This is a genomic window from Kordiimonas gwangyangensis DSM 19435 = JCM 12864 (assembly GCF_000375545.1).
Lineage (GTDB): Bacteria > Pseudomonadota > Alphaproteobacteria > Sphingomonadales > Kordiimonadaceae > Kordiimonas > Kordiimonas gwangyangensis.
This window is the reverse complement of the sequence record NZ_AQXF01000001.1, coordinates 343,091-397,172: the sequence shown is the minus strand read 5'-3', so window position 1 is coordinate 397,172 and position 54,082 is coordinate 343,091. Positions and strand designations below refer to the sequence as shown.

The following is a 54,082-nucleotide window of genomic DNA, read 5'->3' as shown; positions in this document are numbered from 1 at the left end:
TTGGTGGCGCGCTGGGCGGCGGCATGTTCTTTGATACCGCCAGCCACATGGCGCGTGACGCCAGCGAGTGGGGTGAGATGAGCATGCTGGTGCGCGCCCCCTCAGCCGCGGCCGCCGATGCGCTAACGGTCGTGGCGGCGCTGATGCCGGGCACAGCAGCGCGTGTGCTGTCGGCCTTTGGCGCGCACGGCATTGTGCTGACGCCGCAAGGCGCCCACGCGCTTGAATATGCGTCATAAAAAAACCCGGCGCTTGGCCGGGTTTCTTCAAATCTGATGTAAGCGATTGCTTAGCTGGTGGCTTGCGCGCGGCGCTTGCGCTGGCGGCGGGCCATGTAAACCACGGCAGGCAGCAGCAACAGTGCGGCAGCAGGCTCAGGCACAGCGGCCGGGGTCACGATCAGTGCAAAGCCAGAGCTTTTGGTGTCCGAGTTCGGGTCGGGGTTGCCGCCCGGGAAGAAGAACGGATCCTGCGGGTTGAACGCACCCACATCGCCGCCCGGAAGCGCGAATGTGGTGGTTACCGGAGATACGGTGATATTGAGACGCAGGAAGTAGGTACCCGCTGTCTGGATCAGGTCACCCATACCGCCTGTCGTCACGACCGACAGCGGACCGGTGGCCGGTAGGAAACCGAGACCCTGATACGTATTGGTCGCAGAGAAATACTGGAACAGCGTCCAGGAGAACGAGAAGTTGGTCAGGTCGGTAACGCCGTTACACAGCGACACGGTCTGGCCGACAACGTTCGGGTTGTCGTTGTAGTCGAAAACCGAATTGCAGCCATCCAGCTGAAGGTCATCACCAAGTGCGATCGGTGCGTAAGTGCCGGGATCAGCGAGGACTTCACCGTAGACCACGGGTCCGCTCGCAGCAGCCGAGTTTGTGAACGTAAACGCGGATGCGAGAACAGCGCCAGCGGCCAGAAATTTTCTCAAAGTTGTCATCTTTAAATATCCCATGACAATGCCATTTCTTAATCCTATACCTAAAAAAACGCGCAAATTCCATTAAAATTGTAAAAAGTACAAAAATTAGCTAGTCTCATGCGCGTTACCATACAGCCATACGGGGGCAGGTCGTTGTAATGATACGGAAATCAGCACTTTTAATCGCTTTGGCACTGGCCGCGTGTGGAGACTCGAATGAGGCGGGGCTGAGTTCTTCCGAGCTCGCATCTTATGATCGGGCTGCACTTGAACAACTGGCCGCAGACGGGAAGGCAGAGAAAGCCATTCAGGTCATCCGTGCCAAGGAACAGCTGCAGATGGCGACAACGGACGATCTTCTTGTCCTCGCTGAAATCTATATTGACCAGATGAACGGTGTGGCGGCGCAGGTCGCGGTGGAGAAAGCGCGCAAAAGCGGTGCCATCGATTCGCAGACCGCGCTGCAGATGGGGGCCGCCTATCTGCTACAGGGCCGATTTGAAGAAGCCAAAGCCGAACTGCGCAACGTCAAACTTTCGGGTCGCAACGGTTTTGAAGCGCTGATGCTGCAGGCTGATATAGCGGTGCAGGAAGGCGATGCGGCACTTGCCCGCAAATATTACGACTTTGCCGCCGGCACCGACAGTAACAACGCGCGCGTAGACCTTGGTCTTGCGCTGCTTGAGCTTGGTGAAGGAAATCTGGACGCCGCAAAGGGCGCCGCTGAAAACGCGCTCACTAAAGATGGTCAGCAAGGTATGGCGCACTATGTGCTGGGCGCCATCGCCCGTATGCAAAACGAGCCTGAATTGGCAATCGACCACCTGCATAAAGCGGTTGAGTTCGAGCCGTTCAACATCCACGCCCTTGTTGAATTAACTGCGGGCTACATTGATGTTCGCAAGCTCGAGGATGCAGAACGGGTGCTTGATACTGCCATGGCCATTGCGCCGCAGTATACGCTGACCCAGTTCTATACGGCTTTCCTGATGGCGCAAAAAGGCCAGCTCAGGGAAGCACAGGAGGTGCTGCTGCGGACAGGGGAACTCGTGAACGTCTATCCGGCGGCGACGCGTCTTTTTGGCCTCCTGTCGTTTGAGCTTGAGAATTACTCCGGTGCCTCAAAATATCTGCAGATGGCACTGGCCAATAACCCGGACGACCGTCAGGTACGTATGGCGCTGGCTGAAAGTTATGTGAGAAGCGGGCTCCCGGCCAAATCGCTTGAGGTGCTTGAGCCACTCACCAAGGAAGAGTTGCAGGACGCCGAAGCGCAGGCCGCAGCGGGTGCTGCCAACGTGGCATTGGGACGTGGCGGCGCTGCGGCGGAGATGTATCGCAAGGCAATCACTTTTGCCGCTGCTGGCGAGGGCACTGAGGCTGCACTTGACAAGAACATCGAAGGCGGACTGATCGCCGCGCAGGCGATTGCCGAATATAGCGCAGGCAATGTGGACAAGGCGATTGAGCTGATGAGCAGCCTTGAAGGGCTTGGGCTTATCAGTGTCGACCACCTTACGTCCATCGCCAATATGCAGATGGAGCGTGGGATGCTGGACGGCGCGCTAGAGACGGCAGATAAACTGATCTCCATGGAAGACGGCAAGGCCGTTGGCTACAACATCAAAAGCGCAGTTTACTATCGCACCAGCAAGATGGCCGAAGCGGCTGCTGATGCCACCAAGGCGATTGATCTGGTGCCGGGCTACCAGTCCGCGCTCAAGAACCGGGCTTATGCCAACAGCGCGCTTGGCAACTATCAGGCTGCCAAGACTGACCTGAAATTACTTGCAGGACAGGTCTCCACCGATGGCCAGCTTCTGGCCAAGCTTGGCCACACGCATCTGATGCTGAATGAGTTTTCGGAAGCCCGTGTCGCGCTACAGCAGGCGCGCAGGCTGTTGCCAACCTCAGCTGTTGTGGCCGCCAACTATGCGTATGCCCTTGGTCAGTTGCAGGATTATGATGAGGCAATCACGCAGGCTGAGGCTGCCCTCGCGCTCGCAACGGATGAGTCAATGAAGGCCGAGCTCAAGGACACGGTCACCGAATATAAAAACGCCAAGCTCAAGAAAGAGCAGAAGCAGGCAAACCAGTAAAACTGGCCCGCACAAAACCCGCACACAAAAGCCGCCACCCTCGGGCGGCTTTTTCTTTATACCTCAAGGGCATAGGGCGAAAGGTCGATGCCCTCAACCTCGCACACTTTCCGCACAGCTGTGCGGGCTGCCATACGGCGCATGAAAGCGCCAAGGTGCGGGAAGGAAAGTGGCGGCAGTGCAAAACGCCCGCACCAGTGCGCCAGCATGAAAAGGAAGGGATCACAGGCACTTAAGGTGTGGCCAAGCAGATAGTCCCGCCCTTCCAGCTGCTCATTCAGTAGCCCCAGCATGTCGGTCACCCGGGCCTCGTGCGCGGCCTTCACGGCTGTGGCACCTGATGGGTCGGTGGTGTGTTTATCCGGGTAACAATAGACCATCAGCTCCGCCTGTAGCGTATTGGTCAGATACATCATCCACTGGAAGAATTTCGCCCGCTCAGGGCCGTCCTGAGGGATCAGGCCGCTGTCAGCGTGGCTTTCCGCGATATAGATGCAGATGGCGGGGCTTTCAAACAGCACCAGCTCGCCATGTACGAGCGTCGGGATTCGCCCGGCGGGGTTCAGGGCCAGATATTCCGGCGATTTCTGCGCTTCTGACTTGCGGTCAACCAGCACAAGCTCATGCTCCGCCCCCACTTCCCGCAACAGGATGTGCGGGGCGAGGCTGGCATTGTCCGGGTAATAATACAGGCGGTACATGGTGTTGGCTCGCAGTTAATACAAAAATGCGCACCTCTCAGGGTGCGCATTCAGCTGTCTTGAGTTGTCCGGCTTACCGGGTCGGTACTGGTTCCCCGTCGGTCCGGTAGTCATAGAACCCGCGGCCCGTCTTGCGGCCAAGCCAGCCAGCTTCCACATATTTCACCAGCAGCGGGCAGGGGCGGTATTTGCTGTCCGCGAGGCCATCATAAAGCACCTGCATGATCGAGAGGCAGGTATCAAGGCCGATAAAGTCCGCGAGCGTGAGCGGCCCCATCGGATGATTGGCACCCAGCATCATGGCGCTGTCGATTGCCTCAACGCTGCCCACACCTTCATAAAGCGTGTAAATGGCTTCGTTGATCATCGGCATCAGGATACGGTTGACGATAAAGGCCGGGAAATCCTCGGAGATCACGGTCGTCTTGTTCAGTTTGCCGGTATAGACCTTGAAACGCTCGAACGTGTCGTCAGACGTGGCAATGCCGGGGATCAGTTCCACGAGTTGCATGATCGGCACCGGGTTCATGAAGTGCACACCCATGAATTTTTCCGGCCGGTCGGTTGTGGACGCAAGACGCGTGATCGCGATGGAGGAGGTGTTTGAGGCAACAAGCGCGCTGGGCTTCAGGTGCGGGCACAGTTCCTTGAAGATCGTGGTTTTGATCTTCTCGTTCTCTACCGCAGCTTCGATCACGAGGTCACAGTCAGAATGGGCGGAAAGCTTGTCCGCGAGTTTGATGCGCGCGAGTGCTGCGTCCATCTCTTCCGCGGTGATCTTGCCTTTGCCAACCTGACGCGAAAGATTGCCCTTGATCACCTCAAGGCCCGCTTCCACCTTTTCCATGCTGACATCGGAGAGCACAACATTCATGCCCGCAAGCGCGCTCACGTGGGCGATCCCGTTGCCCATCTGGCCTGCGCCGATAACCCCTACCTTCTCAACCATTCTGCATTCTTTCGAGCTTTGTTTTCAGGGCTTTATGCACCCCTTGTCACTCAACCTATTATCACGTTTAAAAAAAGGGCGCTACTAGAGCGCCCTTAATTTCTGGTTGTCGCTCAGCTTAGAGCGCCTTCTCAAGCGCGGGCACTGCCTCGAAGAGGTCGGCCACAAGGCCATAGTCCGCAACCTGGAAGATCGGCGCTTCTTCATCCTTGTTGATCGCAACGATGATCTTGCTGTCTTTCATGCCGGCAAGGTGCTGGATAGCCCCCGAAATGCCAACAGCGATGTAAAGCTCAGGCGCCACGATCTTGCCGGTCTGGCCAACCTGATAGTCGTTCGGCACAAAGCCCGCGTCCACTGCGGCGCGCGATGCACCAACGGCAGCGCCAAGCTTGTCAGCCACAGCTTCAATGATGGTGAAGTTCTCACCCGAGCCCATACCGCGACCACCGGAGATGATGATCTTCGCGGATGTCAGTTCCGGACGATCGGATTTCGAAAGCTCTGCACCCACATAAGAGGATACGCCGGCCTTGCCAGCAGCAGCGATGCTTTCAACCGACGCCGAACCGCCTTCAGCGGCTGCTTTGTCGAACGCGGTGCCGCGCACGGTGATGACTTTCTTGGCATCCGAAGACTGCACGGTCGCGATGGCGTTACCGGCATAGATCGGGCGCTTGAAAGTATCGGTGCTGACAACCTCGATGATGTCCGAGATCTGTGCAACATCAAGGGCAGCCGCCACACGCGGCAGGAAGTTTTTGCCAGACGTGGTCGCAGGCGCGAGGATGGCGTCATAGTCGCCAGCCACCGACAGCACAACAGCCGCCAGCTCTTCCGCGAGCGGATGCTCATAGGCTGCGTCATCAGCTACGAGGACTTTGGTCACGCCTTCAATCTTGGCAGCAGCTTCAGCAGCCGCACCGCAGCCCGAACCCGCCACGAGGGCATGCACGTCGCCAAACGCCTTGGCAGCCGTTACGGTCGCAAGCGTTGCGTCTTTTACAGACGTATTGTCATGTTCTACGAAAACGAGAGCGGTCATTAGATTACTCCCTTTGCTTTAAGCTTGCTTACAAGTTCTTCAACGCTTTCAACCTTTATACCGGCTTCGCGTTTCGGCGGCTCTTCGACCTTGAGGGTGGAGAGGCGCGGTGCCATGTCCACACCGTAGTCTGCCGGGGTCTTCTCGTCGATCGGCTTGCGTTTTGCCTTCATGATGTTGGGCAGCGACGCGTAGCGCGGCTCGTTGAGGCGCAGGTCGGTGGTGATGATGGCAGGCATGGTGAGCTTCACAGTCTCAAGGCCGCCGTCAACTTCACGGGTTACATTCACGCTGTCGCCGTCAAGCTCAACCTTGGAGGCGAAGGTGCCCTGTGCCCAGCCAAGAAGCTGCGCCAGCATCTGGCCGGTCTGGTTGCAGTCGTCGTCGATTGCCTGTTTACCAAGCAGCACGATGCCCGGGTTCTCATCAGCGATGATGCCTTTGAGGATTTTCGCAACAGCGAGCGGCTCCGTGACACCGTCATGCTCAACGAGGATACCGCGGTCAGCACCCATGGCGAGGCCGGTGCGCAGCGTTTCCTGAGCGGCTTTCGGGCCAATGGAGACAACAATAATCTCTTCAGCCTTGCCTGCTTCCTTGAGGCGGATGGCTTCTTCGACAGCAATTTCGTCGAAGGGGTTCATGGACATTTTTACGTTGGCAAGCTCAACGCCTGTATTGTCCGATTTGACGCGAACCTTCACGTTATAATCGACTACCCGTTTGACGGGGACCATGATCTTCATGGGGTTCTCTCTCCCATTTTTGTGCAGGGCAACAAATGCCCGGGGAACCGCAGTTGACAAAGCCGGGGTGAAAATGGCCCCAGCCCTTGGAAAATTAGGGGTACACAGCGTTAAACCATAGAAAAACCCGAGTCAATGCAGTGCAGCAAAAACCACTTTGCCGTAGCGTTCTCGTGTCTTACCGGTTGGCCCCTGGCACCCACAAAACGTCACCTGAACCTTTCTTGTTCACGTGCCTTGAGAGGACAAATAGGTGGTCGGACAGCCGATTCAAATATTTTATCGCCTCTGGGTTAATGGGCACTTCACGGCTGGCTGTGATGGCCTCGCGCTCGGCGCGGCGGGTGACGGTGCGCGCATGGTGAAGATAGGCGCCCGCCGGTGTGCCGCCCGGCAGGATGAAGTTGGTGAGCGGGCTCAGGTCCTCGTTCATGGCGTCGATCTCTTCCTCGAGCCGTTTCACCTGCGCCGCCACAATGCGCAGGCTCATCTCGCCCGGCGTGAAATCGTCGCCGGGGGTCGAGAGGTCGGCGCCAAGGTCGAACATATCGTTCTGGATGCGCATGAGCATGCTGTCGGCCACACCTTCGGTATATAGCCGCGCAATACCGATGACCGAATTGGCTTCGTCCACGGTGCCATAGGCGGCGACGCGGGCGTCATCCTTCGGTACACGTTTGCCGCCGGTCAGGGACGTTTGCCCCTTGTCGCCGCCGCGTGTGTATATCTTGCTCAGTTTCGGCACACCGCCTCCTCTAGCTTGATACGGCCCAAAGTACAAAACAGACCACGGCAAGCGCTTGGCATACAACACGCGCCTGCATCAGCTTGTTGCCGTATTTTTTGTTGGTGTCGCCGCCTTTGGTCATGACCGTCACACCGGCAAAAAAGATGCCCAGGGTGATCAGCATGAACAGGAGGCCAAGGAAAAAGAGGAAGTTCATAGCGTGACCTTAATATGTTTACGTGCGCCCCACTATAAACCTGCCGCTACTCCCGGCAAGGGCTGTCAGCCCCCTTGCGACAAAAGGTTGCGTTTAAGTGCTTCCGGGCTTTCCCCGGCTTCGCGCAGGCTTTCAAGCGTGACGGACTTGTTGCGCTTGGCAAAACGTTGGCCATGCTCATCGAGCATCAGGCCGTGGTGGTGATAGACCGGCGTGGCAAGGCCAAGCAAGCGCTGCAGCACCACATGTATATGAGTGGCGTGAAAGAGGTCTTCGCCCCGGATGATATGGGTGATGCCCTGCAGGCCGTCATCCACCACCACACTCAGGTGATAACTGGTGGGCGTGTCCTTTCGCGCCAGTACCACATCGCCCAGTTCCTCCGGCGTGGCGGTGATGGTGCCCTTCAGTTCGTCCTGCCACTCAAGCGGGCCAGTGACCAGCGCCAGTGCTGCCGCAAGGTCCAGCCGCCATGCGTGGGGGGTGCCTTCAGCAATTTTTGCTTCGCGTTCATCGGCGCTCAAGTCGCGGCAGATGCCGGGGTAGATCGGCCCGTCCGGGCCATGCGGTGCTGCCCCCGCGCCCGCGATCTCAGCCTCGATATCCTTGCGGGTGCAGAAACAGGGGTAGGCGACGCCCTTGGCCTTGAGCGCCTCAAGCGCGGCCTGATAGTCCGCGAAATGTTCGCTCTGCCGCCGTACAGGCTCAGGCCATGTGATGCCGAGCCACGCGAGGTCTTCATATATGCCGTCCACAAACTCAGGCTTGCAGCGGGTGGTGTCGATATCCTCAATGCGCAGGATGAACTGGCCACCTTCCGCCCGCGCCCGCGCATTTGCGAGCAGCGCGGAATAGGCATGCCCCTTGTGCAGCCGCCCGGTGGGGCTTGGCGCAAAGCGGGTGATGAAGTTGACAGCGGCATCTTTCATGTGCGCACCTTAGGAAAGCGCACGAATAAAGCAAACAGGAATGATGGGACGGCAAGGCATCAAGGCTTCAGGCCCGCCAGCATCTGATCGAAAATGCGGTCCATATAGGCGGTGTCCATGGGCGTTTGGTGCATCAGCAACTGATAAAACACTGCGCCAAAAAGCATATCAAGCGCGAGGGTGAGGTCCGCGTCCGCGCGCAGGTCGCCCACCGCTTGTGCGGCTTCAAGCTCGCGCCCGGCTTCTTGGCGCCGTGCGCGGATGAAATGGCTGCGAAACGCTTTCGAGACCTCGCTGTCCTCATGGGAGGCCGCCAGCATGCTGGCCACATAGCGCCCCGTGGCGTGGGAGAAGGTTTCTGATATGCGGTACAGCACAAGGCGCGCGCGGCCAAGCGCATCGTCCCCCGTGCCGCGCGCCGGTTTGGCGGGCGCGGTCTCCATCAGCGCGGCCATGGCAAGCTCGTTCGCATTGGCCCAGTAGCGGTAGATGGTGGGCTTGCCAACACCAGCCCGCGCCGCCACAGCCTCAATCGTCAGCGCAGGCATGCCGCTTTCGCGCAGCAGGCCCGCCGTCGCCCGCATGATTTTCAGGCGGGTTTCTTCACTGCGCGGGCGGCCACGGCTTGTGGTTCCCCCAGGTTTTCCGGTGCTCTCAGGGCTGCTCATTGTGCGTCAGTTGACTCTTTCTATTAATTACGTTACGTAACGTAACATAAATGATTCACCGCCGCAACAAAGGATGCAGCCATGAGTGACGACAGCAAAAACATCGTAGCCGCTTACCTCACCGTCAAGGACGCTGACAAGGCATTGGCCTTCTATAAAGCCGCTTTCGGGGCGGAGGAGATTTTCCGCCTTGTGGAGCCAAGCGGCAAGGTCGGCCACGCCGAATTCCGCATTGGCAACACGCTGATGCAGATCGCTGATGAATACCCGGACTTTGGCGCTTTAAGCCCCGTGAGCGTAGGTGGCTGTTCGGTCAAGTTCACCATCGAGGTGGCGGACGCGGCCGCGGCGATGGAGCGCGCGGTGGCAGCGGGTGCGCAGGTCAGCCGCAAGCTTGAGAAGCAGTTCTACGGCTATCTTGCCGGCATGGTGGCAGACCCCTTCGGCTACCACTGGTTCCTGCAGCAGGATGTGGACCACCTGAGTGCCGAGGAGATGCAGGCCCGCTGGTCCGACGTGTTCAAGGACGCTTGATATGCGTGGGCCGACTAGTCGGCGACGGCGCAGGCGGCCTTGTTGATGGCGTTGGCAAGCTCAGCCGCGTTGATGGGTTTGCCAACACAGTCATTCATGCCAGCGGCAAAATAGGTGGCGCGGTTTTCAGCCATCACGTCGGCTGTTAGTGCAATAATGGGGATCGCCCCAGCGGTCCCCGGCATGGCGCGGATTTTCTCGGTGGCTTCAGGGCCGCTCATCTCTGGCATGCGCACATCCATCAGGATCAGGTCAAAGCCAGGTTGTTCGCGCATCAGCCGCACAGCCTCAACACCGCTTTCCGCAACGGTGACAGTATGGCCCATTTTTGTAAGCAGGTTCTTGATGATCATCTGGTTGATCTGGTTGTCCTCCGCCACGAGGATCGAAAGCGCGCGCTGGCTGTTGGCGGCATTACCCTCTTGCTCGTCACTAGTCGGCAGGTCGGCCTTGGTGGCTGGTTCGTAAGGCATGGTGAAGGTGAAGGCGCTGCCAAGCCCCGGTTCACTGCGCGCACTGATTTGACCGCCAAGCCGCTCCACTAGTTTTTTGCAAATAGCGAGGCCAAGCCCGGTGCCGTGGTATTTGCGGCTGGTGGACGCGTCTGCCTGCTCAAACTCCCGGAACAGGCGGTCGAGCATGTCTGCGTTCATGCCGATGCCGGTATCAATCACCTCGAACACCAGTTCACGTTTGGCAGCGTCATGGTCGCACATCAGGGTGACGGAGCCGCGCTCGGAAAACTTCACCGCATTACCCATCAGGTTCACCAGCACTTGCCTGAGGCGGGTGTGGTCCGCTTTCACGACTTCGGGGAAGTCACCCGCCACCTTGGCGGTGATTTGCAGGCGGTCTTTCTTTTCAGCCGGACAGGTCTGGTAAAAAAGCTGTACCACATCGTTTGCCAGCATAGCGGGGCGGAAGGGCAGGGTCTCGATCTCGAACTTGCCGGCATCCAGTTTGGAGATATCGAGGATATCATTGAGGATGCGCAAAAGCGCCTGCGCTGCGCTTTTGATTTTCGCTACCTTCTGCTGGCTGACGTCCGAAAGGTCATCTTCAAGCAGCATGTCAGCGAAGCCGAGGATGCCTGTCATCGGTGTCCTGATTTCATGGCTCATGGTCGCGAGGAAGCTGCTTTTGGCATTATTGGCGATGATGGCCTGCTGTTCGGCGTACCGCCGATTGGCCATCTCGCGCAGCAGCCGGTATGCTGCGAAGGCGTATAGCAGTGCAATGGCTGCCACCACCATGATGATCGGTGTGACCGCGTTCATGTTCCGCGCGGCGACGGCGGCCGCAGGCATGTGTGACACCATGATAAATTTGGGTGCTTCAACCACGTCAAGCCGGTCTTCCGATATGGTGATGGTCTCCCAGTGCCAGCTGCCGGAGGATGTCTCCGCGCTGCCCATGGGGGCCTCGTTCATTTTCTGCCACATCTCCGGGTAGCGGGTACCCATGGTGGTGGTTTTGCCGAACATGAAGCCCCACTCATCCTCGGCGTCAGGCGATTTGAGCCAGTAGCCGTTCTGGTCAAGCAGCATCAGCTTATGGAGATCAGAGAAGGTGTCGAGGCGCTGCAACCTGGCCGCCGTGGCGATGTTGAGGACAAAAATACCCTTCGGGTTGCCCGCCCGGTCGAATGCGCGCAGGGCCATGCGCACCACAGGCATGTAAGGGGTTTGCACGGCGCCATTCTCAAAGTTGAGGTCCATGGGCGATACATACAGCTGCCGTGCCTTCAACTGCAGCCCCTTCTGGGTATAGGGGCGGTGTCTTTTGTCTTGAAGTTTGTCTGCCGGTACGAAGGAAATTTCGCTGCGAACCGGTTGGTCCACACGCACAATCTCCATGCCGGTTTCGTCAATCCAGCGGACCTGCGCGTATGCCGGGTTGCGCAGCAGCAAGGTCTCAAACGCATTCGATATTTCTTCAAGATCGGGGACAGGGCTGTTCAGGATCTCCTGGACCCTTGTCTCAATATTGACCACGCTGTGCAGGTGGCTCGCGGGCAGCTGCAGTGCCGTCGCCACGGACTGTTTCGCCAGTCGGACAGCAAGCGTTTCCTGCGTGAAGGACCGCTCCTTGGCGCGCTCAAGTGCGAGGTAACCCGCATAAACACCAAATGCGAAGATCACGCTGAACCCGACAATAAGCCACTTTATGAGCTGCCTGCGTGAAATGCGGTTTGTCAAAAAATCTCTCTGCGAATGGTGTGAACTAAGTTTCTACGCACCGGCACCTGCGCCGGATGCGTTCCCGGATAGCAGCAGCTTGCCGCACATTGATTAATGAATGATTTAGCATAGTAGTCGGCACCCATTGCGGCGGTAGCGTGGCGCGGGGTGCGACTCGGCTCGAATCACAATATAAAGCTTTGTCATCACGGCGTAACACTGTATCTTGATTGTCAGACGTGTCGGAGTTGTGGCCCGAAAGGGCGGGACCGACGATGGGCGTCGGTTCCCGGAACGATAAGTCAGGGGGAACAGGATCATGGGTGTCAATTTTGCACCCCATTTGCCCAAGCCGGAAAGTTGCCCGGCGCTTGTGCTGAACGCCGATTACCGGCCGCTCAGTTACTTCCCGCTTAGTCTCTGGAACTGGCAAACGGCGCTCAAGGCCGTGTTCCTCGACCGGGTCAGCATCATTTCAGAATATGACCGTCAGGTGCATTCGCCGTCGACGGCCATCAACCTGCCAAGTGTTATCGCGCTCAAGAAATTTGTGCGCCAGCCGCGTTATCCGGCCTTCACCCGTTTCAACCTTTTCCTGCGCGATGAGTTTTGTTGCCAATATTGCGGCTCGCCGCATGACCTGACATTTGACCATGTCATTCCGCGGGCTTATGGCGGGCGCACCAGCTGGACCAATATCACCGCCGCCTGCGCGCCGTGTAACCTGAGGAAAGGGGGCCGCACGCCCGAGGAAGCGCAGATGATCCCCATGCGCTGGCCGCACCGGCCCACCAATCAGGAACTGCATACCCGAGGTCGCCAATTCCCGCCGAACTATCTTCATGAAAGTTGGCGGGATTTTCTTTACTGGGATGCTGAGCTCGAGAGTTAGGGCTTCAGTCTCTCAAGGAAGGCGTAGTCCTCGCGGTAATAGTCGCGCAGGACCGCGCATTCTTCTTCGCCCAGTGCGGCTGTCGTATAATTGGGGCCGCCTGTCTGGGTTTTTGGCAGGCGGATTTCCCTGCCCGCGCGTTCCGACAGGAAGGCCTCGACCGCAGGCATGTCGCTCATATCGAACACATGGTCATAGAACGCCGGGTCCCGTCCGAGGAAAGTGACCATGGGCAGGGTATGGTGCTTCAAGGAATGCACCCGCGCCTGATAAGCAGCGAGGTTGTGCACAAATTCCTTGGGGCTCGGGAACGGCTTCAGGTCAAGCGGCAGGCCCTCTTTGCGCAGTTTCCAGTGCGCAGCTTCCTCATGTCCATGCACGCGGTTGCGGTAGGCGGAGATGAAGCGTTTGATCGGGTCACGCACCAGCGCGATGCGCAGTTCGCCCGGTTTGCGGTCTTCCTGTGCGCGGCCAAAGGCGGCGGTGCCATACGCCTTGTGGATGCTGCCATCCGCAAAAGGCGCGCCGTGCTCCAGTTCGTACAGAACCTGCTTGATGGAAGTGCATGCTACTTTGGGCACCGGGTAATACCGGATATTGAGCACCTCTGAGTAGATGGACATCAGACCCGCTTTGAAATCCAGATCGCGGCGCGACAGCCCGCTTTGATAAAGCCAGACAGTACCGGATAGCCGGTTGCTTCCTCAGCACCGTGGGCCTTGGCGATTTCAAGGTGTTCCACTTCTTCGGCCTGGAAAGTCTCGATGGTTTTTTCAAGCTCAGGCTCGCGTGCGCTCTCGTCGCGGGCGCGGAGCGCATCGAGCTGCTCCTGATAGTGCTCGTCAATCACCTCTTCCACGGCGGCGGTGCAGGCCATGGCTGCTTTCTCGCCCATGAAAGCGGTCGCGGCACCAAGCGCATACCCCGCCACGTGCCAGAAAGGCGCCATGGCAGTGGGGCGCACACCGCGCTCATGGATCAGCTTGTTGAAGCGGTCCAGATGCACCTCTTCCTGCTCATACATGTGCTGGATAAGGCCCGAGCGTGGATGCCGGTCACCAAGGATGGCGCGCTGGCCCGCATAAATACGCACAGCGCCAAATTCACCCGCATGGTCCACCCGGATCATGCGTTCGGTCTCCTGCATGTAGTTGCGGTTCCCCGGCAGCGGACGTGCGGGTTTCTGCTTCTCGGTCACCGGCTTGTACTGGGTCTCGGTCATCAGGCTTTCCTGAGGTTGCTTGCAAGGAACACGGTCATGGCCGTTGCGATAATGAAATTATAGCCCGCCATCGATATGCCAAACAAGGACCATGCTATTTCGTCGCACCTCACGATGGGTGCATTCATGATGGCATCAAGCGTGGCGTCCATATCGCCCGAGAAATCAACCGCTGCGGTGCAGGAGGTGAAACCCTCCCACCATTTCTGCTCCACGCCTACGTGAAAGAGCGCGAGGCTCGCATCCACCGCGAACAGGAGCGCAAGGGCGGCAATCACCAGGCTTGTAGGCAGCGCACGCACGGCCTTTGCCACGAGCGCCAGTGCAACCACGGCAAAATAGGGGTAGCGCTGCCACCAGCACATCTCGCACGGGGCATAGCCTGCATACTGGAAAGCAAAAGCCCCCGCCAGCATGGCAGCCGCCACCAGCCCGGCAAAAAGCACGGGGTCCCGGTTCGGCAGTGAAAGCATGTATTTTGCCATCGGATGTCCTTCCCTCTCGCCTCAAAGATATTTGAGCGCGGCAAAACCCGCAAGGCCCAGCACCACAAAGGCGGTCAGCACAAGGCCAAGGCGTTTTTCAATAAATTCGCGGATCGGTGGGCCAAACTTCCACAGAAGCGCCGCCACAAGGTAAAAGCGCGCGCCGCGTGCCGGGATGCTGGTGGCAAGGAACACAAGCGGGTTCATGCCCACCACACCGCTCGCGATCGTCACCACCTTGAAGGGCAGCGGGGTAAAACCGGCGATCAGCACAATCAGCACGCCGTAATCCTTGTAGTAGCTCTGGAACTCGGCAAACTTGGCACCGTAGCCGTAAAAGTCGATGATCGGCTGGCCGATGGCTTCAAAGAGAAACGCGCCAATCAGGTAACCCGCCATACCCCCCGCGACCGAGGCAACAAGCGTGATCGTCGCCAGCCGGAAGGCATGGAACGGACGCGCGAGGATCATGGGGATCATCATCAGGTCGATGGGGATGGGGAAAAAGCTGCTTTCAGCGAAGGATATCCCCGCCAGCCACTTTTCCGCCTGCGGGCTCATCGCCTTTGCAAGCGTCCAGTCATACAGCTTTTTCAGCATGCCCGCTCCTTAATGCCAACCACCTGCCGATGGTTAGCAATGAGGCCGGATAAATACAATCACGCATTCTCACTTTTCCGCGCTTGACGCGCGATTGAAGCCGTATATGATGCACGGCGCTCAAAAGAGCCCCACCCACAGGCCCCTGTGGCGGAACTGGTAGACGCGCCGGATTCAAAATCCGGTTCCTCACGGAGTGTCGGTTCGAGTCCGACCGGGGGCACCACATTTCAAAAAGCTATCATTTGCTATTGCAGGCGTGTCCTAGCCGTGTGCGGGCGGTAAGCTGTCAGTGAGGGTCGGGTCTGCGCCTTTTTGCGTGCTCAGCACCGCTTTAATGCCGATCAGCACACCCAGCAAGGCCAGGCTTATGCCCGCAACCTGTGTGAGGGTGGGCAATTGCCCGGTCCAGGCAAACGCATAGACAAGCCCGAAGACGATTTCCCCGACGATAAGTTGCCCGGAAAGAACGGTGGGCAGGGAATAGGATGCCTTGTTCCACAGAAGCGCACCGCCCCAACTGACGATGCCGCCAAGCGCCGCGGATACGCCGATAAACCACAGGCTCTGTGCACTGGGTTCAAGCAGTTTGGCAGCGCTGAAGGCGCTTGGCCACCATGCCCATGCACTGAGGGCAAAGAGCAGGACCCATAGCAAGCCCGCAGCACCAACCATTGATGCCCATTCGCCATGGCGCAGCCCGCGATTGTTTTTCAGGAAGTGGGCATTGGCCACGCCGTATATGGTCCAGCACAAGAGGGCAGCCACAGCGAAGAAGACGCCGGTTATATATTCACCCGCGCTTTGCTCCCCGCCCGCGTGAAACTCCGCCGCGTTATGGCCGGAGGAGAGAAGGATGCCAAATGTCAGCATCACAATGCCGGGTAGCAGGCGTGTGAAGCTGAAATGGCGCTCAAAGAAATTGCCCATTACGGCGACGGATATGGGCAGGGCACCAATGATGAGCGTAGGCACCGCTGCCCCGGCGAGCTGGATGGCGATGACCAGCAAAAGATAATAGCCAACATTACCAAGCAGCGCGAAGCCCGCGGCCCATAGCCAGTGCCGGAATGTGCGGCCCATGGCCGGTTCCCGCTGCTTGTCCCGGAAGGTGCACAGGAACACGAAGGATATCACACCGTAGCAGGTGAAACGGCCAAGCGTAATTTCGAGCGCGCTATAGCCTTCCAGCATGAGCGGAGCCGCGAACGCGAGGCCCCAAAGCATGCAAGCCGCGAGCGCGAAAAGGATGCCCATGGTAATGGCTTTGCGTCCCGGTTCGTGCGCAGAAGAGGCGATGTCGGTCATTGTTTTGGCTGTCCGCTTCCGTGGTCTTGGCTCGTGGTGTGACGCCGATGGCGTGAAAAGGCAGCCTATCCGCGCCCGCGAGGGGAGGCAAGGAGCGGCGGGCGATACCGCCCGTGCTTTGCGTTTTTCTTTTCTATGATCGGGTACCACGCTGCGCCTAGCACCATGTTGCCAGTGCGCTCTGAAGTGGCTTTTGGGTGTCGTGGTCGGTCCAGGCGACATAGCCATCGGGCCGGATAAGCACAGCGCCGGGTGCCGTGACTGTACCGATGACCGGCAGTTCCCAACTGCCGCTGTAGCGTGCGTGGATGGTACGCACACGGTCGCTCCAGCAGGTAAGGTCGCCAAAGTTGGAATCAGTGAAGCTAACGAGGACGGGCTTTGCAGCATACAGAAGCGCGCTCACCGTGGTGGTGCCTGTGGCTGTCGCCAGCTCAATATCCGGCATGCGGCGGCCGAGGAGCGCATGGCCTTCACCAAGGTCGTAACGCACATCAAGCCCGGACATGCGTGCGGCATACCAGTGTTTCACGTCATCAAAGGCGGACATTTCGCCCATCATTGTGCGCAGGGCATCGGTTTGTGGGTCCCCACGGTGCAGCGCGTTCAGCGCCATGGTTGCGCTCAGTGCCCGTGCGCCTACGGGGTGCCGCTCACGGTGATAGCTATCCAGCAGGCTGTCTGGTGATGTGCCATGCACCACTTGCGCGAGCTTCCAGCCAAGGTTCATGGCGTCCTGCACCCCGATATTGAGGCCCTGCCCACCGGCGGGGGAGTGCACATGGGCGGCGTCGCCTGCCAATAGCACACGCCCTTTCCGGTAGTGTGCGGCTTGCCGTGTCGCGTCGGTAAAGCGGGACAGCCATGTGACGTTATGGACACCGAAGTCGGTGCCATAGGCGGTGATCAGGGCGTCCTTCAGGTCACGGATATCCGGCTCGCGGCCAGCCTTGAACTCAGCCTCGGTCAACACACACCGGAGCCGCTTGCCATCCTCAAGTTTGCCGAGGCCATTGATACCCTTGGCCGCGTAGCGGATGCCCCATTCCGGTTCGTCGTGGTAATCAGCTTCGGCAATCAGGAAGCTTGCGGTCGCGTCCCAGCCCGGGAAGTCGATGCCTGCGCATTTGCGTACAAGGCTGCGCCCGCCGTCACAGCCGACAAGGTAACGCGCGCGCATCTGTGCTCCACCTTCAAGGCTCAGTGTCACACAGTCCGCGTCTTCCGTGAAATCCGTGACTGTGCGCGTGCGGTGAAAGATAACGCCAAGCTCCTGCGCCCAGTCGGCCAGGATTTGCTCGATCCGGTTTTGCCAGATGCCAAGCCAATAGGGGAAACGTGTGGGGAGACTGCTGATATCCTGCGTTGCGCCGGGTATGGGGATAACGCTGTGTTCGCTGCCCTCCGCCGTGAATCGGTCGGCGATCCCGCGCTGCGCGAACAGCTCCAAGGTTCGGGGGTGCAAGCCACCCGCACGTGAGCCTGTGAGTGTTTGGTCCGCACGCTGTTCAATAATGGCGACATCCACGCCTGCCAGCCGCAGTTCTGCAGCGAGCGTGAGGCCCACCGGCCCGCCACCCGCAATGATTACCGTATGGTCCATCCTGCCCTCGCTCCTGCCCTATAGGCCCCTGTTGCAACAGAGGCGTCATAGCGCGGGCAGGGGGTCTTGAAGCAAGACGGTTACACCCCAAATATGTAAAGAGCGGAAAGCACTGGTCTTCCCGCTCTTGCTTTTCCCTCACCAGATAGTCTCCGGAACAGCCCGCCCCACGCGCGCCTGTTGGTGCCTTAAACGCGCGCGACTGTGACTAGTGAAGCTGGGTGTCAAGGCTTCTTCAGCACCATGAACACGGCCTTCTTCGGGCCCGGTCGCCAGTTCTCGGCTACGCGAAAGCCGGCTGCGGAGAACTCGTCCTCAAGTTCTCCCGCGGTGAGGAAGTCCACATAGGGTGCTTTGCCAAACCATTGCAGAACCGGAATGATATACTTGAGGAAAGCGTATCCGTCCTCGAGGCACACCGTGCTGGTAACCAGATAACCGCCAGGTTTGAGCGCGCGGTGCAGGGTTTTCAGCACCTCCGCCCGGTTCGGCAGCAGGTGCAGGATCGATAGCGCGAGCGCCATGTCGATGCTGCCGTCCGGCACATCAAGCGCATCGACGCTTGTGCATTCAAAGCCGATGTTGGTGATGCCTGCCGCCGCCGCTTTTTCCCGCGCGATGGTGAGCATGTTTTCCGAAATGTCGGTCGCGCGGATGTGTTTCACATAAGGCGCGTGCAATATGGCGGTACTGCCGGTGCCGCAGCCGACCTCCAGCAGCTCCATATCGGGCGTGAAATAGGCGCGGGTGAGCTCCAGCTTGCGCTCATAGGATTCCTGGTCGGAAATTTTTGATTTTGAATAGCGCTCAGCCGCGCCATCCCAAAAGGCTTTTGCCGGTTTCATGATATCCCCCATCATGCTGTCGTAATGCTGGGGGCTTATTCCCCCTTATCCTTCATATGGGGAGGCAATGGGGCGAGATAAAGTCACGACTTTTTCTTGGTGCCCTTGTTCTTGTGTTCCTTCAGGCGGTGGCCGACGTCCACAATGGCGCGAATGGCGGGCTGCAGTTCTGCGCCCAACGGCGTCAGCGCATATTCCACTGTCGGCGGCGACGTGGGCATAACGGTGCGCAGCACAATGCCGTCGCTTTCCAGGCGCTTCAGGCGCGCGGTCAACATCTTCGCGGAAATGCCGACGATATCGTCCTTCAACTCACTGAAACGGCGCGGGCCACTGCTGAGGTGCCAGATGATATTCGGCGTCCAGGTGCCGCCAATGATGGCGAGGCATTCGCTCAAGGGGCACATGTGGGGCGGGGTTTCAACCTTGCTTTTACGCCGTGCGATCATGTTGCCTCCCGCTAAACTTCTGTGAAAGTCTATATTCCATAAAGGGTTACCAGCGTGTCTGCTGCTAACCATATGGTAACCACATTATTGCTGGTTACTTCTTGAAACTTACTATGCCGTGGTTATCTGGGTTCGTAAAGGTCAGTAACAGCCAATTGAGAGAGGGCAAGCGGCATGGCAACAAGCACACGTATCACCGAGATGCTGGGCATCAAGCATCCTATCATTCAGGGGCCATTTGGCGGCGGGTTTTCAAGCGTCGAGCTTGTGGCGGCGGTCTCGAACGCCGGGGGGCTTGGCTCCTTTGGTGCGCATAATGTGAAGGCGGCGGATATCGGCCCGCTGGCGGACAGCATCCGCGCGCACACCGACAAGCCGTTTGCGCTCAATCTGTGGGTTTCGTGCGTGGATGAAGGCGGACAGGGGTTGAGCGCGGAAGGCTATGCAAATGCCCGCGCGCTTTTTGAACCTTACTACCGTGAGCTTGGCATCACCCCGCCACCCCCACCTGAAAACCATGTGGAAGATTATGAAGCGCAGGTGGATGCGCTGATTGCGGCGCGGCCAGCGGTGTTCAGTTTTGTGTTTGGCGTGCCGTCAGCAAGCGTGCTGGCGCGCTGCCGCGCGGCGGGTATCAAAACATTGGGCGCCGCCACAACGGTCGCGGAGGCAAAAGCGCTGGCAGACGCCGGTGTTGATATCGTGCTCGCCACCGGGCTTGAAGCCGGTGGGCACCGGCCCTCATTCCTGAAAGCGGCGGAGCAGTCGCTGGTCGGCACACTCGCACTTGTGCCGCAGGTGCGGGACGCAGTGGACGTGCCCGTTGTGGCCGCTGGCGGCATTGCGGATGCGCGCGGTGTGAAAGCGGCCCTCGCGCTCGGTGCTGATGCCGTGCAAATCGGCACCGCTTTCCTTGCCTGCGAACAGTCGAATACGAGCGACCTGCACCGGGACCTGCTTTTCAGCACCAGCGCGGACGACAGTGTGCTCTCGCGCGCTTACACCGGGCGGCTCGCACGCTTCCTGCCCAACCGATTTGTCGAGTTTATGGACGCACGACCCGCAGAGCGCTTGCCGTTCCCGCTGCAGGCCTGGTTTGCGACACCGCTCAAGAAAGCCGCGCTCGCGGCGGACAAACCGGAACTGGCATCCTTTTACGCGGGACAGGGCGCACCGCTCCTTCGTCACCGCAACGCCGCGGACCTGATGGCCGCGCTCACCAAAGGCTTTTAGAGCTAAATCTCACAGCCTCGATCACAACAGCTCAGGAGACAAAGATGTACAAACTCTATTATGCGCCGGGTGCTTGCTCCCTCGCGATCCATGCCCTGCTTATTGAAAGCGGCCAGCCGTTTGAAGCGATCAGTAAAAGCGACGTGGCAGACTTCGCGGCGCTCACGCCGCTTGGTGCCGTTCCGCTTCTCGAAGTGAACGGCGAGATCATCCGCGAGGGCGCCGCCCAAGCGCTCTACCTGATTGAGGAGCACGACATCGACCTGCTGCCGAAAGCCGGTGAGGTGGGCCGTGCCAAGGCGCTTGAGTGGTTGCTGTTCGCGAACGCCACCATGCACCCGGCTTATTCCAAAATGTTCTTCGCCATGCGCGCGATTGAGGATGAAGCCGCCAAAGCCAAAGCGCTTGAGGCTGGCGCGGCCGCCATCGCCAAACTGTGGGCGCTTGTGGACAAGCAGCTTGCCACCACACCTTATGTGACCGGTGACAAGCTCAGCATCGCTGACATCATGCTGACGGTCTATGCCAACTGGGGCGGTTATTTCAGTGTTGAAATCCCGCTTGGGGCCAATGTGAAGCGGTTGTTGAAGGAAGTATCGGCCCACCCGTCGTTTGCGCGGGCGCTGGCAGCTGAAGGCGTGGACTATAAAGCCGCGGCTTAAGCTGAGCGCGGCTCAGATATAGTCAAAATCATCGTCCGATCCGGCTTCGACCGGGTCGGGCTCAAGGGGCAGGGTGATGCGCACGGTGGTGCCTTTGCCCTTCTCGGACTCGATCTTCAGGTCCCCCTTCATCAGCAGCACAAAATGTTCGACGAGCGGCAGGCCAAGCCCGGTGCCCGCGCCTTCCGCCTGCTGGTACATATGGTCGCTCACCTGCGCGAAGGGTTGGAGCGCCACTTCAATTTCCGCCGCGCTCATGCCGATGCCGCTGTCGGATACGGTGAGCTCAAAGTTGCTGCCCTTCAGGGCCGCTTGCACCCTTATCTCGCCGTCCGCAGGGGTGAATTTCACCGCGTTCGATACAAGGTTGATGATCACCTGCTTGAGAATGCGGGCATCGGTGCGCACCTGCAGGGGCGGGCAGTCGATATGGCAGGTCAGGTTCTTGCGCTCAATGAACGGCTGGCTGATGGTCACAGCGCCGCGCACCACTTCGTCGAGCAGCGTATCCTGTATTTGCAGTTCAAAGCGCCCGGCTTCAAGCTTCGAGAGGTCGAGGATGTCGTTGATGATCTCAAGCAGGTGTTTGCCGCTGTCGGAGATATAACCGAGATATTCCTTCTGCTGTTCTGGTTTGACCATAATGTCCCGCTGCAGCATCTCGGAAAAACCGATGACAGCATTCAGCGGCGTGCGCAGTTCGTGGCTCATGGATGCAAGGAACTTCGATTTGGCCACATTCGCCGCCTCGGCCGCTTCCTTGGCGAAGGTCAGTTCCATGGTGCGCTCGACCACCATCTGCTCGAGCCTGTCTTTCTGGTCGGCCTGCAGGCGGTCATGCAGCTTCAGTTCCTCCAGCATGTCGAAGAAGGCGCTTTGCAGCATGCTAAGCTCGCCCGTTCGGGCGCTGAGGCTAGGGTCATTCAACCGCTTCAGGTCATCTTCACAAAGCGCGTTTTCAATGCCGGTGCGTTTGATCTTGCGTGCGACGTCCGTCATCATCTCAAGCGGCCGTAGCCAGCGCCTGAGCATGGTGGACGCGATAAGAAGGCCAATGATGGCCAGCGCACCGGCCACAAGGCCCGCACGCGCCACGAGGGTGTCAATCTGGTCCTGAACGCGGGTGGTGGAAAGGCCCAGGCGCACCACGCCAATCAGGTCTGGCACAGTTCCCTCGTCACCCTCAATGTCACTATCGGGGTTCGTGAACGCGTCACTGTCGGCGAGGATCATGTCCCGCATTACGGGCGCGCCGATATGGTAGCTGACATCATCATCGGTCTCGTGCGTGCCGAGGCGGCGTACAACCAGCGCTTTTTTGTCGAGGGTTTCGTCAATCACGATACCATCGGTGAGGCGGCTATGCTCGGCCGGCACACTCACAAGGATGCTGCCGTCCGCCTCGATGATATCGATATATTTGATGTCAGGGTCGATGAGGTATGGATCCAGCGCTTCACGCAGGATCTCCCGGTCGCGCACCAGAAGGCCGAGCTTGGCGCTTTCGGCGATGCTGGTGGCTGCTGCCCGCCCGCGCGTTTCAAGGTCCGCGGTCATAAGCTGGGTCGACATGCCGATGAACACCGTGGCCATGATCCCGGCAACAGCCGCTACAAGGATCACGAGGAAGGTAATCGCGCGCGCCCGCAGGGAGGAACTCGTCTTGTGGCCGCCGGTATTCTCAATGCTGTCGCTCATTGTCATTTAAGCACCACCTCCATGCCCAGCACGGTGGGGGGCGTGATGCCGCCGCTCGATTCGAGGCTGGAGCGATTCACTTCGAGGAGAAAGGGTGCCCAAGGCTCTGCCGCGCGCTTGTCGCCTTGCACAAGCGCGCCAGCCGCGCGGCCAACCTGCTCGGCCAGCTTGGCGGGGTCCATCTCAATCGCGGCGCCCATGCCCATGGGCACAAGGTCAGGCGAGTAGGCGAAGGTGGGGATGCGGTTCTCCAAGGTCATGCGCAGGATAAAGCGGATGGTGTTGGTGTTGATGACCACAATGTCGCGCAGGAACAAAAGGCCGTCGGTTTCGCCGATGGCTTGTCTCAGGCCCGGGCTCACGTCGTCAGGGCGTTCGATATAGAAGAAGCTGAGTTTGATGCCCAGCTCACCAGCGGCGTCGATCAGCTCATCCCGCACGGGCTCAATCGTCGACCGGCGCGCGAGCACGCCGACCGTCTGCATATGCGGGGCAAGGGCCTTGAAGGCCGCAAGCCTCAGGCCAACGTCCGGTTCAACCTGCATGCCGCGGGCGCTCGCTGTCTCCCGTACCTTGCGGGACGGCTTTTCGCGCATCAGGAAATAAACCGGAGTGTCGGGCATTTCTTCGGTGACAAGCCGGGTCGCAAGGGGGCCGAGGGTAATGACAAGCTCAAGCTCGCCCTTCGCCTTGCGGTCGCGCAGGTCCGTGAGGATGGCGTCGCCGGTGCCACGGTCATGATGCATGTCCATATAACTGACCGTGCCGCACCCGGTGCAGTTGGCGGCGATACCCTCCGCAAGGCGGTAGCTTGCGCCGTGTTTGTCGCTGTCCACAATCACCACATTGGCGAAGGCTGCGGTGCCGGCTGTGCAGAACGCTGCACCCAGCAGGAGGCGTGCGGCGGTGCGGCGCATACGCGCAAAACGACCGATTTGCAGCCAATGGATCATCGGAACTCCAGCCCTTGACCCCCATGGGATCACTTTACGTCGAAGCCCCGGCAGGCTTCCATAGTTAATTCATAAACTGACATGGTTAGTGGGAGGTAAACGTTAATGTCATTTCGCGCTGTTAATGTGCGAAGCATATTTGTGGTCTTTGACCAAGGGTGGGCCCGCGCTATCTTACGGGCAGAGGGAGGAACAATTATGCTCAAGAGACTATCGTTACTATTGGTGCTCGTCAGCACGTCCTGGTTCGCGCATGCGAGCGAGCTGCCGACCGCCAGCCCCGAGGATGTTGGCCTGTCGGCCGAGAAGCTCGAGGCCATGAAAGCGCATTTCCAGTCCTATGTGGATGAACACAAGCTTGCGGGCCTGACCACCCTGGTGTCGCGCCACGGCAAGGTCGCGCATTTCGAGACATACGGCGTGCGCACGCTGGAGAGCGGCGAACCCATGGCGAAGGACGCCATCTTCCGCATCTATTCCATGACCAAACCGGTGACCGGTGTGGCGCTGATGATGCTCTATGAAGAAGGCAAGTTCGAGCTTGATGACCCGGTCTCGAAATATATTCCTGCGTTCAAGGACCAGAAGGTCTTCAAGGGTGTGAACGAGGACGGCAGCATGATCACGGAACCCACCGCGCGTGAGATGACCGTGCGTGACCTGATGCGCCACACCTCCGGCCTCAGTTACGGTGTATTCAGCGAAACACCAGTGGACATGAGTTACCGCAAGGGCCAGCTGATCGGTTTTGACCAGCCGCTCAGCGAATGGGTGCCGAAGCTTGCGCGCCAGCCACTTCTCTACCAGCCGGGCAAGGCGTGGGTTTATTCCCTCAGCGTGGATGTGCAGGGCTATCTGGTTGAAGTGCTGTCGGGCCAGACCTTCGACGAATTCCTCAAAACCCGCATTTTTGACCCGCTCGGCATGTCGGATACTGGCTTTTATGTTTCCGAGGAGAAGGTGGACCGGCTTGTCGGCATCTATGACCTCGACAAGGAAAAGGGCCTGACACCTACGGGCAATGCGCTCATTCAAGATTTCACCAAAGAGCCGCTTTTCAAGTCGGGCGGTGGTGGGCTTTTGTCCACAACGGCAGATTATTGGCGTTTTGCCCAGATGGTCGCAAACGGCGGCGGGCTTGACGGCGTGCGTATCCTGAAAGCCGAGACGGTGGATATGATGCGCACCAACCAGTTGCCGGAAGGCGTGAACGGTATTGGCGGCAAGGGTGTTGTGGGCTTTGGTCTTGATTTCGCGGTGCTGACCAATGCGGAAGCATTTGGCGGCGGCAACAACGGCGAATTCTACTGGGGCGGCATGGCCAACACGGTTTTCTGGATCGACCCGGTGTCAGACGTTGTGGCGATTTTCATGACCAACGTGCTGCCCTACGGCGCCGTTGACCCGCGCACCCCCATGCGCAAGTTCGTCAATGAAGCGGTGGTGAACTAGGGGGCGTTCGTCATTCCAGAGAAAGCATGAAGGCAGGCCTTGTGGCCTGCCTTTTGTATTGGAAACAAAGGCCGTGCCTAGTTCTCGATATTATATGAGAAGCGGTAGCGCACGCCGGTCATTTTCTGGGCGACACCGTCCACCATTTTCGGCTTGTAGCGCATCTGACGCATCGCGACGATCGAGGCTTCCTCGTAGTAGCCTTTCGGTACGCTTTCCACCACCACGATACTATCGGGGGCGACCGTGCCGTCCTCCAGAATGGTGACCTCGAGCAACACCATGCCATTCACCTTTTCTTTGATCGCACGCATGGGGACCTTGGGCTGCACCCGCATGAACGGCATTGGCGACGCGCTTGATTCTGCAGCTTTTGGCGCGGGTTCTTCAGGGCCGTCGACTTTAACCACAGTGCTTTTCTCTGGCGTCATGGTGGTTTGTGTGACGGTGCATGTCACGCTCTTGCCGCGCGCGAACGCGAGCGCCTTTTCCGTGTCGCCGGAAAGTTCAGCGCTTACCCCGGCAAGCATGGAGCAGTATTTCGGATTGGGCCACTTGGGCAGCATGGTCTGCAAGGTGGCGAGTGCGCCCATCAGGTCGCGCTGCTCCCACTCGGATGACAGCAAGAGATTGTACCAGCTTTCCTTTGGCTCCACTCCCTCGGCGTCAGCGGCCTTGATTGCTTGGCGGATATAGGCTTCAGCTTCCTTGTAGTTCTCCAGCACATAGTGTGTCTGTGCGAGAAAGACATATTGGTTGGAGCGGATGCTCTGATTTCTCGCGGCCCACACCTCGCCATATTCAAGCGCGCGGCTATAGTCCTCCGCCGAATAATGAAGCTGTGCAAGACCGTAGATGATGTTGAGCTCAAGCGCGGGCGGGATCGATTCCGTGTAGCTGAGGATGGCCTCATACGCTTTGATGGTGGCGCTTGTGTCATTGCGCTCAAAGGCAACCATCGCCTTGAGCTGCCATGCGACCGCACGTTCATAGTCGTTGATGCGCTCATAGGCCAGTGTGTTATCAAGCATAGCGTCAGCACGGTCGAGGTCCTTGACGCTCAAGGCCTCTTGGGCGGCTTGTATCATCTTGTGCACATTCAGGCTCATGGCCGGTACGCGCCTAATCTCGCCGGAGCCACCAGATGTTGGCGCGGGCCTGACGCCCGAGACGCTGGAGCCTGAACCACCACAGGCGGACAGGGTGAAAAGGCTTGCTGTGCAGGCGGCCACCAGGACGCCTGTTCTTAAAATCGATGTCATGAAACCCCCAATACTTATTTCTGCACCGGATAGTAGCGAATGCGAGGCCGGTGAAAAGCCCTTTATCAACAAAAACGGGGTGGCGCCATCGCACCACCCCGCTTGCGGTTCTGCCGTAACGCCCATTACTCTACAAGAACCGCAATCCTGTCATTGGTGAAACCCGTTTTGCTGGCCAGCCCATGCAGCCGTACCCACACACCGGTGTTGCTGTCCTTGTCTGCTTTGATGGTGACAGGGGCCTTGGGGCGGGCTGTGCTCTCTTCCTTCATGATCGCTTCCGCCATCCATGGGTCGATGAGGCGGCCGCCATAGTGAATGTCGCTCGCCGCATTGATGGCGAAGGCGATGGGCTCGTCAGGTGATTTCACCTGCGGCGGTTTGCCCTCCGGCATATGAGGCACGATGCCGGTTTCCCGGATGAAGCTCGCCGTCACGATGAAAAAGATCAGCATGATGAACACGACATCGAGCATGGGGGTCATGTCCGCGCTTGCGCCGTGGCGCGCATGTGCAAGTGAGCGTCGCATACGCGCCTCCTATTCTGTCAGTTCAAAGACAAAGCGGTAGCGAATGCCCGCTGATGCGCGGGCGATGCCGTCCACCACCGTGGGCTTGTATTTGAACTTGGCAATGGCCGCGAGGGCCGCGCGTTCGAACATGCCTTTGGGCTCGGCTTCAATCACCGCGGGGTCCGACACGGTGCCGTCTTCGCGCACGGTGAACTCAACCACCACTGAGCCTTCAACGCCGCGCTCCAGCGCCTGGCGTGGGTATTGCGGCTGCACACGCACCAGCGGCAGGCGTTCACCGTCCATATAGCCGGGCTTGAAGACTGTCTCTTCGCCGATTCCTGTTTTCGGCGCCGGGGCGGGGCCCAGCGGCAGGTCAGAAACTCTTGGATTAACATCAATGATCGGTTTGATGATGTCCGGCTCTGGCTGCACCTCGGCGGGTGGGGTGACGCGGTCAATCTGGCGTACTTCTGGTTTGTCGGGGATGGTCAACACGATGTTCGGGTTAAAGACCGGTCGTTCCTCGGGGAAGGACATCATGTCCTTTGCCACAAGGCCCTGCATCAGCAGGAACAGGCCAAAGGTGGTGAAGGCGGCACCACCCATGATGGGAAACACACGATAGCTTGCTGTATTCATGATACCCTCCTGAATGTTATGATATAACAATAACATGCAAAAGGGTTAAGGAATAGTTATAATATAACAATTAATCTGCGTTATGACCGTACCGGTGCATAAGCGCCAGCCGTTGGGCGCGTTTTTCCTCGCTCGCGCCTTCCACAAGGCCAAACACGGTGGTGCCAATGGGCCCGACACCGGTGAAGGCAAGGATATTGCGTTTCAGCGCCTTGAGGCTGTGGGCGCGGTAGAACAGGCGGTAGAAAAAGCCCGGCATGCCCATGGTGACGATGATGCGGGCCGAGCAGCCCTTTAGGAGCTTGCCCCATTCCTTGGGACTTGCCGCAAGCGACGGCCGCAACACCTGCTCGAGGAAGCCCTTGAGGAGCGCGGGCATACCGCCGAGCCAGAGCGGGAAGATGATGACCAGATGGTCGGCGTCCAGAATGGTGCGCTGGGCTTCCTTGAGGGCAGGGGGTGTCTCGCCTTCTTCCCAGTCCTTGCGGCTGCGCAGCAGCGGGAAATCGAGCCTGCCGACATCGACAGTGGTTACCCGGTGGCCGGCACTTTCGGCGCCTGCGCGGTAACGGTCGGCCAGCGCGTGGCAGAAATGCGCTTCGCTGCTGTCCGGGTGGCCCAGAATCAGCACGATGTTTTTATGTACGCTCATGTCACGGTCCCCTCAACGCTATGGGGGCAGGATGGGGCAAGTGCGGCGCCCGCGCCTTGATGATGGTCAACCGGGGCCGGGGATGCCCACAAAGAAAAACGGCGCCCCGAAGAGCGCCGTTTCTATTTCCCTAAAGGCGTTGGCCTTAACCTTTGAGCATTTCCTCGCGGGCTTCTTCAGCCTTGAGGTAGTTGCGCCACTGCGTGATCATACGCTTGTCCTTCTGGTCGGTCGCAATCTTGCGGGCCTCGTCGAAGGTCTCGTGCGCTTCCTTGAAAAGCTTCAGTTCGGTCTGGGCCTGGCCCTTCTGCATGATAGCAGTCAGGCGCTTGTCCTTTTCCTTGGCGTCTTTCGATTTCTCGAACGCTTTGGCAACGGCATCGAAGCTGTTGATCGCATCTTTATAGTGCGTCAGCTGCATCTGAACCTGACCGATCTGGAACCACAGGTCACCGTCGGACTCGCTCTTGGCAGCAGCGGAGAGCGGCTTGAGAGCCTTCTCGTATTCCGTTGCCATCAGGTAGCACTGGCCGAGGGTCTTGTAGTTCTGTGGGGTTTTCTCAACACGGTCTTCTTTGAAGGCCTTCTCGAGAACCCATGCACATTTGATCGGTGCACCGCGTGCGAGCATGATCTGGGCCACGTTGACGAGCTGAACCGGCTTGTCGTCCAGGAAGCCTTGCTTGTAGGCCGCTTCCGTGAGCGAGTAAGAAGTCTTTTCGTCACCAAGCTCCTGATACACACCAGCAAGCTGGATCCAGTATTGCGGCTTCGGCCAGTTGATCAGCAGGATCTCCAGCACATCGCGAACCTTGGTAAACTGACCAAGTTCCCAGTGTGCGGACAGCGCCATGCCGTACCAGCTTTCCTTAACCTCAACCGTATCAACCGCCTGAGCTTCGCTGATCGCACGGTAGATATACTCAAGGCTCGTCTCGAAGTTCGTCAGCGTGTAGTAAACCTGCGCGATAAACACGAGCTGGTTCACGCTCACGAGGTCCGTACGGGGCTCCCAGATCTTGATATACTCAAGCGCTTTTTTATAGTTTTCCTCACTATAATAAAGCTGGGCAAGGCCGTAGAGGATGTTGAGTTCAAGTGCCACCGGAATGCTATCCGAGTACTTGAGAATCTCTTCGTACGCACGGATGGTCTCCGCCGTATTATCCTCTTCGTACGAGATCATCGCCTTGAGCTGCCATGCAACAGCTTTTTCATACTCGTTGATCTTCGAACTTTGCAGCGTCTCGTTCAGGATTTCCTTCGCTTCGCCGAATTCCTTCAGGTCCATCGCTTCCTGAGCTTTCTGGATCTTCTTGTGAATATCCAGGCTCATGGCGGGAACCTTACGGGTCTTCGCTTGCTCTGCGTAGGATTTCTCCTCCTGGGCAAATGCCTTGCCCGAGAGGGAGACGCCCTGTGGCAGCGGCAGTGCCGCGAGGATCGCAGCAGCTGCAACAGCCATAGGAAGGGACTTGATGGTTTTGATCATATTCATGACTTTCTCCTGTCCCCCTTAGTCAGCCAGATCGAAGGAGAAGCGGTATTTCACGCCGGTCACCTTCTGCGGCTTGCCGTTCACAACCTTCGGCTTGTATTTGAACTTCTCTGCAGCTTTCGCAGCAGCGCGCTCAAAATAACCCTGAGGTTCGGCTTCGATGATCACAATGCTGTCTGGCGGTACAGTACCGTCTTCGGCAACAGTGAGCTCAACAATCACATACCCTTCGATACCGCGCTCCTGAGCACGACGGGGGTATTGCGGCTGGACGCGCACGAGCGGCAGATAGTCACCGTCCTGGCTCGGGCCCAGGTCGATCGAACCGAGATCAACACCGGAACCGGAGTTTGCACGACCGATCGAAAGGTTCATTTTGTTCGGACCTTCGATCTCGACCTGAGGTGTTTCCATCTCAGGCGGCGGAGCTTCCACCTCTGGGGGCTTCTCCACCTTGCGCTCCATGCGCTGTGGCGGTTGTTCGTCGATATCCTCGACTACGTCCACGAACCGTAGCTGCTTGTCCTCATTCAGGTTCACGTCCTCATTGAACGCGACCAGGCTGTTCATCAGGAAGAACAGGCCGAATGTTACGGCAGATGCGGCCAGGACGGACGAAATTACACGCGTAATCATCAGTTCTTCTCCGCAGCTATGGCTATTGTTTCAACGCCGGCATCGCGCACAGCGTCATATACTTTCATCACCAAACCAGCCTTCGATTCTTGGTCAGCCTGGATCGCAACAGTCCCTTTCGGGTTTTCGGCATGGAGTTTTTCCACAGTCGTGCGGACTTCTTCCAGCTTCACTTCGTTACGATTGATGTGGATCACGTCGTTCGGCGTGACGGCGATCAGGATACTAACCTGTTTCTGGATAGTAGCTGACTCCGCCTCGGGCTTTACTACCGTGACCCCGGCTTCCTTCACGAAGACCGCGGTGACGATGAAGAAGATCAACATGATGAACACGATGTCGAGCATCGGCGTCATGTTGATTTCAGCATCTTCCTCTTTTTGTGCGTGGTCTCGCATTGTTTTCTCCACTTGCCCCATCAGGGGCGCCCTTGAGGCGGGGGCTAGCCCCCACCGGCTTTATTTCTTGGGCGTTACGACGATCTTCTCGCGAGGGATGCCGATGGCCAGCGCAGCGTCATAAATACGAATGACATTGCCGGTATAAGCACCCTCTGCAGCCTGGATCACAACCGGAGCTTCCGGGCGTTCCACACTTTCCTTCTTGATAATCGAACCGACAGCAGAGACATCCACGTTGCGGAAGTCATGGGTGATGCGGTTGTTGTTATCAATGATGAAAGCGATGGCACGCTTGTCGTCATCCGGTGGCGGAGGATTGTTCTGAGTCTGGTTATCCTCCGGCTTGTTGATCTCAAGGCCAGCTTCTTTGACAAAGGAAGCGGTAACGATGAAGAAGATCAGCATGATGAACACGATGTCGAGCATCGGGGTCATGTTGACTTCTGCTTCTTCCTCTGTCTTCGCGAATTTACGCATTGGTTAAACTCCGACTTTCTGGTCCTAGTGATCCATGGTCAGGCTATCTTCGAGACGCTCGGACTCACGCTTGGCAACACGCTCGATATAGGTGCTCAGGAATACGCCCGAGAGCGCCGCAACCATGCCCGCCATTGTCGGGATTGTTGCTTTTGATACACCTGCCGCCATGGCACGGGCGTTTGAAGACCCCTGTGAACCCATGACATCGAACACTTCGATCATGCCGGTAACCGTACCCAGAAGGCCGACAAGCGGACAAAGGGCCACGAGCGTTTTGATGAGACCGATACCTTGGTTAAGGTTGTCGCTCACTTCAGAGATCATGGCATTGCGGATTTTGTGCGCATACCAGGACCGACGCTCACTGCGTGATTCCCACGCATCGATTACACGGTTTTTCTGTTTTTTGAACTCAAGCGTAAAGTACCAGAGCCGCTCAACGATAAGCACCCACATGATGAACGTGACCGCGAGGATCAGGAAAAGGACGTCGCCGCCCTTTTCCATGAACTGGCGGATCGCGTCGAATGCTTCATTAAGCGCTAGCATTCGCATGCTCCTTCTCTGCGTGTACAGCGATGATGCCAGCGGATTGCTCTTCAAGTACGTGAATCACGGACTTGGAGGCACCGGCAACGAAAGCGTGCAGGAGCAGAGTCGGGATAGCAACCACGAGACCTTCAACCGTCGTCATAAGTGCAGCCGAGATACCGGATGCCATCATGGTCGGGTCACCCGTACCGAAGAGGGTAATGGCCTGAAAGGTTTCGATCATACCCGTAACCGTACCGAGGAGACCGAAGAGCGGCGCCACAGCGGAGATGAGTTTGATCAGAACAAGGAAGCGCTCAAGGGCAGGCGTTTCCTTCAGGATCGCTTCGTCGAGCTTCAGCTCAAGCGTTTCTACGTCAACGTTTTTGTTGTTTTCGTAAACCGCAAGAACACGACCAAGCGGGTTGTCGGTTTTAACCGTGTCAGACTGGATCTGGCGACGTACCTTGCCTTTTACGACCATGAGGTACAGCCACTGAACTACAGCCATCAGAACGCCGACAGCACCAAGAGCAAGCGTGATGTAACCGATCACACCACCTTGGTCGAGACGCTCTTCAATGGTCGGCTTCTCAACTTCGAGGTTGAGGAGCTGGCCGCGAGTCGGGTCGATACCAACGCCAACGAGACCGGAATTGGCGCTTGTGAACTCGGAAACCGTGCTCGTGAAACGGCTGGACGGCTGACGCTGCAGCTCGGACACAGAACCGTCGTTGTTGAGCGTGTAGTATTTGTCGCCGCTCATCAGGGCGAAGTCACCTACGCGGGTCAGCGGAACAACAACGTTGGTGCCGTCGGTCATGCTGACTTCGTGGTCGAAGGTAACAACTTCACCGGAACCGATTGCTTCGAGAAGCATTTGAGCCGGCCATACACGGATTTCATCGATCGTCGGCAGTTCGGAAGCATCAGCAGCCTTGGCAACAAGGTTGTCGATCTCAGCCATACGGCCTTCGTTGTCGATGGTTACGTGCGAGGTTTTGATAACGGACTTCGCGTCACCGGCGTTCTGCTGGAGAACACCGAACAGTTCCTGAAGCTGACCAAGACGGTCACGCTGCATTTGAAGCTGTTTCGCGATTTCTTCTTCGTTTACGCGGCGCGTTTCTTCGAGACGAGCGGATTCGCGCTCAAGGCGCTCTTGCTCGGCACGGGCTTGCGCCAGCATTTGCTGTTGTTCGGCTTTGCGAGCCTGGAACTCAGCTTCACGTTTCTTGTGCTCAGCAGATTCAGTAACACTGCCTTCGCGCACTTTGTTGAGAAGCGAGTTGAGATCAGCGGTTTGAGCCTGGACGGCGAAGGTTGCGCCAAAGACCAGGGCTGCTGCGGATGTCAGATACTTCTTCATTATTATTTCCCTTTCGGCGCCTGGACCGGAAGAACCACGAGATCGAACGGTACCTGACGGCGAGCCATACGGATCATGTTCTTCACAGAGTTGGTATACTCATCACCCAGCGTCTTCCACGAGCCAGACTCTTTGTCCCAAACGGCAGTCTCTTTGCCGTCTTTGGTCTGGTAGTAGAAGCCAACGCGACCGATACGAACGAAGTTCACGGTACGACCGTCATCCAGTGCTGCTTCATAAGCATTCACGCTGCGGCCATACTGGGTCTCAGCCTTGAAGGCTTCGAGAACGACACGGAAGCGCTCAGGGTCGCTTACGTTCGGGTCGTCCATGGCATCACGCAGATCGTCGACGCGCTTCAGGCGCTCATCACGCTGGAAAGGCACGTCGGCTTTGATGAATTCTTCAAGGTTCGAGATCATGTCCAGCATGAGCGGGGTGATCTGACGCTTGATTTCGTCGATGCGACCGATCGAGTTTTTGATTTTCTCGATCTCTTCTTCCTGCTTCTTGATCACACGCTTTTGCTGGGCGTTGTACGCCTCGAGGCCTGCGTTGGTCTTCAGGACCGTGCGATACTCAGTGAAGAGCTTGGAGGTGGCATCAGCAGTTTTATCAATACGTTGCTGAGAATCCTGTGCGAGTTTAGTGGCCTGGTTGACCTCTTCTACGATCGACTTCAGACGTGCATCTTGTGCGTTGGCAAGAGTTGCGCCGAGAAGGATCGAGGCAACCGCAGCCGTCGAGACAGCTATCCGTTTCACTTTAGCCTTATCCATTTTCTGCCCACATGGGTTTTAACAAAGCCGCATGGTTGTTCCCCGGAAGGACCCCCCAATGCAGCGGATTAAACCTTGCAAAGATTAAAGCCTTTGAGCGTATCGCCGTCAGGCCCCAAACCTTTACCCTAATAAATTGGGAGCAAGCCAACATTGCACTGAAGCCGAAACTGCAAGTTTTCGGTCTGATGCGAATGTTGTTTCAAAAGGCTTTCCCGTACCTCTCCCAATTGTGCCGACCACCTCACGATTTAATATCGTGTTATCCCGTTATGATTCTCGCCATCACTATGTCCCTCCTCGGGGAGGTGGGAGGACGATTTTTATGGTTGTTTTCCAAGGCCCCGCACTTGCGTGCCTGACTTCAGAAACTGAGACGGGCGGTCCGGCTCGGTGCCTATCATCCAAGAATCTTCTGCGATTCCAAGCAAAAATTTCACTTTTCGTCTCATTACCGGAGTCAATACGTAATTTAACTGCTTGGCACATCGTCCCGAATGACAGATTTGTTTATGTAATAATGTAACTTTTAATGGGAAAAGTCAAATGTTTAGAGGGGTATCGCTATCCCGGGTTGTTTTATACATCCCTATGGTAACGAAAGTTATGCTCTAAAACTTTGGTTTAGGTTGGATTAGCAGACGCGAGATTTTTTTTGCTGCATCTCACGGAGGGCCGCAACAACGCCGTGCCACTGATTCTCGTTGCTGATCTGTAGCGCGTGTTCCAGTCCCATATGGCCCGACAGGCGCGATGCGAGCGCGCGGCAGTCGTCAGAGATATAGGTATCTTCATGATCGGTGAATTGGATGGCCGAAGCACTGGTGGATATGGACCGCATACTCTTTAAACCTCTGTTGCTACAGGCCAAACGCGGCCTCATCACGCCAGAGCCGGTTCATATCCCCCAGAAACCGGACCGTCTGGACTGCATCTAACCTACGCTTCACATCTAAAGAAGCAGTTAATTAATGGCAGCGAATTTAGGCAAAACCGTGCCCGCACGGTGCCGGGACCGTGGCAAGGCAGGCGCGAAACATGGGTCTCCAGAGTTGCGAATCAGGCGGTCAGAGTGGCGTGATACCGGTGGACCTGATGGAAACCTCCAGCGAATCGAGGCTTTCGATCTCAATACGCAGGCGGTCACCGCTTGTCAGAAACTCAGGCGGCTTGCGGCCAGCACCGACACCGGCGGGCGTGCCGGTCAGGATGATATCGCCGCACTCGAGGCGCGCGATCGCGCTCAGCGTGGCGATCACGGTGGGGATATCAAAAATCATGTCCGCCGTATTGCCGTCCTGCATCATCCGGTCGTTGAGATACGTGCGTACCGACAGCGACAGTGTGCCTTCGGGCTTTGTGAGCGGGGTGATCGTCGGGCCAAGCGCGCCTGAGCGGTCGATATTCTTGCCAAGCGTGAACTGGCTGGTGCGTTTCTGGATACGGCGGAGCGAGCCGTCGTTCGCCACAGTCAGGCCAAAAACATGGTCCCAGGCGTCCTCACGCGCAATGGCGCTACCGGCTTTGCCGATGACAACCGCAAGCTCGCCCTCAAAATCGAAGGTCGGTTCACTTGAAGGGAATTCACATGCGCCACCATGGCCGGTGAAGCTTGAGGGGAAGCGCACAAAAATATCGGGCGCGGTCGGGCCATCGGGGCTCGTTAAGCCCATTTCCCGCGCGTGGTCGGCATAGTTTTTACCGACACAGAAAATGCGGCTGGCGGGGCTGAGGGGTGGCAACAGGCGCGCGCCCTCAAGCGGCAACCAGCCGTCCTTGGCGTTCTCGGCCATGCGGGCGATCATCGGCCACGGCGTGGTATGGAGAAAGGCGCCCAGATCCTGTGGCGCGCCGGGAAGGATGCTGCCCGTGGGCAGATATTCGCGCGGGCTGTCCTTGGGGCCGCGCACGCATGCAAGAATGGTCACACCGTCTTTCTCTAACCGCGCGAGGCGCATGGGCTCTCTCCCTGAAATCGTTCTTTATAGTTCCGCCAGGTCCAGCGTGACAGCACGCAGGCCCCGAACACTATTGCCAATATATATCTCGTCAGCATCCAACAGTGCAGCCCGGCTGATGGGCGCGACTGTCACATGCGGTTCGCCACGCGCCAAAACCTCGCTCCGGAGGATGCTGGGCAGCACACCAGCCTCGATGGGCGGCGTGAACCACTGGCCGTCCTTGACGATAAAGACCGTGCTGATGGCACCTTCCGTCAGCTCATCCCGCTCGTTGAAGAACAGGATGTCGGCATAGCCCGCCGTGAAGGCGCGGGCAAATGCGCCGTCATAGACCTGCCGCTTCGTGGTTTTGTGCACGAGGAAGGGGTCGCCCGAATTAGTGCGCGCGGCGGCGAGGCAAACCCGCGCCGGTGCCACCGGGCTTGCGGGCAGCGCGGTGCTCGTGACCGACGCGGACCCGCGCGGGCCCACCAGCAGCCGCACGCGCCTTGCTTCGCCCGAACCTTCAAAGGCGGCGGCATGGTCGTTCAACACTTCCATTACCGTGTCCATATTCAGCGCGAAGTCGAAATAGGCTGCGCTGTCCGCGAGCCGCGCCATATGGCGGTCCAGCAGGTGATAGCTGCCGTCCGTGTCGAGGCGCAGGGTTTCAATCAGCGAGAAGCTCTCGCTCTCCTCCCGCGCGAAGCGGGCTTTGAGGAGGCATTCTTCATATTCGGCTTTGGTTGCGCTGTCGGCAACCACGCCGCTGCCGATACTGAGGCGGCCTTCACCCTCACGATCAAAGACGAGCGTGCGGATGGGTACATTCAGGCTCCAGCGCGCGGGCAATTTGCCCTCCGCCGGGCTGAAGTGACCAATGGCGCCGCAGTAGATGCCGCGCGGCGCTTTTTCAAGCTCGGCGATGATCTCCATGGCGCGTACCTTGGGGGCGCCCGTCACGCTGCCGCAGGGGAAAAGTGCCCGCAAAAGCTCTGACGGCACCAGCCCGTCTGGCGCATCCGCCGTAACCGTGGAGGTCATCTGATGCAGGGTCGGGTAGGCTTCCACTTCATAAAGCGTGGGCACCCGCACGCTGCCGGGCGCGGCAATTCGGCTGAGGTCATTGCGGATCAGGTCCACAATCATGAGGTTTTCGGCGCGGGACTTGGGGTCACCCTTCAACTCTGCCGCGATGGCGGCGTCTTCCGCCGTTGTGCGGCCACGCGGTGCGGTGCCTTTCATCGGGCGGCAGGCCAGCCGGTCCCCGACCCGTTCGACAAACAGTTCCGGCGAGAGCGACAGCACCTGCCACGCTTCACCCTTGCCATTTCCTTCCAAGTCAGCATCACCTGTATCAATGAAGGCGCCATATGGCACAGGCTGGCTCATGCGCAGCTGTTCATAAAGCGCGAGCGCATCCCCCTCTAGCGTGCAGGGCAGTGGGAAGGTGTGGTTGATCTGGTAGACATCACCGGCGGCAATATAGTCATGCACGCGGTTAAGCGCGCGGGCGTAACTTTCCGGGGTCTCTTTGGCGTCGCCAAACGTCAGTGTGCATTTACGCCCGCTGCCGCGGCGGCTGGCCATGAAAAGCTCCTCGAGCTCAAAGCTCGTGAGCGGCTGTGCCTCTCTCGTTGCCAGCATCCAGATAAGCGGTTCACCCGCCTTGGCCTTCATGCTGGCGCGCAGGCGCGGTTCAAAATAGGCGGAACATTCATAAGCGATCCACCCTGCGAGGTGGTACCCATCCGCGAGGCAGGCGTCCATGCGCGCAAGCGCCGGGCCGACTTCGGGCAATGTGCGGGCGCAGATGATCTCTTCCGGCGAATGAAACAGCACAGACCGGCCAGCCTTGTGGGGGCGGCGGCTGTCGTCAAGCAGTACAAAGGGTGCCTGTCTCAGGTCGCGAAGGGTCACGCGCGGGGGTCCTGTGGTTCGCTGTTCATTCTTTTCTTGGGCGGCACACCGGCGGCAAGCGCCAGCATGCCCGACGCGCACCTTATGAGACGAAGCGCCACCCACGTCAACACACAGAGATTTTAGTAAAAATCTATGAATTCGTCACAGAATGGAAAGTGAAGCGGCTTCATCTATTGACAGGTCGCTCATCACTTGTTGAGTATTCGGTAGGGCACGGGGTAATGGGGGACTGCGCGCATGCGCTTCATGTATAGTGAAACCCGGCGGATAGGCTGGATTTTTCTACTGCTTCTACTGGCTTTTGGCACTTTGGGTGTGCCGCAGGCTATCGCTGATCAGAGACCGGTAAAAGAGGGTAAAGTGGGTGCTGCGTCGCCTGCCGACCTTCGCGTGCAGTGGCACCTTTTCAGTTTCCCACCCGCCTTCATCGAATCCGGCCCGCTCGCAGGCCAAGGTTACCAGGACCAGATTCTCGATTTTTTTGAGCATAAGCTCGACGGATTCCAGATCGAGCGCCGCCACAGCGTGCTCGCGCGTGCGCTGGCGAATATCGAACACGGCGGTGCCGCCTGCACCAGCGCGCTCGCCCGCACGCCGGAACGCGAAGCTTACATGGTGTTCTCCAATCCTATTCTGCTGTCGCTGCCGCTGCGCCTTGTGGTCAACGAACACCGTGCTGCCGAAATTCAGGGCCAGTTGGATGAAGCCGGCCAAGCTCATCTCTCTGACCTCGCGACGCTGTCGCACCTCAAGGGTGTGACGGTGATGAGCCGGGCGTATGGCGTCGCCATTGATGGCTGGATTGAGGACGCGAAGGCAAAAGGCGGCATGCATACCGCCGCCCGGCCCGAGCTGGCGTTCCTCATGCTCGCGCGTGGCCGTATTGACTATACGTTCGCCTATCCGGACGAGGTGGGCTATTTCATGCGCCGCCACAAGGGCAAGGACATGATGGATTCGCTCGTGAGCATTCCACTGGCTGACGCCGATGCGGCCCCCGCCAGCCATTTCGCCTGCAGCAATGACGCCACGGGCCGTGCCGTCATTGAAGCCATCAACCACATCCTGACGACCGAGAAGCCAGCGATTGGTGGTCTGGCGCCGTGGCAACGGCCTTATTTCAACTGGATTGACGAACGCGCGCAGGCCGACATGGTGCGCCTGCTGCATTCGGGCGGTTAGCACAGCGCCGCCATTCTTGCCCGCCTGCCTCATTTCGGGCACCATCGCCCGGTATTTTGACAATGTGACCAGTGAATTAGGGGCTAGGCCATGCCAACGATCGAACACCTGATACCGTTTTTCATCGCGACGGCGATTTTCGCTTTTGTGCCGGGACCAGCCATTCTTTATACCGCCGCGCAAACCGTTGCGCGTGGCCGCCGCGCCGGGTTCATGGCTGCCCTTGGCATTCACTTCGGCTGTTATGTGCACGTCATCGCCGCCGCCATGGGGCTGAGCGCGATTTTCACCCATGTGCCGGTGGCTTACATGGTGGTCAAATTCGCGGGCGCGGCTTACCTGCTGTGGCTTGGTTTCAAGCTTATCCGCCAGAAGATCGAGGCAGACGAACTGCCGAGTGTTTCGGTCAAATCCGCCCGGCGTGCATTTTTTGAAAGCATGTGGGTCGAGATCCTCAACCCCAAGGTGGCGATCTTTTTCATTGCCTTCCTGCCGCAGTTTGTGGATGCGGGCGCGGGCCTGCCCATCTGGGCGCAGTTCCTCATCCTCGGCGCATTTGTGAACCTGTCATTCTCCACGGCGGACGTGGTGGTGGTGCTGTGCGCGGACAAGGTTGCGCGCATGGTCAAATCCTCGCGCCGTGGCGCGGGTTTTGTGAACTGGCTTTCGGGCCTTACGCTCATGGGTCTTGGGGCGCGTCTCGCGCTCACGGACAAATAGGCCGCGCTTATGTTTGAAGACATGCTCCCACTTCTGCGCCTTCAGGTCGTTGCCTTTCCGGAACTCATCCTCCGCATAGTGCTCGCGATGGGGATGGCCATGATCATAGGCCTCGACCGGGACAGCAAGGACAAGCCGATCGACTTCCGAGCCTATATGATCATCGCGGTCTGCAGCTGCGCCATCGCCATCGCCGGGCAGGAAGTGTTCGCAAGCTACCGCGACGCGGAAGACCGCCCGCATGTTGACCTCGCCAAAATCATTGAAGGGGTGCTGACCGGCATCGGCTTCCTTGGTGCAGGCGCCATTATCAAACGCGGTGATATCGTGGTGGGCACCGCAACGGGGGCCAGCATCTGGGCCTCCGGCGCGCTTGGGCTTGCACTTGGTTTCGGTTTTTACGAGATCGCTACAATTCTTTTTCTCGCTGTCACGGCTACCCTTGTTCTGGGTGGCTGGTACCGTGAGAAATTCCAGGGCGTTGCAGATAAAGGTCCAAACAAAAAAGACCGCATGAACGAGGACCAGTAACAAAAACCATATGCAATTGACGCACTGGGGGAGGATAACCCGGAGCGACAGTGAGAATGCAGAAGGATTTTTCCTACCATCTGTTGATAAATGAACGGTCGGGCACGGCCGGAAAAACAGGGCGTGAAGCCATCGAGCAAGCGGTAGAAGCCAGCGGCCTGCCGCTTTACCGGCTTGAATTCGTGCCGCCTGATGACCTGCCGGAACGCCTGCGTGAAGCGGCGGGTGGCGAGCATCCCGTGTTGATTGGTGGCGGCGATGGTTCCATCAAATGCTGTGCCGAACATATGCTGGAAAGCAAGAAACCGTTCGGCATCCTGCCGCTTGGCACCATGAACCTGCTCGCACGCGATATGAACATCCCGCCCGCGCTTGAGGATGCCCTCAAGGCCTATGCGGCGGGGGTCGAGGAAGTGGCCATCGATGTGGGCTGGGCCGGGGAGGAGCTGTTCCTGTGCTGTGCGGCACTTGGCATGCTGGCCGAAAGCTCGGCCTTCCGCGAAGCCAACCGCGGCACCCACGAACTGGTGCTGTTGCCGCGTCTCACCGCTTTTGTGTTCAACAAGATGGACCCCGTGTTCCAGCGCCGGGTGTGGCTGACCATGGGCCGTAAGAAACGCCACATCAACACCGCCATGCTGGTGGTGTCCTCGAACCCGTTTGATAAATCCGGCAACTGGATGATGGAAAGTTTCCGCCGCACCAGCCTTCAGGGTGGTGCGCTTGGCATCTATTCCGCCGCCCCCGCCAGCGCGTGGGACAAGCTGCGGCTTATCCTCAGCCTGCCCACGGGCGGCTGGGGCCGCGACCCCGTTGTGCGTGAATGGCAAGCGCGCGAGATGGTGCTGCATTCCGGTCATAAAGAGGAGCTAATATCCCTCGACGGTGAAACCCGCACGGTGACGATGCCGCTTCATTTCAGGAGTGAGCCGAAGGCGCTCAACCTCCTTGTACCGGCACCGGGTGGCATTCAAGCTGAAGGTGGCAGTCATGGCTGATATACATGCGCTCACAGGCACGCTCGATACAATCCGGGACGGCACGGAGGGGGACGAGATCAGCGTGAATGCGCTGATTGAAGCGCTCAATTCCCGCGGGTTTGGCCCGCTTCTCATTGGTCCGGCGCTTATTACCATCCTGCCCACGGGGGCGATCCCCGGCATGCCGGATGTGTGTGCACTGATTGTTATCCTGATGTCGCTGCAGATTCTCTTCCGCCGCAAACATCCATGGATTCCTAAACGCCTGGCCGAGTTTTCCTTCAGCCGCGACAAGTTCCTGAGCGCGCTTGAGAAGGCCAAACCCTACACAAGACGAGTCGACAAAGTGATTTACCCGCGGCTCAAATATTTCGCGCGGGAAGAGTTTGAGCCGGTGATTGCCGTGATGGCGATATTGCTTTCCGTCTGCATCATGATCATGGGGTTCATCCCCTTCCTCGCGGCGTTGCCGGCGTCCGGCATCCTGTTCCTTGGCCTTGGCCTTGTGGGACGGGACGGGCTGATGCTGGTGTTCGCCTTTTTCATTTTCCTCGCCTCGCTTTGGGGGCTTTATTCAACATGGACGGCGATTTTCTGATGACTTTCATGCGCATTGTACATCTTTCCGACCTGCATTTCGGCACCGAGGACACTGACGTGGTGAACGCCCTCAAGACCATAATCATGCGGGCCACGCCTGACCTTGTGGTTGTGAGCGGCGACGTGACCCAGGTGGGCAGCGGCACCCAGTTCCGCGCGGCGAATGATTTCCTTGAAAGCCTTGAAGCGCCGGTGCTGGTGGTGCCGGGCAACCATGATATCCCGCGCTATAACCTGTGGCAGCGCTTTACCAACCCCTACCGCCGCTACCGGCGCCATATCGGGGAGGAGCTGTGCCCCGTTTATGAGGCGGGCAATGTGGTGGTGGTCGGCCTCAATACCGCGCGGCGAGCCTTGCCGCACTGGAACTGGGCCAACGGCGCCATATCGGACGATCAGCTGGATATGCTTGAAAATGTGTATGAGGAAAGCGCGGCGCGTTACCGCGTGTGTGTGTTCCACCACCCCATCCACGACATGGTGAATGCGCCTCTTGATACGGTGGTGTTCGGTGCCAAACGCGCGCAGGAAGCGCTGAGGCGCCTCAAGGTGGATGTGGTACTGACGGGCCATGTGCACCATGCGTCGCTGACCACGCTTGGTGATGACGGGCACAAAACCGTTTTCCTCAGCGCGTCAACCGCGCTGTCGTCCCGCTTGCGCGGCCAGGAGAACGGTTTCAATGTCATTGAAATCTGCAACAACGACATCGAGGTGCAGGTCTTCTCGAAAGGGCGGCGCGGCTTTGAAGTGATGGAAAGCCACGCCATCCGTATGCATTAAAACAGGTGGAAGCCTTTGGCGAGGCCCAGAAGGCTCGCGAGCAGGATCATCAGCCACGACAGGATGGTGCCCCAGAAGCGGTAAGGGTTGCGGCCCTCAAACTTGCCGAAGGTCAGCCCGTGCATCAGGCGACCGAGCACAAAAGCAGCGCCAAAGACCATCAGGATAATCGGGTTGGTGCCCTGATATTCGAGAAGGCCGAGCAGGATCAGGGCTACGGGCGCAAATTCCGTCAGGTTGCCCTGTGCGCGGATGGCGTTGATCAGTTGTTCGTCACCGCCGTCCCCGACCGAGACTTTGGCGCGTCCCCGCTCGCGCGAGACATTGGCAGAAAGATAAATCAGCAAAAGCCCGATCAGGCTTGCTGTTACGAGTGTAATGGCCATATGACCCCTCCCCAGGTTTGATGCCGCCCTTGCATCGCGGGCAAGCTTGAATAAAGTGGGTGCCATCAGCCCTGTGGTCAAGAGGACAAAAAAGAGTGAAGGATCGTTTCAAAGACTGGAACCTGTTGCACAAATCCGTTGTGGCGGTTCTTGCGGCTCTTTTTGTCGGCATTGCCGTGCGGGCGATTGTCGCCATCGATGCGGGGTTCGAGCTCAAGCAAGAGGCGGTGGTGCCCTATGCCACCAGCGATGTCTGGTCGCTGATCACCTCCAACAAGGGCCGTATCCGCTGGCAGGGCCAGCTGGTGGATGTCCAGCGCCTGACCGGCGAGCCGACCGAGACAGGTTCTACCCGGCTGATTTTCTGGAAAGTGGGCTACAAGGCCTGGCACGCGGTGGAGCAGACCAAGGAAGTGCTGCCCGAACGTGTGTTCGCCACCATTCAGGAATCAGACAAGGACCACCGCTGGTTCCGCGTTGAACTGAAGCCTGAGGGCGAATGTTCGACCCATGTGAAAGTCAGTGAAATTATCCGCCCGATGGCCTATAATAAACGCTTCTGGTTCTTCCGTGAGATGGAGGAACACGAAGCGAAGTGGGATGCGTCTTTTGACGCGCTGGAGCGCTGGCTCGCGAACACGGCGACGGCGTGCGAGGCGGGTAGCGAAGCGTCCTGATGCCGCTTCAAGGCGCGCGAAAAAGCGCCGCACAGTTTCCGCACAAAAAGGCCGGTTTTCCGCACAGTTTCCGCACAGATCCCGCACACTTTTCGCACACATTATGCACAGTTTTTGGGGTGTTGAGGGCGTCTTGAGGCCTAGAGGGGGGCGACGTCGAAGTCGGTAAACTCCCACTCGTCGATGTTTTCCATTTCCGCCATGAACAGGTTTTCAGCCGCTACCACGGCTTCTTCCTCTGAACCCGCGTCCACCTCGGTAACCCAATAGAATGTGCCGTGCGGCAGGGTTGCTTGCAGGGTGACTTTCTTGCGGGCCATGCTCGGATTCCTTTGGTTTCCATCGGGGCAGCGCCCCGTTTCATCGTCGTGTTTTGCCCGGTCTAGCATGAAGAATGCTGGCCTGCAACGCCGTACGAACAGGCGACGGCTTCACCTTTAATGTCAGCTGGTTAGCCGCTCCGGCGTGATGCGTTCACCACGGATGAAGGCGTCATTGATCTCCCGGAAGTAGGCGATATCGTGCTTGCGGATGCTTTCAAAGAGGAAGCGGGCGCGCTCGACAAAATTTTTCCGGCTCTCATAGACCTTCATGGCAGCCTCTGCCGTGCCCTCACGCTGGAGCAGCGCTTTGTAGCGCTCGAAAAGTGGGGTGTCGAACAGGGTGTAGGCCGTCGATAACTTGTTGAAATGATAGTATTTTATATTGTCATTCCACGGCGCACCCTTCTCGTCGCGGTAGATATGGCCGATCTCCACATCCTCAATCAGCTTGCAACCACCACCCGCGAGCCATGACTTGATGCTGACCAGCGCTTCCTCGCCGCCATAGCGGTGCAAGCCCCGATAGCCGCCAATACCAAGGAAATAATCCCGCCGCGAGGCATAGTTACCGCCCAGGATACAGGGAATGTAGGACGCGCCGGTTTCTGCCAGCGGTTTGATGTTCCACTTGGGCTGCAGGGAGCTGAGGAAACTGTCGGTCTCCATGGTCATGCTGGCGCCGTGGCCCACGACACCGCCGTCATACACCCCGCCGCGCTTGAGCGGCCTGCTACGGGTGCAGTAAAGCGCGTCCGGGTCGTCATCGACAATCTCGTTGATGATGCGGTGCCAGCCTTCCTTGTAGAAGCGCATGTGCGAATCAAGGAAAATGATATTGTCGGTTCGGGCCCAGCTGGCGCCTTTATGGCGCGCGTGGGCAGGGCCGATCTGCTCGTCGTTTACCAGATAGCGGCAAGTGTAGCGGTCTGCTACGCTTTCATAGTCGACACCGTCCGTGGAGGCGTCGTTGATCAAGAGGATGTCCACCTCGTCGCCACAGGTTTCGCGAATGCCGCGGCAGGTGTTTTCCACCTCCTCGCCTTCATTTGCGAAGCATATAACGGCTGTCAGTCTGGGAATGGACATGGCGGCCCCGGCCTTGAGAATTGATCGCCGCCATCCTAGCGGTTGGGTGGCGGCTGTGTCACCACCCAATTGATTTGCCAGCGTTTTCTGGGGCTAGAGCGTGCGGCCGATCAGCTCTTTCATGATTTCGGACGTGCCGCCATAGATGCGCTGCACCCGGCTGTCGGTGAAATGATGCGCGATTTCATATTCCGCCATAAAGCCGTAACCACCGTGCAGCTGCACGCAGGTGTCCACCACGCGGCCCTGCATCTCGGTGGTCCACAGTTTGGACATGGCACCGCCCACGGGGTCCAGCTCGCCCTTGATATGGCGGGCAAGGCACTGGTCGATAAAGGCCCAGCCCACTTCAATTTCGGTCTTCATTTCCGCCAGCTTGAAGCGGGTGTTCTGGAAGGCTGCGATGGGGCGGCCAAAGGCCTGGCGTTCCTTCACATAATCAAGCGTGATGTCAAACGCGCGCTGGGCGCCTGCCATGGCGATCACGCCGATGGAAAGCCGCTCCTGCGGCAATTGCTGCATAAGGTACATGAAACCCGCGCCTTCCTGCCCGATAAGGTTGGTGGCGGGCACGCGCACTTCGTCAAAAAACAGCTCAGACGTATCGGACGAATGCTGGCCGATCTTATCTAGGTTGCGGCCGCGGCGGAAACCCTCCCGGTCGCATTCCACCACGACAAGGCTCACGCCCTTGGCGCCTTCCTTCGGGTTGGTCTTGCACGCCACGATAACAAAATCGCAGTTCTGGCCGTTCGAAATGAAAGTCTTGGAACCCGAGACCACATAGTGGTTACCGTCAAGCTTGGCGGTGGTCTTGATGCCCTGAAGGTCGGAGCCGGTGCCCGGTTCGGTCATGGCGATGGCGCCGACCATCTCGCCCGTCGCCATTTTGGGCAGGATACGTTCCTTGAGATCCTGTGAGCCATAGTGCAGCAGGTAGGGCGCGACGATATCCGAATGCACGGCAAGGCCCGCGCCGCCGCCACGGTTATAGACCTGCTCCTCGTTGATGATGCAGTTCAGGCGGTAGTCACCGCCCACGCCGCCGTATTCCTCCGGCAGTTGCGGGCACAGGAGTCCGGCTTCGCCCGCCTTGTTCCAGAATTCCCGCGGGACTTGCCCGGCTTTTGCCCAGGCTTCGCCGTTTGGCGTGGCTTCGGTTTGGAAAAATTTACGGACGGCATCGCGGAAAATATGATGTTCTTCATCATAGACAGCACGGCGTGCAAGCATGTTCATCCCCCTTTTTATGGACCTTTGCACATGAAGATGGGGCGGGGAGGGGGAACAGTCAAATTTTCTGGACGGGTGCGTCCATAAAAACAAAAAAGGGGCCCGAATGAGCCCCTCGCAAACGAATGTTTGAAGCCTTGCGGGCCTTAGCTGTCCTGACGGCGGTACGCGCGGATCGCTTCATTGAGCTTGATCTGCAGGTCGCGGCGCGTGTTGTGGATGTTGGTCAGGTCCTCATCCCAGCGGGTTTTCTGTTCCTTGGTGAGGTAAGGCACGATCACCGCAGCACGCTGGTCCATACAGGAAAGATATTCATCAACTTTTTTTGAGTAGCCGAGCACAGCATCACGCGCATCGCGGATGTCATCGGATGTCGCATTGACACCGCTTGGTACAAATGGCTGCTCGAGCGGCGGCTCACCACAGTCGAGTGCCATGGCGGGCATGCTTCCCACAAGTGCAGCGGCAAATACAAAAGACAGGTGTTTTTTCATCGGTGCACAGGTCCTTATTCTGGTGCGTTACTCATGCTTGCGCGGGCCACATGATACTCAATTTGTCGGCTTGCGCAAACGATCCGAGCGGTAACAAGCGCGGGAGGCGAAGTCACCTCCCGCGCATTGTAATCTCTACTCGGATTTAGCCGATTTTTTGGCAGCCTTTTTCTTCGGCTTCGCTTCGGCTTTCGGCTTTTCTGCTGCGTCATTGGCTGCAGCTGGGGCCGCGCCTTCAGCGGCAGTCGCGCCAGCTTGGGCCGCTTGCTGCGCTTCCATCATGCGGCGGCGGGCTTCTGCTTCAGCCTTGGCCTGCTCCGGGAACATCTGCGCGTACACATTGTTCACACGCTTGGCCACGTCCGACAGGGCGTTCGCAACAGCTTGCAGGTTATAGGCGACACCGCGGTACCAGTAGACACGGGTAGCCGGGTTATAGGCGCGGTAGATGCAAGCATCCGGCGTCTTGCCGTCGCCTACGGTTGCCGGGTCACCGACGAAGTCGAAAATGACCTGCTGGCCTTTGGTCTGGGCGATCCATTCCTCGAACTTCTCGTCGGAACGTTCCCAAAGCTCGCACAGGCGGCGGTCATTGAGCGGGTGTTTCTCATCCAGCGCCAGCACCTTGCGGAGCGCTTCACCACGGCCGCGAGCGCGGGCCCGCGTCGGCCACAGGATCGAGGCGATCTGGCTACCTGGAATAAGGATGCTTTGGCCACCATAAAGGATGCCAGCACCGGCCCGGTTGTTCATGGCCTGGTTAAAAATGCTGAACGCAGCTTCGGTGTGCAGGCACTGGTTCCGAAGTTCGTGAATGTAAATGGCGAGCGTGTTGTTATCCATCTCTACTCTTCGCTTTGCTTTTTCTTTGTATGTACTTTTTGCCGCGAATAACGCGACCTCCCCTCAGGCACCTTCCCCTGCCACCAGTTAGCCCGGCTGGCCGGGTGAAACACACCCTATGTGGCCTGAGCGATAGCACAGGCAGGAAGGCCTTGCCAGCACTCAATCGCCGTTTTCTGCCGTTTCTGCGTTGCCAGATGCCTCGTCTGTAGGTTAAATTGCTGGTGGGTGAATAGAAATGGGTGCTTGAATGGCGGATGCTGCATTTGCCATGCAGTCGCGTGCCGCGACACAGGTAACAAGAAACGACCGTGCGCCGTCCCGACCTTTCGGGGCCAGTGAAGCGCGCTCGGGCGATTTTGCACGCGGATTCGAAAGTGCCTCAAACGTTGTTGCTGCAAGTGTGGCGCCTGTCGCCGCGCGGCCGCAGCAACCGCAAGGGCGCGGCATGCTGTCAACCGGTGTGCAGTTCATCCTTGCCGAAACCCGCACGCAGGAAGCGGGTGCCCCACTGCCACCAATCTCAAGCCTTGGCCGCGCACGGGACAGCTACCTGAGCGCCGCCGCCAGCGTGCGTGAAACCATTGCCTTCGCGCGGATTGTTGCGAGCGAGCAGGCCCGCAGTTCCGCTTCGGCAGCTGCAGGAGCCTATGGTCAGGCACAGAATAGCGTAGATGCAGTGGCAGGCAGCGAAGCCAGCGGTGGCTTCGCCTCAGCGACGCGTGTTGATCAGCTTGATGACGAGTTTGATAGCGCCGACTACTGACGGCACTTTCCCGTGTTTGACGGTAATACAGGAAGCTCTAGAGGCGCTGTTCAATCATGCGCAGCCACCGGGTGATGCGCTCTTCATGGTCGCGTGCGGTGGTGTTGCCAACAGGTGTGCGGCTATAGACGGCAAGCTTGGAGGCGTAGCCGTTCACATCATAAATGCGCACCGTCACCACTGATGGCAGGCTTTCGCCCGGCAGCCGTTCGGTGAAGTCGAACTGGTTGTTCATCGGGTCGAAGCGGAAGGTGTTGATGGTGGGCATATTGTCGGCATAGTCGACAATGGCGAGGCGGAGCGTTTGTGCGTTCACTTCAAACTGCGGCGCTGGCCCATCGGTCGCAGCATTCGGGCACATATCCTCATCACAAAGGAGGAAACTTGCTTCGCCAAACGCGCGGTCAAGCGCGCTGAACTCAACCGGAGGCAAGGAACCATCCTTACCTCCGAAGAGCTTGTCGCCGCTCCCCATCTGCACCATGAGATAGGCCCCGATGCCAACCATGATGACAATAAGGCTGATGCCGATGATGGCGCTGCGAAACTTTTCAAACATAGCTGATGCCAGACCCGATTAACCGAGGATGGAACCAAGCTGCATCGCGAGGCTCATGTCGCCTTCAACACGCAGTTTGCCAGTCATGAAGGCCATCTGCGGATTCAGGTCGCCTTCCGCGATCTTGATGAAGTTTTCCATCGTGGTTTTCACCGTGCAGTCTGCTTCGGTGTCAGCATTGTCCACAACGGTCGGCGAGGATTTGCCGTCAATACGCACGACACCGTCATCGCCAAAATCGAACTTGATGATGGCTGCGATGGGCGAATGCGCGCCGACGCGGCCGCGGATTTCGTCAGTAATTTTTTCCAGTGACATAGTGATCTCCCTGTAGGTCGAGCGAATATTGGACTGTTGCGTCCAGAAATCAATCAGTTATTGCCGTCTTCGTCTTTTTCGTCAGATTTCTTCTTCAGCTTGCCCACAAGGCTGCCAATGCCTTTTTCGAGCGTCCCGCCTGCATCTTTCGCCAGATCCTGCAATTTGCCTGACGCCTGCACCTTGATAAGCGCCTGCGCGATTTGTGGCTCAAGCACCGCCATCACATGGCGAGCGATCTCGCTCGGTGCAAGGCCTTTTTCGTCGGTGCCGAGGTCGGTGATGGTGAAGTCGGCCAGTTTGATGCGCTCATCCACATTCATCATGCCGCCTTCGGTGAGCACAGCGATTTCCGGCCCTTCGATGGTCATCTTCTTGATGGTCAGCGTCATGTTGGATGGCTCACTGGAGGACTGCATGCCAATGGCTTTCTGCAGCGCCTGGAAGTTGGTTTCGCGGCCCTTTGCGCGGATATCGAGCTTCGGTGCTTCAACCTTGATTTCATCAATGATGATATGGTCGGAGAAGAGCGTGTCCGTGCGCACCTTCATATCGAAACCTTCGAGGGAGGCGATTTGGCCGTCACCAAAACCTTCGGGCTGGCCGATGGCAAGGCCGTTCACACCAATGGTTCCGGAGAAGGGAGAGAGTGAAACGCTTTTGACATTGACCGGCACCTTGAGGACTTCAGGCCCCTGTGTTTCCACGCCGGATTTCACGATGGTATCGAGCTTGTAGTAAGCGAAGGCTCCGCCGGCAACAATGAGGACCAGCACAAGCAGCAAAAACTTCTTCATCACGTCTATCTCCCTTGTATGCCGGCCGCATATTATCACCCCGAAACATGGGGCCGGATGGATACTGTCGCACCCAAGTTGGGCAGCCTCGTGACACTAACTATGCCAGACCAAGTCTCACCCGCCTATGGCGTGCATCATGCAACAAAAGTCTTAACCTTGCCACCGGCTTGTGCCAGCATGGCACCTCATAACGGGGAAAGTGAACAGGGGACCTGCCACCGATGTCCATCGTGACACAGATTTTGCTGCTGATATCCTATGCTGTGCTGGGGCTGGCGATTGCCATTGTGCCGCCGCGCGCCTTCGGTATGTCGGCCGATCTCGCCTATGTTCTTGGTCTCGTGGTGTTTTTCACCGCTTGGCAGGTTCAGGTCTGGCTGATTGCGCGCCGGGCGGAAAAAGATGCGGAAAGCCGTATCGAGAAGCTTGAAGACATGGTGCTGATCCTGAGGAAGGACCTTGAACGCACCCGCAGGCATGGCGAAAAGGGCGACGAGAAAAGTGACCAGCTGGTCTCTGAACTCAAGGTATTGCACACGCTTCTCACTCAGGTCATGGAGCGTGAGGTGGAACTGACCGCCAAGCCTAAAGCCGCGAAGCCCGCAAAAGGTGACAAGCCTGCCAAGGACGACAAGACCCTTGCTCTGACTCCGGCTGAGGAAGTGACCGAGAAAGAACCAGCGCCCGCGCCTGAACCGGCTGAGGAGCCAATGAGCCAGGCGGAGATTGAAGAACTTGACCTCACGCCCGAAGAAGCCGCGCTTGCCGTGGTGGACGAGGGCCGCGACGAGGTTGATAGCGGTGACGAGGAAGAGGTGGACATCAACTCGCTTGATGACACCACACCGCGTCCGACCGGCAAGGCGGTGCCGCGCGGCATGACCCGCAAGAAAGCGCCGATCCGCCTGATCAAGCGCGAAGACCAGCTCTTGTCCGTCGTGCGCAATTCGCTATCGGAAAACCGGGTGGACCTGTACCTGCAGCCCATAGTGGCGCTGCCGTCGCGCCGCACCGTGCATTATGAATGCTTCAGCCGCGTGCGGGATGATGAGGGCCGTATTGTGCTGCCGCGCCAATATATGAAGGTGGCGGAAAGCAAGGGGCTTATCGGCACCATTGATAACCTGCTTTTGTTCCGGCTTATCCAGCTGGTGCGCCGCATGGGCAAACGCCGCCCGGATGTGCGCTTCTTCTGCAATATGTCGAAATACTCCATGTCGGATGACGAGTTTTTCCCGCAGTTCATCGACTTCATGACCGCGAACGAGGAATTCCGCGACCGGCTGGTGTTCGAGATCGCGCAGGAAGACTATATGACCCTCGACGGTGACGTGAAGGACCGGCTATTGACCCTTGGCCGTAAGGGCTTTGGTTTCTCCATGGATCTGGTGAAAGACTTCAACCTCGATTTCGCGCTCCTCGGCGACCGCAAGTTCCAGTTCATCAAGGCCGACATTGGCGACCTGATGACCGCGCACCCTGAGGACGGCGACACCGAAGCCTTCAAATCCTTCCTGCGCCGGAACGGCATGCAGCTTATCGCCAGCCGGATCGAGACCGAGGACATGGTGCTGCAGGCCCTCGAATCACGGGTGGAGTTTGCGCAAGGGTACCTGTTCGGGGAGCCGACCGCCGCAAACGACATGAACCGCGAACTGTAACTTCTAAGCCAGAGTATCTTATGCCGAACCGAGAGGGTGAACACGTCAAACTGGGCGCAGGCCTCAGCGCCTATAAGGACGAGCTGTCCCTGATTATCTGTGACCTGTGGGGGGTGATGCATGACGGCATTCACCTGAATACCGGTGCGGTGGACGCCATTGAGCGCGCGCGGGGTGCTGGCCTGCGCACGGTCTTCCTCTCGAACGCGCCGCGCCCACGCACACACGTTCGTGCGCTCCTCCTCAAGATGGGCATGCCCGAGGCGCTGACGGACTATATCGTCACCTCAGGCGGCCTCGCCCGCGACGAGGTGCGGGAACGCTATCAGGGTGCCGCGCTCTACCATCTGGGGCCGGAGAGCGACCACAACACGGTGGACGGCCTGCCGGTTGATATCGTCAAAACACCGGATGAGGCGGATATCATCCTCGCCACTGATCTGGATTTCTTTGATGTTGAAAGCCATCGTGGTTGGCTCGCAGGCGCTGCCTCACGCGGTGTACCGTTCCTATGCGCCAACCCGGACCGTGTGGTGCATGTGGGCGAGAAACTGTACCTCTGCGCTGGTTCCATCGCTGACCTTTACGCAGAGATGGGCGGCGAGGTGCACTGGTTCGGCAAACCCATGGCGAGCGCGCTTGAAGCCTGCCTGCCGGAGGTTGGCATTGCCCCCGGTTCGCTCAAGGGCGATCAGGTCATGATGATCGGCGACAGCCTGCAGACCGATATGGCAGGCGCGCATGCTGCCGGTTACTGCGGAATGTTCATCGCTGGCGGCATCCACAGGGACGACCTACCCGCCCTCAGCGCGGCAGCTCAAGGCGGCAGTGTGCCAGTAGGTACCTTCAAACAGATTTTCGGCGCAGGGAAGGCAGTTCCCCACGCCGTTCTTGAAAGCTTGGTCTGGTAGGAAGCCCGTCTAGCCGAACAGGGCGTCGATATCGTCCTGGCTGACTTCCTCGCCGGATTTGAGGTTGATTTCCTCTTCCTTCTTGGCGGCTTTTTCAGCTTTGGCCTTTTTCTCTTCCTCGGCTTTTTTCCGGGCTGCCTCTTCTTCAGCTTTCGCTGCTTCTTTGGCTTCCAGTTCGGCCATGGGGTCGAAATCTTCTTCGAACATCTTGTCGAGCTGTTTGGGGCTCACGGCTTTTGGCGCTTCTGCCTTCGGTTCTGGCGCGGGGGCCGGAGCCGGAGCAGGAGCCGGGGCGGGCGCCGGAGCAGGAGCCGGTGCTGGCGCTGCTGCAGCGGCGGCTGCACCACCCATCAAAGCGTCCACCTCAGACTGGTCGATGCCTTCACCCTTGAGGGCCGGGCCCGACAGCAGTGCCTTGTCGCCACTCTCAACAGTTTCCTGAACGTGGTCGGCTTTGGCTTGTTCGATATCCTCTTCGGTTACGCCAAGGAGGTTACGGAGCTCAAGCACACGTTTTTCAATATGGGAGAGGGTCTCTACCACTTTCGAGATACGCTGGCCGGTGATGTCCTGGAAGGAGCAGGCTTCGAAGATGCGCATAACTGCATCCTGACTTTTGGCAACATAGTTGTCCTTGTCGTCAGGATCGAGGCCCATGATCTCCTCGGCCGCTTCCATGATGGTGTTGGTTGCTTCCTCGGTCTGCGCCACAATGGCATCGAGCTCAAGGCCCGCGCGAGGAATGCGTGCGCTTTCAAGGTCACCGGGCTGGAGAGCCGCGATTTCCTTGCGTGCGTTATGGATATAGTCGCTGAGCGAGCGGCATTCGCGATAGATCGAGGTATCGATGGAGCGGAAGAACACGCTCATCGTTCCGATCAGCACTTCAGTAACCGACGCGACGTCGGTTAGTGAAAGTTGCGCAGTTTTCTGCTTCCGTAAACTATCGACAAGAAGCTCAATCTGTTTCGGAAGCTGTTCGGCAGTCATTAGAACTCTCCGAGCACCGCCACCAGTTTTTGCTTGAGCGTTGCTGCGTTAAACGGCTTGACGATATAGTTGTTCACGCCCGCTTTTTTGGCCGCGATCACGTTATCCGTCTTGGATTCTGCCGTTACCATGATGAAGGGCGTACCCTTGAGCTGGTTGTCGGCGCGAACTTCTTTCAAGAGCTCATAACCGGTCATGGGTTCCATGTTCCAGTCAGAGATGATCAGGCCGTAGGATTTGGCCCGTGCTTTTTCAAGCGCCATGGCGCCGTCGGTCGCTTCGTCTACGTTATTGAAGCCCAACTGTTTCAGCAGGTTGCGAACAATGCGGAGCATTGTCTTGTAGTCGTCGACGATCAGGATCGGCATACCCAAATCAACGGCCATGATAATTCCTCAGTTAATGATTTCGCACCTAAGATGCCGAACCCCGGCACCTTTCAATTCCCTTTGTCGGGACACTAGACCCGATCTAATGAAGAATTGGTTA

At 58.2% G+C, this 54,082-nt stretch carries 62 protein-coding genes and 1 tRNA gene (1 of these 63 only partly in view); 18 read left to right on the top strand and 45 right to left on the bottom strand.

Going from position 1 to position 54,082, the window contains the following annotated elements:
• On the top strand, positions 1–239 hold the 3' portion of the coding sequence (locus tag B150_RS0101840) for an FAD:protein FMN transferase (RefSeq protein ID WP_020398172.1). It extends 580 nt beyond the left edge of the window; the window shows 239 of its 819 coding nt (coding positions 581–819); its start codon lies off the left edge, out of view; the stop codon is at positions 237–239.
• 50 nt (positions 240–289) lie between these two features.
• On the opposite strand, the gene B150_RS0101835 is transcribed toward B150_RS0101840, so the two are convergent.
• On the bottom strand, positions 290–946 hold the full coding sequence (locus B150_RS0101835; RefSeq protein WP_020398171.1) for a hypothetical protein: 657 nt from the start codon (positions 944–946) through the stop codon (positions 290–292).
• Between the two features lie 140 nt (positions 947–1,086).
• On the opposite strand from B150_RS0101835, the gene B150_RS0101830 reads away from it, so the two are divergent.
• Entirely contained in the window at positions 1,087–3,027 is a 1,941-nt protein-coding gene (locus B150_RS0101830; protein WP_081611267.1) for a tetratricopeptide repeat protein, read from the top strand.
• 56 nt (positions 3,028–3,083) lie between these two features.
• Here B150_RS0101830 and B150_RS0101825 read toward each other — a convergent pair whose 3' ends face one another.
• The 8 genes from B150_RS0101825 to B150_RS0101790 all read right to left on the bottom strand — a co-directional run bounded on the left by B150_RS0101825 (position 3,084) and on the right by B150_RS0101790 (position 9,009).
• Entirely contained in the window at positions 3,084–3,728 is a 645-nt protein-coding gene (locus B150_RS0101825) for a glutathione S-transferase family protein (RefSeq protein WP_020398169.1), read from the bottom strand.
• A gap of 73 nt (positions 3,729–3,801) precedes the next feature.
• Positions 3,802–4,677 (bottom strand): 3-hydroxybutyryl-CoA dehydrogenase, encoded by an 876-nt coding sequence (locus B150_RS0101820; RefSeq protein ID WP_020398168.1) that lies wholly within the window; start codon positions 4,675–4,677, stop codon positions 3,802–3,804.
• Positions 4,678–4,795: 118 nt separating this feature from the next.
• Positions 4,796–5,722 carry an electron transfer flavoprotein subunit alpha/FixB family protein gene (locus B150_RS0101815; RefSeq protein WP_020398167.1) on the bottom strand — a complete coding sequence of 309 codons (927 nt, stop codon included), beginning with the start codon at positions 5,720–5,722 and terminating at the stop codon, positions 4,796–4,798.
• A complete protein-coding gene (locus B150_RS0101810; protein WP_020398166.1) occupies positions 5,722–6,468 on the bottom strand; it encodes an electron transfer flavoprotein subunit beta/FixA family protein in 747 nt (248 codons plus the stop codon). The genes B150_RS0101815 and B150_RS0101810 overlap by 1 nt, the downstream gene beginning before the upstream one ends.
• Before the next feature lie 178 nt (positions 6,469–6,646).
• Positions 6,647–7,213 carry a cob(I)yrinic acid a,c-diamide adenosyltransferase gene (locus B150_RS0101805; protein WP_020398165.1) on the bottom strand — a complete coding sequence of 189 codons (567 nt, stop codon included), beginning with the start codon at positions 7,211–7,213 and terminating at the stop codon, positions 6,647–6,649.
• Positions 7,214–7,223: 10 nt separating this feature from the next.
• Complete coding sequence (locus B150_RS0101800) at positions 7,224–7,412, bottom strand: HIG1 domain-containing protein (protein WP_020398164.1); 189 nt, start codon at positions 7,410–7,412, stop codon at positions 7,224–7,226.
• 65 nt (positions 7,413–7,477) lie between these two features.
• Entirely contained in the window at positions 7,478–8,341 is an 864-nt protein-coding gene (gene gluQRS, locus B150_RS0101795; RefSeq protein ID WP_020398163.1) for a tRNA glutamyl-Q(34) synthetase GluQRS, read from the bottom strand.
• Positions 8,342–8,400: 59 nt separating this feature from the next.
• The gene (locus B150_RS0101790) at positions 8,401–9,009 is read right to left on the bottom strand and encodes a TetR/AcrR family transcriptional regulator (protein ID WP_020398162.1); all 609 of its coding nucleotides are present in this window, start codon (positions 9,007–9,009) and stop codon (positions 8,401–8,403) included.
• 81 nt (positions 9,010–9,090) lie between these two features.
• On the opposite strand from B150_RS0101790, the gene B150_RS0101785 reads away from it, so the two are divergent.
• A complete protein-coding gene (locus B150_RS0101785) occupies positions 9,091–9,543 on the top strand; it encodes a VOC family protein (protein ID WP_020398161.1) in 453 nt (150 codons plus the stop codon).
• A gap of 14 nt (positions 9,544–9,557) precedes the next feature.
• Here the strand turns inward: B150_RS0101785 and B150_RS22060 are convergent, their stop codons facing one another.
• Positions 9,558–11,741, bottom strand: coding sequence for an ATP-binding protein (locus B150_RS22060; protein ID WP_020398160.1), 2,184 nt, complete (start codon positions 11,739–11,741; stop codon positions 9,558–9,560).
• Positions 11,742–12,042: 301 nt separating this feature from the next.
• Between B150_RS22060 and B150_RS0101775 the strand changes: the two genes are divergently transcribed.
• Positions 12,043–12,615: an HNH endonuclease gene (locus B150_RS0101775; protein ID WP_020398159.1), complete on the top strand. Its 573-nt coding sequence runs from the start codon at positions 12,043–12,045 to the stop codon at positions 12,613–12,615.
• Here the strand turns inward: B150_RS0101775 and B150_RS0101770 are convergent.
• From B150_RS0101770 to B150_RS0101755, 4 genes are read right to left on the bottom strand one after another with little or no spacing between them, the layout of a single operon-like run.
• On the bottom strand, positions 12,612–13,238 hold the full coding sequence (locus tag B150_RS0101770; RefSeq protein WP_020398158.1) for a sulfotransferase family 2 domain-containing protein: 627 nt from the start codon (positions 13,236–13,238) through the stop codon (positions 12,612–12,614). The two genes, B150_RS0101775 and B150_RS0101770, sit on opposite strands and share 4 nt — an antisense overlap.
• Positions 13,238–13,837 (bottom strand): demethoxyubiquinone hydroxylase family protein, encoded by a 600-nt coding sequence (locus tag B150_RS0101765; protein ID WP_020398157.1) that lies wholly within the window; start codon positions 13,835–13,837, stop codon positions 13,238–13,240. The genes B150_RS0101770 and B150_RS0101765 overlap by 1 nt, the downstream gene beginning before the upstream one ends.
• Positions 13,837–14,322, bottom strand: a complete 486-nt coding sequence (locus B150_RS0101760) for a disulfide bond formation protein B (RefSeq protein WP_020398156.1) — start codon at positions 14,320–14,322, stop codon at positions 13,837–13,839. Before B150_RS0101760 ends, B150_RS0101765 begins: the two co-directional genes overlap by 1 nt.
• 21 nt (positions 14,323–14,343) lie before the next feature.
• Positions 14,344–14,922 (bottom strand): YqaA family protein, encoded by a 579-nt coding sequence (locus B150_RS0101755; RefSeq protein ID WP_020398155.1) that lies wholly within the window; start codon positions 14,920–14,922, stop codon positions 14,344–14,346.
• 141 nt (positions 14,923–15,063) lie between these two features.
• Between B150_RS0101755 and B150_RS0101750 the strand changes: the two genes are divergently transcribed.
• Positions 15,064–15,148: transfer RNA gene (locus B150_RS0101750), tRNA-Leu, on the top strand.
• A gap of 38 nt (positions 15,149–15,186) precedes the next feature.
• Here B150_RS0101750 and B150_RS19340 read toward each other — a convergent pair.
• From B150_RS19340 to B150_RS19335, 4 genes are all read right to left on the bottom strand, one after another.
• Positions 15,187–16,230: a DMT family transporter gene (locus B150_RS19340; protein ID WP_020398154.1), complete on the bottom strand. Its 1,044-nt coding sequence runs from the start codon at positions 16,228–16,230 to the stop codon at positions 15,187–15,189.
• 157 nt (positions 16,231–16,387) lie between these two features.
• Positions 16,388–17,833, bottom strand: coding sequence for an FAD-dependent monooxygenase (locus B150_RS0101740; protein WP_020398153.1), 1,446 nt, complete (start codon positions 17,831–17,833; stop codon positions 16,388–16,390).
• 224 nt (positions 17,834–18,057) lie between these two features.
• Positions 18,058–18,678 carry a class I SAM-dependent methyltransferase gene (locus tag B150_RS0101735; RefSeq protein ID WP_025897749.1) on the bottom strand — a complete coding sequence of 207 codons (621 nt, stop codon included), beginning with the start codon at positions 18,676–18,678 and terminating at the stop codon, positions 18,058–18,060.
• An 83-nt stretch (positions 18,679–18,761) separates the two neighbouring features.
• The gene (locus B150_RS19335; RefSeq protein ID WP_020398151.1) at positions 18,762–19,127 is read right to left on the bottom strand and encodes a winged helix-turn-helix transcriptional regulator; all 366 of its coding nucleotides are present in this window, start codon (positions 19,125–19,127) and stop codon (positions 18,762–18,764) included.
• A gap of 174 nt (positions 19,128–19,301) precedes the next feature.
• On the opposite strand from B150_RS19335, the gene B150_RS0101725 reads away from it, so the two are divergent.
• Together B150_RS0101725 and B150_RS0101720 are read left to right on the top strand one after the other, a co-directional pair.
• On the top strand, positions 19,302–20,360 hold the full coding sequence (locus B150_RS0101725) for an NAD(P)H-dependent flavin oxidoreductase (RefSeq protein ID WP_020398150.1): 1,059 nt from the start codon (positions 19,302–19,304) through the stop codon (positions 20,358–20,360).
• 44 nt (positions 20,361–20,404) lie between these two features.
• Positions 20,405–21,022, top strand: a complete 618-nt coding sequence (locus B150_RS0101720) for a glutathione S-transferase family protein (RefSeq protein ID WP_020398149.1) — start codon at positions 20,405–20,407, stop codon at positions 21,020–21,022.
• Between the two features lie 12 nt (positions 21,023–21,034).
• Here the strand turns inward: B150_RS0101720 and B150_RS22055 are convergent, their stop codons facing one another.
• Together B150_RS22055 and B150_RS0101710 are read right to left on the bottom strand one after the other, a co-directional pair.
• Positions 21,035–22,726: a sensor histidine kinase gene (locus B150_RS22055; RefSeq protein WP_020398148.1), complete on the bottom strand. Its 1,692-nt coding sequence runs from the start codon at positions 22,724–22,726 to the stop codon at positions 21,035–21,037.
• A complete protein-coding gene (locus tag B150_RS0101710; RefSeq protein WP_020398147.1) occupies positions 22,723–23,673 on the bottom strand; it encodes an ABC transporter substrate binding protein in 951 nt (316 codons plus the stop codon). Before B150_RS0101710 ends, B150_RS22055 begins: the two co-directional genes overlap by 4 nt.
• Positions 23,674–23,871: 198 nt before the next feature.
• On the opposite strand from B150_RS0101710, the gene B150_RS0101705 reads away from it, so the two are divergent.
• A complete protein-coding gene (locus B150_RS0101705) occupies positions 23,872–25,125 on the top strand; it encodes a serine hydrolase domain-containing protein (RefSeq protein WP_162139638.1) in 1,254 nt (417 codons plus the stop codon).
• A 77-nt stretch (positions 25,126–25,202) separates the two neighbouring features.
• Here B150_RS0101705 and B150_RS0101700 read toward each other — a convergent pair whose 3' ends face one another.
• From B150_RS0101700 to pabB, 14 genes are all read right to left on the bottom strand, one after another.
• Positions 25,203–26,387, bottom strand: coding sequence for a TonB family protein (locus B150_RS0101700; protein ID WP_162139637.1), 1,185 nt, complete (start codon positions 26,385–26,387; stop codon positions 25,203–25,205).
• A 125-nt stretch (positions 26,388–26,512) separates the two neighbouring features.
• Positions 26,513–26,917, bottom strand: coding sequence for an ExbD/TolR family protein (locus tag B150_RS19325; protein ID WP_020398144.1), 405 nt, complete (start codon positions 26,915–26,917; stop codon positions 26,513–26,515).
• A gap of 9 nt (positions 26,918–26,926) precedes the next feature.
• Positions 26,927–27,541, bottom strand: coding sequence for an energy transducer TonB (locus B150_RS0101690; protein WP_020398143.1), 615 nt, complete (start codon positions 27,539–27,541; stop codon positions 26,927–26,929).
• Between the two features lie 70 nt (positions 27,542–27,611).
• Positions 27,612–28,193: an NAD(P)H-dependent oxidoreductase gene (locus tag B150_RS0101685; RefSeq protein ID WP_020398142.1), complete on the bottom strand. Its 582-nt coding sequence runs from the start codon at positions 28,191–28,193 to the stop codon at positions 27,612–27,614.
• Positions 28,194–28,338: 145 nt separating this feature from the next.
• Positions 28,339–29,691, bottom strand: coding sequence for a tetratricopeptide repeat protein (locus tag B150_RS0101680; protein ID WP_020398141.1), 1,353 nt, complete (start codon positions 29,689–29,691; stop codon positions 28,339–28,341).
• An 18-nt stretch (positions 29,692–29,709) separates the two neighbouring features.
• Positions 29,710–30,327, bottom strand: a complete 618-nt coding sequence (locus tag B150_RS0101675; RefSeq protein WP_020398140.1) for a TonB family protein — start codon at positions 30,325–30,327, stop codon at positions 29,710–29,712.
• Positions 30,327–30,725, bottom strand: a complete 399-nt coding sequence (locus B150_RS0101670) for an ExbD/TolR family protein (RefSeq protein WP_025897766.1) — start codon at positions 30,723–30,725, stop codon at positions 30,327–30,329. Before B150_RS0101670 ends, B150_RS0101675 begins: the two co-directional genes overlap by 1 nt.
• 60 nt (positions 30,726–30,785) lie before the next feature.
• Complete coding sequence (locus tag B150_RS19320; protein WP_020398138.1) at positions 30,786–31,205, bottom strand: ExbD/TolR family protein; 420 nt, start codon at positions 31,203–31,205, stop codon at positions 30,786–30,788.
• A gap of 24 nt (positions 31,206–31,229) precedes the next feature.
• A complete protein-coding gene (locus B150_RS0101660; protein WP_020398137.1) occupies positions 31,230–31,757 on the bottom strand; it encodes a MotA/TolQ/ExbB proton channel family protein in 528 nt (175 codons plus the stop codon).
• Positions 31,744–33,108, bottom strand: coding sequence for a MotA/TolQ/ExbB proton channel family protein (locus B150_RS0101655; protein WP_020398136.1), 1,365 nt, complete (start codon positions 33,106–33,108; stop codon positions 31,744–31,746). The genes B150_RS0101660 and B150_RS0101655 overlap by 14 nt, the downstream gene beginning before the upstream one ends.
• A gap of 2 nt (positions 33,109–33,110) precedes the next feature.
• Positions 33,111–33,887, bottom strand: coding sequence for a DUF3450 domain-containing protein (locus B150_RS0101650; RefSeq protein WP_020398135.1), 777 nt, complete (start codon positions 33,885–33,887; stop codon positions 33,111–33,113).
• Positions 33,888–34,521: 634 nt separating this feature from the next.
• On the bottom strand, positions 34,522–34,728 hold the full coding sequence (locus B150_RS0101645) for a hypothetical protein (RefSeq protein WP_020398134.1): 207 nt from the start codon (positions 34,726–34,728) through the stop codon (positions 34,522–34,524).
• A gap of 226 nt (positions 34,729–34,954) precedes the next feature.
• Complete coding sequence (locus B150_RS19315) at positions 34,955–35,845, bottom strand: fumarylacetoacetate hydrolase family protein (protein WP_020398133.1); 891 nt, start codon at positions 35,843–35,845, stop codon at positions 34,955–34,957.
• Between the two features lie 24 nt (positions 35,846–35,869).
• The gene (gene pabB, locus B150_RS19310; protein WP_020398132.1) at positions 35,870–37,747 is read right to left on the bottom strand and encodes an aminodeoxychorismate synthase component I; all 1,878 of its coding nucleotides are present in this window, start codon (positions 37,745–37,747) and stop codon (positions 35,870–35,872) included.
• A 240-nt stretch (positions 37,748–37,987) separates the two neighbouring features.
• Between pabB and B150_RS0101630 the strand changes: the two genes are divergently transcribed.
• From B150_RS0101630 to B150_RS19290, 6 genes are all read left to right on the top strand, one after another.
• Entirely contained in the window at positions 37,988–38,932 is a 945-nt protein-coding gene (locus tag B150_RS0101630; RefSeq protein ID WP_020398131.1) for a transporter substrate-binding domain-containing protein, read from the top strand.
• A gap of 90 nt (positions 38,933–39,022) precedes the next feature.
• Positions 39,023–39,652 carry a LysE family translocator gene (locus B150_RS0101625; RefSeq protein WP_020398130.1) on the top strand — a complete coding sequence of 210 codons (630 nt, stop codon included), beginning with the start codon at positions 39,023–39,025 and terminating at the stop codon, positions 39,650–39,652.
• Between the two features lie 9 nt (positions 39,653–39,661).
• The gene (locus B150_RS19305) at positions 39,662–40,183 is read left to right on the top strand and encodes an MgtC/SapB family protein (protein WP_020398129.1); all 522 of its coding nucleotides are present in this window, start codon (positions 39,662–39,664) and stop codon (positions 40,181–40,183) included.
• Positions 40,184–40,239: 56 nt separating this feature from the next.
• Positions 40,240–41,181: a diacylglycerol/lipid kinase family protein gene (locus tag B150_RS19300; RefSeq protein ID WP_020398128.1), complete on the top strand. Its 942-nt coding sequence runs from the start codon at positions 40,240–40,242 to the stop codon at positions 41,179–41,181.
• A complete protein-coding gene (locus B150_RS19295) occupies positions 41,174–41,761 on the top strand; it encodes an exopolysaccharide biosynthesis protein (protein ID WP_155859904.1) in 588 nt (195 codons plus the stop codon). Before B150_RS19300 ends, B150_RS19295 begins: the two co-directional genes overlap by 8 nt.
• Complete coding sequence (locus B150_RS19290) at positions 41,743–42,546, top strand: metallophosphoesterase family protein (RefSeq protein ID WP_020398126.1); 804 nt, start codon at positions 41,743–41,745, stop codon at positions 42,544–42,546. Before B150_RS19295 ends, B150_RS19290 begins: the two co-directional genes overlap by 19 nt.
• On the opposite strand, the gene B150_RS0101600 is transcribed toward B150_RS19290, so the two are convergent.
• Positions 42,543–42,932, bottom strand: coding sequence for an MAPEG family protein (locus B150_RS0101600; RefSeq protein WP_020398125.1), 390 nt, complete (start codon positions 42,930–42,932; stop codon positions 42,543–42,545). The genes B150_RS19290 and B150_RS0101600 overlap by 4 nt on opposite strands.
• A gap of 95 nt (positions 42,933–43,027) precedes the next feature.
• Here B150_RS0101600 and B150_RS0101595 point away from each other — a divergent pair, with 95 nt between their 5' ends.
• Positions 43,028–43,609, top strand: coding sequence for a hypothetical protein (locus B150_RS0101595; protein WP_020398124.1), 582 nt, complete (start codon positions 43,028–43,030; stop codon positions 43,607–43,609).
• A 140-nt stretch (positions 43,610–43,749) separates the two neighbouring features.
• Here the strand turns inward: B150_RS0101595 and B150_RS0101590 are convergent, their stop codons facing one another.
• The 5 genes from B150_RS0101590 to B150_RS0101570 all read right to left on the bottom strand — a co-directional run bounded on the left by B150_RS0101590 (position 43,750) and on the right by B150_RS0101570 (position 47,588).
• Positions 43,750–43,929, bottom strand: coding sequence for a hypothetical protein (locus tag B150_RS0101590; protein ID WP_020398123.1), 180 nt, complete (start codon positions 43,927–43,929; stop codon positions 43,750–43,752).
• A gap of 123 nt (positions 43,930–44,052) precedes the next feature.
• Positions 44,053–45,018 (bottom strand): glycosyltransferase, encoded by a 966-nt coding sequence (locus tag B150_RS0101585; RefSeq protein ID WP_020398122.1) that lies wholly within the window; start codon positions 45,016–45,018, stop codon positions 44,053–44,055.
• A 93-nt stretch (positions 45,019–45,111) separates the two neighbouring features.
• Positions 45,112–46,251: an acyl-CoA dehydrogenase family protein gene (locus B150_RS0101580; protein ID WP_020398121.1), complete on the bottom strand. Its 1,140-nt coding sequence runs from the start codon at positions 46,249–46,251 to the stop codon at positions 45,112–45,114.
• A 146-nt stretch (positions 46,252–46,397) separates the two neighbouring features.
• Positions 46,398–46,745 (bottom strand): hypothetical protein, encoded by a 348-nt coding sequence (locus B150_RS0101575; RefSeq protein WP_020398120.1) that lies wholly within the window; start codon positions 46,743–46,745, stop codon positions 46,398–46,400.
• 135 nt (positions 46,746–46,880) lie between these two features.
• A complete protein-coding gene (locus B150_RS0101570) occupies positions 46,881–47,588 on the bottom strand; it encodes a hypothetical protein (RefSeq protein WP_020398119.1) in 708 nt (235 codons plus the stop codon).
• 250 nt (positions 47,589–47,838) lie between these two features.
• On the opposite strand from B150_RS0101570, the gene B150_RS0101565 reads away from it, so the two are divergent.
• Positions 47,839–48,354: a hypothetical protein gene (locus B150_RS0101565; protein WP_020398118.1), complete on the top strand. Its 516-nt coding sequence runs from the start codon at positions 47,839–47,841 to the stop codon at positions 48,352–48,354.
• A gap of 37 nt (positions 48,355–48,391) precedes the next feature.
• Here the strand turns inward: B150_RS0101565 and B150_RS0101560 are convergent, their stop codons facing one another.
• From B150_RS0101560 to B150_RS0101550, 3 genes are read right to left on the bottom strand one after another with little or no spacing between them, the layout of a single operon-like run.
• On the bottom strand, positions 48,392–48,913 hold the full coding sequence (locus B150_RS0101560) for a hypothetical protein (RefSeq protein WP_020398117.1): 522 nt from the start codon (positions 48,911–48,913) through the stop codon (positions 48,392–48,394).
• 18 nt (positions 48,914–48,931) lie between these two features.
• Entirely contained in the window at positions 48,932–49,231 is a 300-nt protein-coding gene (locus B150_RS0101555; RefSeq protein WP_020398116.1) for an SCP2 sterol-binding domain-containing protein, read from the bottom strand.
• 53 nt (positions 49,232–49,284) lie between these two features.
• Complete coding sequence (locus tag B150_RS0101550) at positions 49,285–50,028, bottom strand: DUF748 domain-containing protein (RefSeq protein ID WP_020398115.1); 744 nt, start codon at positions 50,026–50,028, stop codon at positions 49,285–49,287.
• A gap of 224 nt (positions 50,029–50,252) precedes the next feature.
• Between B150_RS0101550 and B150_RS22050 the strand changes: the two genes are divergently transcribed.
• Both B150_RS22050 and B150_RS19280 read left to right on the top strand, forming a co-directional pair.
• On the top strand, positions 50,253–51,692 hold the full coding sequence (locus B150_RS22050) for an EAL domain-containing protein (RefSeq protein ID WP_020398114.1): 1,440 nt from the start codon (positions 50,253–50,255) through the stop codon (positions 51,690–51,692).
• A gap of 20 nt (positions 51,693–51,712) precedes the next feature.
• The gene (locus B150_RS19280; RefSeq protein WP_020398113.1) at positions 51,713–52,603 is read left to right on the top strand and encodes a TIGR01459 family HAD-type hydrolase; all 891 of its coding nucleotides are present in this window, start codon (positions 51,713–51,715) and stop codon (positions 52,601–52,603) included.
• Positions 52,604–52,612: 9 nt separating this feature from the next.
• On the opposite strand, the gene B150_RS19275 is transcribed toward B150_RS19280, so the two are convergent.
• Both B150_RS19275 and B150_RS0101530 read right to left on the bottom strand, forming a co-directional pair.
• Positions 52,613–53,593, bottom strand: a complete 981-nt coding sequence (locus B150_RS19275) for a protein phosphatase CheZ (protein ID WP_020398112.1) — start codon at positions 53,591–53,593, stop codon at positions 52,613–52,615.
• Entirely contained in the window at positions 53,593–53,979 is a 387-nt protein-coding gene (locus B150_RS0101530) for a response regulator (protein WP_020398111.1), read from the bottom strand. The genes B150_RS19275 and B150_RS0101530 overlap by 1 nt, the downstream gene beginning before the upstream one ends.
• Between the last annotated feature and the right edge of the window lie 103 nt (positions 53,980–54,082).

Excerpts from the sequence above, each read along its gene's own strand:
- B150_RS0101835 (WP_020398171.1), bottom strand. The coding sequence starts at position 946 with ATGACAACTTTGAGAAAATTTCTGGCCGCTGGCGCTGTTCTCGCATCC.
- B150_RS0101830 (WP_081611267.1), top strand. The coding sequence starts at position 1,087 with ATGATACGGAAATCAGCACTTTTAATCGCTTTGGCACTGGCCGCGTGT.
- B150_RS0101825 (WP_020398169.1), bottom strand. The coding sequence starts at position 3,728 with ATGTACCGCCTGTATTATTACCCGGACAATGCCAGCCTCGCCCCGCAC.
- B150_RS0101820 (WP_020398168.1), bottom strand. The coding sequence starts at position 4,677 with ATGGTTGAGAAGGTAGGGGTTATCGGCGCAGGCCAGATGGGCAACGGG.
- B150_RS0101815 (WP_020398167.1), bottom strand. The coding sequence starts at position 5,722 with ATGACCGCTCTCGTTTTCGTAGAACATGACAATACGTCTGTAAAAGAC.
- B150_RS0101810 (WP_020398166.1), bottom strand. The coding sequence starts at position 6,468 with ATGAAGATCATGGTCCCCGTCAAACGGGTAGTCGATTATAACGTGAAG.
- B150_RS0101800 (WP_020398164.1), bottom strand. The coding sequence starts at position 7,412 with ATGAACTTCCTCTTTTTCCTTGGCCTCCTGTTCATGCTGATCACCCTG.
- gluQRS (WP_020398163.1), bottom strand. The coding sequence starts at position 8,341 with ATGAAAGATGCCGCTGTCAACTTCATCACCCGCTTTGCGCCAAGCCCC.
- B150_RS0101790 (WP_020398162.1), bottom strand. The coding sequence starts at position 9,009 with ATGAGCAGCCCTGAGAGCACCGGAAAACCTGGGGGAACCACAAGCCGT.
- B150_RS0101785 (WP_020398161.1), top strand. The coding sequence starts at position 9,091 with ATGAGTGACGACAGCAAAAACATCGTAGCCGCTTACCTCACCGTCAAG.
- B150_RS0101775 (WP_020398159.1), top strand. The coding sequence starts at position 12,043 with ATGGGTGTCAATTTTGCACCCCATTTGCCCAAGCCGGAAAGTTGCCCG.
- B150_RS0101770 (WP_020398158.1), bottom strand. The coding sequence starts at position 13,238 with ATGTCCATCTACTCAGAGGTGCTCAATATCCGGTATTACCCGGTGCCC.
- B150_RS0101765 (WP_020398157.1), bottom strand. The coding sequence starts at position 13,837 with ATGACCGAGACCCAGTACAAGCCGGTGACCGAGAAGCAGAAACCCGCA.
- B150_RS0101760 (WP_020398156.1), bottom strand. The coding sequence starts at position 14,322 with ATGGCAAAATACATGCTTTCACTGCCGAACCGGGACCCCGTGCTTTTT.
- B150_RS0101755 (WP_020398155.1), bottom strand. The coding sequence starts at position 14,922 with ATGCTGAAAAAGCTGTATGACTGGACGCTTGCAAAGGCGATGAGCCCG.
- B150_RS19340 (WP_020398154.1), bottom strand. The coding sequence starts at position 16,230 with ATGACCGACATCGCCTCTTCTGCGCACGAACCGGGACGCAAAGCCATT.
- B150_RS0101740 (WP_020398153.1), bottom strand. The coding sequence starts at position 17,833 with ATGGACCATACGGTAATCATTGCGGGTGGCGGGCCGGTGGGCCTCACG.
- B150_RS0101735 (WP_025897749.1), bottom strand. The coding sequence starts at position 18,678 with ATGAAACCGGCAAAAGCCTTTTGGGATGGCGCGGCTGAGCGCTATTCA.
- B150_RS19335 (WP_020398151.1), bottom strand. The coding sequence starts at position 19,127 with ATGATCGCACGGCGTAAAAGCAAGGTTGAAACCCCGCCCCACATGTGC.
- B150_RS0101725 (WP_020398150.1), top strand. The coding sequence starts at position 19,302 with ATGGCAACAAGCACACGTATCACCGAGATGCTGGGCATCAAGCATCCT.
- B150_RS0101720 (WP_020398149.1), top strand. The coding sequence starts at position 20,405 with ATGTACAAACTCTATTATGCGCCGGGTGCTTGCTCCCTCGCGATCCAT.
- B150_RS22055 (WP_020398148.1), bottom strand. The coding sequence starts at position 22,726 with ATGACAATGAGCGACAGCATTGAGAATACCGGCGGCCACAAGACGAGT.
- B150_RS0101710 (WP_020398147.1), bottom strand. The coding sequence starts at position 23,673 with ATGATCCATTGGCTGCAAATCGGTCGTTTTGCGCGTATGCGCCGCACC.
- B150_RS0101705 (WP_162139638.1), top strand. The coding sequence starts at position 23,872 with ATGCTCAAGAGACTATCGTTACTATTGGTGCTCGTCAGCACGTCCTGG.
- B150_RS0101700 (WP_162139637.1), bottom strand. The coding sequence starts at position 26,387 with ATGACATCGATTTTAAGAACAGGCGTCCTGGTGGCCGCCTGCACAGCA.
- B150_RS19325 (WP_020398144.1), bottom strand. The coding sequence starts at position 26,917 with ATGCGACGCTCACTTGCACATGCGCGCCACGGCGCAAGCGCGGACATG.
- B150_RS0101690 (WP_020398143.1), bottom strand. The coding sequence starts at position 27,541 with ATGAATACAGCAAGCTATCGTGTGTTTCCCATCATGGGTGGTGCCGCC.
- B150_RS0101685 (WP_020398142.1), bottom strand. The coding sequence starts at position 28,193 with ATGAGCGTACATAAAAACATCGTGCTGATTCTGGGCCACCCGGACAGC.
- B150_RS0101680 (WP_020398141.1), bottom strand. The coding sequence starts at position 29,691 with ATGAATATGATCAAAACCATCAAGTCCCTTCCTATGGCTGTTGCAGCT.
- B150_RS0101675 (WP_020398140.1), bottom strand. The coding sequence starts at position 30,327 with ATGATTACGCGTGTAATTTCGTCCGTCCTGGCCGCATCTGCCGTAACA.
- B150_RS0101670 (WP_025897766.1), bottom strand. The coding sequence starts at position 30,725 with ATGCGAGACCACGCACAAAAAGAGGAAGATGCTGAAATCAACATGACG.
- B150_RS19320 (WP_020398138.1), bottom strand. The coding sequence starts at position 31,205 with ATGCGTAAATTCGCGAAGACAGAGGAAGAAGCAGAAGTCAACATGACC.
- B150_RS0101660 (WP_020398137.1), bottom strand. The coding sequence starts at position 31,757 with ATGCTAGCGCTTAATGAAGCATTCGACGCGATCCGCCAGTTCATGGAA.
- B150_RS0101655 (WP_020398136.1), bottom strand. The coding sequence starts at position 33,108 with ATGAAGAAGTATCTGACATCCGCAGCAGCCCTGGTCTTTGGCGCAACC.
- B150_RS0101650 (WP_020398135.1), bottom strand. The coding sequence starts at position 33,887 with ATGGATAAGGCTAAAGTGAAACGGATAGCTGTCTCGACGGCTGCGGTT.
- B150_RS0101645 (WP_020398134.1), bottom strand. The coding sequence starts at position 34,728 with ATGCGGTCCATATCCACCAGTGCTTCGGCCATCCAATTCACCGATCAT.
- B150_RS19315 (WP_020398133.1), bottom strand. The coding sequence starts at position 35,845 with ATGCGCCTCGCGCGGTTAGAGAAAGACGGTGTGACCATTCTTGCATGC.
- B150_RS0101630 (WP_020398131.1), top strand. The coding sequence starts at position 37,988 with ATGCGCTTCATGTATAGTGAAACCCGGCGGATAGGCTGGATTTTTCTA.
- B150_RS0101625 (WP_020398130.1), top strand. The coding sequence starts at position 39,023 with ATGCCAACGATCGAACACCTGATACCGTTTTTCATCGCGACGGCGATT.
- B150_RS19305 (WP_020398129.1), top strand. The coding sequence starts at position 39,662 with ATGTTTGAAGACATGCTCCCACTTCTGCGCCTTCAGGTCGTTGCCTTT.
- B150_RS19300 (WP_020398128.1), top strand. The coding sequence starts at position 40,240 with ATGCAGAAGGATTTTTCCTACCATCTGTTGATAAATGAACGGTCGGGC.
- B150_RS19295 (WP_155859904.1), top strand. The coding sequence starts at position 41,174 with ATGGCTGATATACATGCGCTCACAGGCACGCTCGATACAATCCGGGAC.
- B150_RS19290 (WP_020398126.1), top strand. The coding sequence starts at position 41,743 with ATGGACGGCGATTTTCTGATGACTTTCATGCGCATTGTACATCTTTCC.
- B150_RS0101600 (WP_020398125.1), bottom strand. The coding sequence starts at position 42,932 with ATGGCCATTACACTCGTAACAGCAAGCCTGATCGGGCTTTTGCTGATT.
- B150_RS0101590 (WP_020398123.1), bottom strand. The coding sequence starts at position 43,929 with ATGGCCCGCAAGAAAGTCACCCTGCAAGCAACCCTGCCGCACGGCACA.
- B150_RS0101585 (WP_020398122.1), bottom strand. The coding sequence starts at position 45,018 with ATGTCCATTCCCAGACTGACAGCCGTTATATGCTTCGCAAATGAAGGC.
- B150_RS0101580 (WP_020398121.1), bottom strand. The coding sequence starts at position 46,251 with ATGCTTGCACGCCGTGCTGTCTATGATGAAGAACATCATATTTTCCGC.
- B150_RS0101575 (WP_020398120.1), bottom strand. The coding sequence starts at position 46,745 with ATGAAAAAACACCTGTCTTTTGTATTTGCCGCTGCACTTGTGGGAAGC.
- B150_RS0101570 (WP_020398119.1), bottom strand. The coding sequence starts at position 47,588 with ATGGATAACAACACGCTCGCCATTTACATTCACGAACTTCGGAACCAG.
- B150_RS0101565 (WP_020398118.1), top strand. The coding sequence starts at position 47,839 with ATGGCGGATGCTGCATTTGCCATGCAGTCGCGTGCCGCGACACAGGTA.
- B150_RS0101560 (WP_020398117.1), bottom strand. The coding sequence starts at position 48,913 with ATGTTTGAAAAGTTTCGCAGCGCCATCATCGGCATCAGCCTTATTGTC.
- B150_RS0101555 (WP_020398116.1), bottom strand. The coding sequence starts at position 49,231 with ATGTCACTGGAAAAAATTACTGACGAAATCCGCGGCCGCGTCGGCGCG.
- B150_RS0101550 (WP_020398115.1), bottom strand. The coding sequence starts at position 50,028 with ATGAAGAAGTTTTTGCTGCTTGTGCTGGTCCTCATTGTTGCCGGCGGA.
- B150_RS22050 (WP_020398114.1), top strand. The coding sequence starts at position 50,253 with ATGTCCATCGTGACACAGATTTTGCTGCTGATATCCTATGCTGTGCTG.
- B150_RS19280 (WP_020398113.1), top strand. The coding sequence starts at position 51,713 with ATGCCGAACCGAGAGGGTGAACACGTCAAACTGGGCGCAGGCCTCAGC.
- B150_RS19275 (WP_020398112.1), bottom strand. The coding sequence starts at position 53,593 with ATGACTGCCGAACAGCTTCCGAAACAGATTGAGCTTCTTGTCGATAGT.
- B150_RS0101530 (WP_020398111.1), bottom strand. The coding sequence starts at position 53,979 with ATGGCCGTTGATTTGGGTATGCCGATCCTGATCGTCGACGACTACAAG.